Origin of the sequence: Curvibacter soli (assembly GCF_029211125.1) — a bacterium.
Lineage (GTDB): Bacteria > Pseudomonadota > Gammaproteobacteria > Burkholderiales > Burkholderiaceae_C > Curvibacter_A > Curvibacter_A soli.
The window spans coordinates 43,791-100,067 of the sequence record NZ_JARGEN010000012.1 but is presented as its reverse complement, the minus strand read 5'-3'; the positions used below and the strand labels follow the sequence as shown (position 1 = coordinate 100,067).

Genomic DNA, 56,277 nt, shown 5'->3' with positions numbered 1-56,277 from the left:
ACGTGGGCGAGGACGCGCTGCGCGGGCGCATCTACCTGCCGGTCAGCGAGTTGCAGCAGTTCGACGTGAAGGCGCACGAGATCCTCCAGCGCACCTATTCCGAGCGCTTCACCGCCCTCATGCGCTTCCAGGCCGAGCGCGCGCACCGCCTGTACGACGAGGCCCTGGCCCTGCTGCCCGCCAGCGAGCGCCGGACGCAAAAGCCCGGCCTGATGATGGCCAGCATCTACCGCACGCTGCTGCGCGAGATCGAGCGCGACGATTTCCAGGTGCTGCACCAGCGCATCGCGCTCACACCGCTGCGCAAGCTGTGGCTGGCCTGGAAGGTCCAGGCACTCGGCAGGTTATGACCCCCACGGTCGCGCACTTCGTGTCGCTGCCTGCCCCCAAGCGCAGGCGTGCCCTGCGCTTCGCTTGGCCTTGGGGCCGCATTTCGCCTTCGGGCAGCCCGGCGGCGAAACCTCCCGTCAGGCAGACCGCCGCTGCGGCCTGCGCTCCATGAACATCGCCATCGTCGGCGCCGGCTGGGCCGGCATGGCGGCGGCCGTGACGGCGGTGCGGGCCGGCCATGGCGCTACGGTTTTCGAAGCAACCCGCACAGCCGGGGGGCGCGCCAGGGCCGTTCTAGACCATGATGACGATGGCGCGCCGCTCACGCTCGACAACGGCCAGCACATCCTGATCGGCGCCTATGCCGAATGCCTGCGGCTCATGCGCGCGGTGGGCGTGGAACCTGGCACGGCGCTGCTGCGCCTGCCGCTGGCGCTCGTGTTTCCCGATGGCAGCGGGCTTGCGCTGCCCGACCTGGCCCCGCCCTGGGATGCGATCGCGGGCATCCTGCGCGCGCGCGGCTGGACGGCGCGCGAGCGGCTGGCGCTGCTGCGCGCGGCGGCGGCCTGGCGCCTGCGCGGTTTCCGCTGCAGCCCCGAAACGTCGGTGGCGCGGTTGTGCGCGGGCCTGCCGGCGCGGCTGCTGCACGAATTCATCGAGCCGCTCTGCGTCTCCGCCCTCAACACGCCGGCCCAGGCCGCCAGCGGCGCGGTGTTCCTGCGCGTACTGCAGGACGGCTTGTTCAGCGGGCGCGGCGGCTCCAATCTGCTGCTGCCGCGCGTGGACCTGGGCGCGCTGTTCCCAGCCCGCGCGGCGCAATGGCTGGCCGAACGCGGGCACGCGGTTCAATGGGGCCGGCGCGTGCAGGCCATCGCGCCCATGGGTGCGGCTGCCGGCACGCGCTGGAGCGTGGACGGCGCGCAGTTCGACGCCGTATTGCTGGCCACGCCCAGCACCGAAGCGGCCCGCCTCGTGCGCGGCTGCGCGCAGTCGCCGCATGCCGGCGCCCTGCACGCCTGGGCCGACGACGCGCAGGCGCTGGCCTTCACCGCCATCGCCACCGTATATGCCCAGGCCGACGCCCAGGCCGTGGCCCGGTGCCTGCCGCTGCCGATGCTGGCGCTGCGCCAGGCCGCCGATGCGCCCGCGCAGTTCGTGTTCGACCGCGGCCACCTCGGCGGCCCGGCAGGGCTGCTGGCGTTCGTGGCAAGCGCGTTCGAAGGCGAGCGCGCCGCCCTGGAAGCCCAGGTGCTGCGCCAGGCCCAGGTGCAACTGGGCCTGCCCGCGCCGCGCATCGTGCAGACGGTGGTGGAAAAGCGCGCCACCTTCGCCTGCACGCCCGGCCTGCGGCGGCCCGCCGCACGCATCGCGCCCGGCCTGCTGGCCTGCGGCGACTACGTGCAGGGCCCCTATCCGGCCACGCTCGAAGGCGCGGTGCGCAGCGGCATCGAGGCGGCGCGGGCGGTGGCTGCGGGTTCTGAATGAAAAAAGGCTCTAGTGCAGTGTTCAACGCTAAGCAGCACATAAAACCGCGCCTTTTGACGCATGGCGGCGTTGCAAATCCTCGCGATAGCTACGGCTATCGCTGTGGTTTGCGCCTTGCCCTGCGCCAAAACGCATCGCTTTTATTTGTGCCGCCAAGCATCGAAAACTACACTAGCGCCCGTAGATATTGCGCTGGCAGCTACTTTTTTGATAGCATCAGGCATGCGACCTGCCGCCTTACCGCAGCAAGCCATGCAACTGTCCCAGGCCGTCCACCGTGGCGGGCGCCGGCCCGGCATGTGGCCAGGGCTGCGCGGTGCGGTTGATCCATACAGCCTGCATGCCCGCGCCCAGCGCGCCCTGCGCGTCCAGCGTGGCATCGTCGCCGATGTGCAGCACCGCGTGCGGCTCCACGCCCGCGGCCCGCGCGGCAGCGTGGAAGATGCGCGGGTCGGGCTTGCCCACGCCGAATTCACACGCGCTGAGCGCTGCGGCGAAATACCGGCCGATGCCCACCGCATGCACGTCGGCATTGCCGTTGGACAACGCCACCACGGGGTAGCGGGCCGACAGGAAGGCCAGCAGGTCCAGCGCACCGTCGTACAAATCCACGCGCTGGCGCTCGGCAAAAAACAGCGCGAACGCGGGCTCGGCCAGCGCCGGGTCGTCGCCCGCCTGCGCCAGCGCCAGGCGGATGGATTCGCGCCGCAGCGCGCCCAGGTCGTGGCCCAGGTCGGGGCGGTCGCGCTCCACCTGGTCGCGGATGGCGCGCAGCGCCGCGGGCGTGCGGTAGCGCTCGGCGGTCGCGGGCGCATGGGCTCGCAGCCATTGCGCCAGCACCGCTTGCGCGCGCTCGATGGCGGGCCATACGGGCCACAGGGTATCGTCGAGGTCCAGCGTGATGGCGCGGATGCGGGCAAGGTCGAGCATGATTCTCACGGAGAATACCGCATCGAATTCGCCCCCCCGCCCATGCCCTCGACAACCCCACCCGCCATTCGCGCCGCCGTACTGCTGTGCAACCTCGGCACGCCCGACGCGCCCACCGCGCCGGCGTTGCGGCGCTATCTGGCGCAGTTCCTGTCCGACCCGCGCGTGGTGGAGATTCCACCCGTGCTGTGGCGCCCCATCCTGCATGGCGTCATCCTGCGCACGCGGCCCGCGAAATCCGCCGCCAAGTACGCCAGCATCTGGACGCCCGAGGGCTCGCCGCTCGCCGTTTGGACCGCCAGGCAGGCCGTGCTGCTGCGCGGCTGGCTGGGCGAGGCGGGCCTGCGCACGCAGGTGCGCCACGCCATGCGCTATGGGCAGCCGTCCGTCGCGTCGCAGCTCGACGCCCTCATGGCCGAGGGCATCGAGCGCGTGCTGGTGCTGCCGCTGTACCCGCAGTACTCGGGCACCACCACGGCCAGCGTGGCCGACGCGGTGTATGCCTGGGCACGGCGCACGCGCCGGCTGCCGGAGCTGCGTTTCGTCAACGGCTACCACGACCATCCCAGCTACATCGCCGCGCTGGCGCAGAGCGTGCGCCAGCACTGGCTGCGCGAAGGCGGCCCGGCCGATGTGCTGGTGATGAGCTTCCACGGCATTCCCGAGCGCACCGTGCGCCTGGGCGACCCCTACCAGCGCGAATGCCTGGCGACGGCGGCTCTGCTGGGGCAGGCGCTGGGGCTGGCGGCGGACCGCGTGCGCGTCACGTTCCAGTCGCGCTTCGGCAAGGCCCGCTGGCTGGAGCCCTACACCGAGCCCACGCTGGTCGCGCTGGCCCAGGGCGGCACGCGGCGCGTGGACGTGATGTGCCCCGGCTTCACGAGCGACTGTCTGGAGACGCTGGAGGAGATCAACATCGAAGTCCGCGCCGCCTTCCTGCGCGCGGGCGGGCAGGAGTTCCGCTACGTCCCGTGCCTCAACGACAGCCCCGCCTGGATCGACGCGCTCGGCGCGATCGCGCAGGAGCACCTCGGCGGCTGGGAATACGCCCCCCAACCCACCACGGAAAACACCGCACCATGAACCCGCTGTCCGACTTTCCCATCACCCGCAAGTGGCCCGCGCGCCACCCCGAGCGCCTGCAGCTCTATTCGCTGCCCACGCCCAACGGCGTGAAGGTGTCGATCATGCTGGAGGAAACCGGCCTGCCCTACGAGGCGCACCGCGTGGCGTTCGACAGCAACGACCAGTTCTCGCCCGAGTTCCTGTCGCTGAGCCCGAACAACAAGATCCCGGCCATCCTCGACCCCGACGGCCCGGGCGGGCGGCCGCTGGCGCTGTTCGAGTCGGGCGCCATCCTGCTCTACCTGGCCGACAAGACAGGCCGCTTCGCGCCGCAGGACGCCGCTGCCCGCTACGAGACCATCCAGTGGCTGATGTGGCAGGTGGGCGGCGTGGGGCCGATGTTCGGCCAGCTCGGCTTCTTCCACCGGTTCGCGGGCAAGGACTACGAGGACAAGCGCCCGCGCGACCGCTACGCGGCCGAATCGCGCCGCCTGCTCGGCGTGCTCGACCAGCGGCTCGCGGGCCGCGAATGGATCATGGGCGGCGACTACACCATCGCCGACATCGCCGTGTTCCCGTGGGTGCGCAACCTCGTGGGCTTCTACGGCGCGGGCGAGATCGTGGGCTTCGACGGCTTCGCCCATGTGCGCCGCGCGCTCGACGCGTTCGCGGCGCGGCCCGCGGTGCGCAAAGGGCTGGACGTGCCGGGCGCCGACTGACCCTAGAAACGGCAGTTGACCGCTTTGTATCCCTTGACAAGCCGCATGAAATCAAGCGTTGACGGCTTCGATGGCGTTCACCTCATGGGTGAGAGCGCTATGCACCTGCCAGCACCGTGCTCGGCGCGCCATGCGGCGTTGCTCATCCTTGCGGGCAGTAGCCCGCCGCGTCGTCGCGCCTTGCCTGGCACCCCGATCACGGCACCGGCAGGCGCATCCAACTGCCGTTTCTAGGCTGACCGGAACCCGGCGCGCCCTGCGGCACGCAGGCGCGCCGACAGCGCAGGCAAGCCGCATCAGGCTGCGTGCGTGGCCGGCAGGCGCCGCCGCGCCGCCCAGACCCGCAGCAGGCGCGGCAGCAGCAGCACCGCCGCCACGACGACGATCAGCGCGAGCGACATGGGCCGCTGCACGAACACTGCAGCGCTGCCCTCGCCGATGGACATGGCGTTGCGCATCTGCGCCTCGGCCAACGGCCCGAGGATCATGCCGACCACCACAGGCGCCGTGGGGAAATCGAAGCGCCGCATCACCACGCCGAGCACGCCCATGGCATAGAGCAGAAACAGATCGAACGCGCTCTGCCGCATGCCGTAGGCGCCCACGGTGGCGAAGATCAGGATGCCCGCGTACAACTGCGGCTTGGGAATCTTGAGCAGCTTGACCCACAGGCCCACCATCGGCAGGTTGAGCACCAGCAGCATCACGTTGCCGATGTAGAGCGAGGCGATCAGCGCCCACACCAGCGCCGCCGAGGTGGTGAAGAGCTGCGGCCCGGGCTGGATGCCGTAGTTCTGGAACGCGCCGAGCAGGATGGCCGTGGTGTTGCTCGTCGGGATGCCCAGCGTGAGCAGCGGGATCAGCGCTGCCGTCACCGTGGCGTTGTTGGCCGCCTCGGGCCCGGCCACGCCCTCGATGGCGCCGACGGTGCCAAACTCGGCCCGATCCTCTCCCTTGGCGAGCTTCTTCTCGGTGGCATAGCTCAGGAAGGTCGGGATCTCGGTGCCGCCCGCCGGGATGCAGCCGAACGGCGTGCCAATGGCCGTGCCGCGCAGCCACGCGGGGATGGAGCGCCGCCAGTCGCGCGCGGTCATGTGTACGCGGCTCATGCGGTTGCGTCCCTCGACCACGCGGCCCTCGTACAGCGCCGCGTACAGCACCTCGGCCACGGCGAACAGGCCCACGGCCACGAGCACGATCTCGATGCCGTCGAGCAGCTCCGGAATGCCGCCCGTGTAGCGCCCCTGGCCCGAGATTTGGTCCATGCCCACGCAGCCCGCGGCCAGGCCCAGGAACAGCGCGGTCAGCCCGCGCAGCGCGCTCTGCCCCAGCACCGCGCTGACGGTGGTGAAGGCCAGCACCATGAGCAGGAAGTATTCGGGCGGCCCGAGCTTGACGGCGAAGTCGGCCACGTAGGGCGCGAACAGCGTGACCACCACGGTCGCGACGGTGCCGGCCACGAACGAGCCGATGGCCGATGTGGCCAGCGCCGCGCCGGCGCGCCCGCTCTTGGCCATCTTGTTGCCCTCCATCGCCGTCACCATGCTGGCTGTCTCGCCCGGCGTGTTGAGCAGGATGGAGGTGGTGGAGCCGCCGTACATGGCGCCGTAGTAGATGCCCGAAAAGAAGATCATCGAGGCGGTTACGTCCACCTTGGCCGTGATGGGCAGCAGCATGGCCACGGCCACCGCCGGGCCGATGCCCGGCAGCACGCCGACCGCCGTGCCCAGCGCGCAGCCGAACAGCGCCCAGAGCAGGTTGATCGGCGTGATGGCCGCGGCGAAGCCGTGCAGGAGTGCGTTGAGGATGTCCATGGTCAAAACCAGCCTGTTGAAGTCAAGCCCGGCAGGTTGATCGCCAGGAACTGCGTGAAGACCCAGAACACGGGCGCGGAAATCACGAAGCCGGTGAGCACGTCGATGGCCCAGGTGCGCGCCCGCCCCGCCGCCTGCCCAGCCGCGCGGCGCAGGCCCTGCACGGCCAGCACGTAGCACAGCGTGCAGCTCAGGATGAAGCCGATGGTGGTGATGAGCGCCGCGTTGGCCAACAGCCCGGCGGACACCCACACGAAGCCGGGCCAGTAGCCGTGCGCCGCGCCGCTGGGCGCTTGCATTTCGCGGAAGCCCCCGGTGCGCGCCTCCCAGATGATCCAGGCGCCGCAGAGCGTGAGCGCGCCGGCCACCAGCCAGGGCAGGAAGTTGGGGCCCACGCCGCTATAGCCCGCCTGCGACGAGATGCCCAGGGCGCCGTAACCCAGGCCCAGTCCGCCCAGCAGCACGGCGATGCCGACCAGCGTTTGCGGCAAGGGGGATGCAGGCGGCGCGGCATCGGCCTCCGCAGTGGGAGTGGTGGTGTTCATGGCGGGACGCGGACGGAAGAAAGGGAAACGCAGCGCCCCGCGCCGGCGGCGAGGGGCCCGCACAAGGCACGAAAGGAATCAGGACACCATGCCGGCCCGGGTCATGGTGTCGCGCAGGCTGGCGAACTCCTCGTCCACGAACTTGCCGAACGCGTCGCCCGTGAGCACGGCGGGCGTCCAGTCGTTCTTCTTCAGCGACTCGGCCCACGAAGGCGACTTCAGCGCGGCCACGATGCCGTCGATCAGCGCCTGCCGCTGCGCCGCCGTGATGCCCGGCGCGCCGTACACGCCGCGCCAGTTGCCGATCTCAACGCCGATGCCCTGCTCCTTGAGCGTGGGCACGTCGATGCCCGGCAGCCGCTCGCCCGATGTGACGGCGATGGCGCGCATCTTGCCCGCCGCGATGTACTCGGCGAACTCGCTGTAGCCGCTGCCGCCCACGGTGACGTTGCCGCCCAGGATGGCCGCCGTGGCCTCGCCGCCGCCACGGAAGGCCACGTAGTTGATCCTGGCCGGGTCCACGCCAACCTTCTGCGCGATCATGGCCGCGGCGATGTGCTCGGTGGAGCCGCGCGAGCCACCGCCCCACTTGACGCTGCCCGGGTCCTTCTTGAGCTGCGCCACCACGTCGGCCATGGTCTTGAGCGGCGAGTTGGCGGGCAGCACGAACACGTTGTATTCGCTGGTCAGGCGCGCCAGCGGCGTGGCCTGGCTCAGGCTGACCGGCGGCTTGCCGGTGATGATGCCGCCGAGCATCACCGCGCCCATGACCATCAGCGCGTTCGGGTCGCCCTTGGCCGAATTGACGAACTGCGCCAGCCCGATGGCACCCGCCGCGCCGCCCTTGTTGTCGTAGGTGACGGTGTCGGCCACCTTGGCGTCCTGCAGCGCCTTGCCGAGCGCGCGGCCCGTGGTGTCCCAGCCGCCGCCGGGGTTGGCCGGCAGCATCAGCTTGAAGTTGCCGCCCGCGCGCGCGGTCAGTGGCAGCGCGCCGGCCACGGCGAGCGCAGTCAGGGATTGAAGGAAGGTGTTGCGGCGCATGGTCGTCTCCTTTTATGGGTTGAACCCCACGATCATGCGCGTGCCGGCTGTCAATTGGCTGTCCGCCCCATCAGGGAAAACACCAGGGCGCAATGGCGCCGCGCGCGATGCTGCTATGGTGCGCCCCCATGCAGGTTCTCCTTGTCGAAGACGACCCCGCGATGCAGGCCACGCTGTGCCGCGCGCTGCAGCACCGCGGCATGCAGGTGCAGGCCGCGGGCGACGGGCTGGACGCGCTCGCGCGCTGGGCCGCCCAGCCGCCCGACGCCGTGGTGCTGGACATGAGCCTGCCGGGCCTCGACGGCCTGCAGGTGCTGGACCGCGCACGCCGGCAGGGGCTGCGCACGCCGGTCATCATCCTCACCGCGCGTGCCGCCGTAGGCGACCGCGTGCTGGGCCTCAACAGCGGCGCCGACGACTACCTGGCCAAGCCCTTCGACCTCGACGAGCTGGAGGCGCGCCTGCACGCGCTGGCGCGCCGCAGCGGCGCGGCAACGGCGGCGCGCGACATCGCCGTGGGCCCGCTGCGCTACGAGCATGCCAACGGCGCCATCTACCACCTGGGCCGCGTGATGGACCTGACGCCGCGCGAACTGGCGCTGCTGCACGCGGTGATGGAACAGGCCGGGCGCGCGGTATCGAAGGAGCGGCTGTTCGATCTGGTGTTCCCCGGCGAGGCCGCAGTGCAGTACGAGGCGGTGGAGGTGGTGGTGTACCGCCTGCGCAAGAAGCTCGCGGGCACCGGCACCACGCTGATGACGCTGCGCGGCCTGGGCTACCTGCTGAAGGTGGAGGCTTGAACGCGCCGGGCGCCACCCGGCTGTCGCTGCGGCGGCGCCTGCTCGCGGGCATCCTGCTGCCGGTGGCAGCCATCGTGGCGTTCAACACGGCCAGCCTCTACCGCGAAACGCTCATCGCGCTCAACACCGCCTACGACCGCACGCTGCTGGCCTCGGCCAAGACCATCAGCGAACAGCTCGACGTGCAGGGCTACGACGACCAGGCCACGCTGCGCGCCACCGTGCCCTATGCCGCACTGGAGGCTTTCGAGACCGACAACCATACCCGCATGGTCTACCGCGTATCCACGCTGCGCGGCGAGGTCATCTCGGGCTTTCCGGAACTGCCGTTCTGGCACGGCAGCATTCCGCAGCGCCCGCCCTATGCGGCGCTGGTGGACTTCTACGACGACAGCTTTCGCGGCCAGCCCGTGCGCGTGGCCGTGCTGCTGCAGCCCGTGGCCAGCACGCGGGGCCGCAGCATGGCGGTGATCCAGGTGGCCGAAACGCTGCAGTTGCGCCACGCGCTGGCGCGCGAGATTCTGTGGGACACCGTGCGGCTGCAGACCCTGCTGCTCGGCGTGGTGGCGCTGGTGGTGGTGCTGGTGGTGCAGAGCGCCACGCGCCCGGTGCGCCGCCTGAGCGCCGAGCTGCAGGCGCGCCCCGAAGGCGACCTGACCCCCATCGCCGCGCCCGACGCGCCGCGCGAACTGCAGCCGCTGGTGGAAGCCACCAACCACGTGATGGCTCGGCTGGCGCAACTGCTGGCGCAGCAACTGCGCTTCGTGCGCGACGCCGCGCACCAGTTGCGCACGCCGCTGGCGGTGCTGAAGACGCAAACGCAGTCGGCCCAGCGCGGCGACCTGCCGCCCGCGCAGGCGCTAGCCGAGATCGCCGGCACCGTGGCGCGCGCCACCCAGCTCGCCAACCAGATGTTGGCGCTGGCGCGCGTGGAGCAGACGCGCCAGCAGCAGCCGGGCGAGCAGTCCGTGGCCGACTGGGCCGCGCAAGTGCGCGCGCTGGCGCTGGAGCTGTCGCCCCTGGTGGCCGAGCGCGACCTGGACTTCGGCATCGCCACCGTGCCCGCGCCGGTGTGCGCGCCCGCATGGATGCTGCGCGAGCTGTCGCGCAACCTGCTGCACAACGCCATCCGCCACGCCCCCGTGGGCAGCGTGCTGGCCGTCGATCTGCGGCTGGAGCCGCCCGGGCAGCCCGCATGGGCCGTGCTGACCATCGCCGACCAGGGGCCGGGAGTGAGCGAGGAACTGGCGGCCCGGCTGTTCGAGCCGTTTTCCACCGGCGGCGCACATGGCGGCACGGGCCTGGGCCTGACGATCTGCCGCGAGATCGCGCGGGCGCTGGGCGGCAGCGTGGCGCTGGCCAACCGCACCGGCACGGATGGCGCGGCGGCGGGGCTCGACGCGGTGGCGCGGCTGCCGGTGGTGAATAATGGTCAAACGAGGGACTTGCAGAATTATTTTTGCCGAAATTCGTCTAAATTTGCTTAAAATTTAAGCAAAATTTCTAAGATTTGAGGAATTTTGACGAGAATTTTTAGAGGCCATTTTGGGCAAATTGATTTGGAGGCGATCTCGTGCGTTTTGAGGCGTTTTTCATGTTCAGCGTAGGGGGAGGGGTCGCAGTCTATTTTGAGCGCACGTTGGCGCGTTTAAAAAATTCATCCGAATTCTGCAAGTCCCTCAAACCCTATAAACGGCAGTTGAACCAACCGAAAAACTGAAGAAACCCAATATCCATGCGGGTTTCCAAAGACTTCAAAGTGACTGCAGAGCAGTTTCAGATGGGTGAGTCTGGAAAGCATGGAAACGCAATGCGTGACAGGCACTTGCTCGAATTTCGGGGATTCAACTGCCGTTTTTAGGTTCACCCCGATCGCTGGAGCACCCAGAGTCCACGCCACCAGCCCCGGCTACCGCAGCAACCCCATCCCCACCAAGAACGTCTCCGACGACTTGTCGCGCGAGGCTTTAGGCTTGACTGGCTTGACCACGCGAAACGCGCCCTTGAATAGCTGCACCAGTTCGCTGTAGCCCGCGCCGTGGAACACCTTGGCGACCAGCGCGCCTTCGGGCTTGAGGTGGTGCCGGGCAAAATCGACCGCCAGCTCCACCAGGTGGAAGATGCGCGCCATGTCCGCCGAGGCGATGCCCGACAGGTTGGGCGCCATGTCCGACACCACCACGTCCACGCTGCGGCCCTGCAGCGCATCTTCCAGGCGCTGCAGCACCTCGGCCTCGCGGAAGTCGCCGTGCAGGAAGGTCACGCCCTCCACCGGCTCCATGGGCAGGATGTCCAGCGCGATGATGGCGCCGTTGAGTTCACCCGCCGCCGCCCCCTGGGGCGACAGGCGCCGCCGCACGTACTGGCTCCAGGCGCCGGGGGTGGAGCCCAGGTCGACCACCACGTGGCCGGGGCGGATCAGGCCCAGCGTCTCGTCGATCTCCTTGAGCTTATAGGCCGCGCGGGCGCGGTAGCCCTCTTTCTGGGCCAGCTTCACATAGGTGTCGTTCACGTGATCGTTGAGCCACGCCTTGTTCACCTTCTTGCTCTGGGTTTTGACCTTCATGGCCTCCATTGTGAAGGCGCGCAGCGGCCACGGATAATAGAGCCCATGCCCCACATCCAATTGACCCCGGCCCAGCGCCGCGAACAGCGTGCCCTGGCGCACCATCTGGACCCAGTGGTACTCATCGGCGGCGATGGCCTGACGCCTGCGGTACAGAAAGAAGTGGATGCCGCGCTGAACGCCCACGGGCTCATCAAGGTGCGCGTATTCGCCGACGACCGCGCCGCGCGCGAGCAGATCTACCAGCAACTCGCAGACGCGCTGAACGCGGCCCCCGTGCAACACATCGGCAAACTGCTGGTGCTATGGCGCCCCATGCCCGAAAAAGCCCGCGCCGTGGACGAGGACCGCATGCCCGGCCCGCGCGACGTGAAGGTGCTCAAGTACAGCTCGCGCGGCGGCCAGCGGCCCGAGGTGAAGCAGTTGCGCGTGCTGGGCAACCAGCGCCTGACGCAAGGCGGGCTGGTCAAGCGCGCCAAGAAGCCGCGCAAGAAGTCGGTGAAGAAGAACCAGGTGCGCTGAGAGCGTGGCTGCTTCCTCCACGGTGCCGCGGGAGCCTGCAGGCCAGCGCCACATCCTCTGCATGAAGTGGGGCACCAAGTACGGCCCCGAATACGTCAACCGCCTCTACGCCATGGTGCGCCGCCACCTGCGCGGCGACTTCCGCTTCGTCTGCCTGACCGATGACGGCGCGGGCATCCGGCCCGAGGTGGCGTGCCTGCCGATCCCGCCGCTGGCGCTACACCTGGCGCCAGGCCAGCGCGACGGCGCCTGGAAGAAGCTCACCACCTTCGAAGCCGATCTGCACGGCCTGCGCGGCACCGCGCTGTTCCTGGACCTGGACGTGGTGATAGTCGGCCCGCTCGACGACTTCTTCGCACTGCCAGGCCCTTTTCGCATCATCCACGACTACCGCCGGTTCTGGCAGGCCGGGCGCATCACGGGCAACTCATCCGTCTACCGCTTCGCGCTGGGCGCGCACGCCGACGTGCTGGCGTACTTCCGCGCCCACATGGACGAGGTGCAGGCGCGCTTTCGCAACGAGCAAGCATTCCTGTCGGACTGGCTGCACCGCCAGGGCCAGCTCGACTACTGGCCCGATGCCTGGTGCCCGAGCTTCAAGTACCACGGCATCCCGCCCTGGCCCACCAATTACTGGAAGGAGCCGTTCGTGCCCGAGGGCGCGCGCATCGTGGTCTTCCACGGCGAATGCAACCCCCCGGACGCTCTGGCAGGGCGGCGCAACAAGCGGTTCCGGCACATCGAGCCGGCGCAATGGGTGGGGCGCGAGTGGCGAGAGTGAGCCCTGGGGGCAGGTTGCGCAGCAAGGCTACGACTTACGCAAAACGGGTTCAGGCAAGACACTCACTCCTTGTGCGCAGCGCGCTGGCGCATCCTTGCTTGCGTAAGTTCCGGCAAGAGTAGTACCGCCATAAGGTACTGCACCCATGCCCGATGCGGATGAGTTGCGACTCCATGACCTTCCTTGCCTTGGCATGCGCCACCCGCCGGTAGCTGCTATGGCAGCGGCGCTGCCTGATCGTGCGTTGTAGCCGAGGACACTTTCCACAAGGTTGCGGCAGCGCAAAGCCACTGCACGGCGTACATCGCGGTGCCCACGCCATGCCAGAGCCGCAGGTTCTGCCGCGCCACGATGCGCGGCGCCACGGCATATTCCACGAGCAGCGCCAGCAGCAGCCCCAGCACTATGAAAACGATAGCTGCTACCGCAGTATTTGCGGGCGCTGCGGGCTCATTTTGCTTGGAAGCGATGAGCAGCAGCACGCAGCAGGCGAGCGACACCCAGGTCTGCGCCGTGAAGATGCGCGCCGCCGCATAGCCGGCCATGGCCGGCGTGGGCAGGTGGGCGAACAGCAGCGGCACGGCGATGAAGCCGATGGCCGTCAGGCTGCCCCACCAGAGTGCTGCGGCGAAGACCGGCAGGCGACGGGCCAGGGCGCTCATTCGTAGCGCACCGCGATGATCTCGTAGCGCTTCACGCCGCTGGGCGCCTGCACCTCGGCGGTGTCGCCCTCTTCCTTGCCGATCAGCGCGCGGGCGATGGGGCTGGAGATGTTGATGAGGCCAAGCTTCAGGTCCGCCTCGTCCTCGCCGACGATCTGGTAGCGCACGGCGGCGCCGCTGTCCTCGTCCTCCAACTCGACGGTGGCGCCAAACACCACCTTGCCGCCCGCGTCGACCGCCGAGGGATCGATGATCTGCGCGGCGGAGAGCTTGCCCTCCACTTCCTGGATGCGGCCTTCGATGAAGCCCTGGCGGTCCTTGGCCGCCTCGTATTCGGCGTTCTCGCTCAGGTCGCCCTGGGCGCGCGCCTCGGCAATGGCCGCGACCACCGCAGGCCGTTCCACGGTCTTGAGCTGGCGCAGCTCCTCCTTGAGCTTCTCCGCGCCGCGCCTGGTGATGGGGATGGTTGCCATGTGCTCGTCTTCTCCAAAATGAAAACCGCCAGGCGTTGCCGCCCAGCGGTGATGGTATTGGCGCCAATTATGCCGAACTTGCCGCCCGCGCCCCGTGGCCACGGGCAGGCTGCCGGCAGGGTTTCAGGCGGCCAGCCGGGCGTGCATTTCCTGCACCGAGACCACGTCGAGGTTGTCCATGCTGCGCATGCCCTCCACCGCCGCCTCGGCACCGAAGATGGTGGTGAAGGTGGTCACGCGCGCGGCCAGGGCCGAGGTGCGGATGGCGCGCGAATCCGCGATGGCGTTGCGGCGTTCCTCCACGGTGTTGATGACCAGCGCGATCTCGTTGTTCTTCACCATGTCCACGATGTGCGGACGACCCTCGGCCACCTTGTTGACCGGCGTGCAGGCGATGCCCGCAGCGTTGATGGCCACCGCCGTGCCCTTGGTGGCCAGCAGGGTGAAGCCCAGCGCGGCCAGGCCGCGCGCCACCTCCACCGCGCGCGGCTTGTCGGCGTTGCGCACCGAGATGAAGGCTTTGCCCGCGCGCGGCAGCCGGGTGCCGGCGCCGATCTGGCTCTTCACGTAGGCTTCGCCGAAGGTCTGGCCCACGCCCATCACCTCGCCGGTGGACTTCATCTCCGGCCCCAGGATGGTGTCCACGCCGGGGAACTTGACGAACGGGAACACCGCCTCCTTCACGCTGAAGTACGGCGGCGTGACCTCGCCCGCGATGCCCTGGCCGGCCAGCGTCTGGCCCACCATGCAGCGCGCGGCCACCTTGGCGAGCTGGATGCCCGTGGCTTTGCTGACGAAAGGCACGGTGCGGCTGGCGCGCGGGTTGACCTCGAGCACGTAGATCACGTCCTTGCCGTCCGCCTCCTGGATGGCGAACTGCACGTTCATCAGGCCCACCACGTTCAGCGCCTGGGCCATCGCGGCGCTCTGGCGCTTGAGCTCGGCCACGGTCTCGGCCTTCAGACTGTAGGGCGGCAGCGAGCAGGCCGAGTCGCCCGAGTGCACGCCGGCCTGCTCGATGTGCTCCATCACGCCGCCGATCAGCGTGGCGCCGGAGGCGTCGCGCACGCAATCGACGTCGCATTCGATGGCGCTGTTGAGGAAGTGGTCGAGCAGCACGGGCGAATCGTTGCTCACCTTCACGGCCTCGCGCATGTAGCGCTCCAGGTCGCGCTGTTCGTGCACGATCTCCATGGCCCGCCCGCCCAGCACGTAGCTGGGGCGCACCACCAGCGGATAGCCCAGCGTGGCGGCCTTCTGCAGCGCCTCGGCCTCGGTGCGGGCGGTGGCGTTGGGCGGCTGGCGCAGGTTCAGGGCCTGCAGCAGCTTCTGGAAGCGCTCGCGGTCCTCCGCTGCGTCGATCATGTCGGGGCTGGTGCCGACGATGGGCACGCCGTTGGCCTCCAGGTCCAGCGCGAGCTTGAGCGGCGTCTGGCCGCCGTACTGCACGATCACGCCCGTGGGCTTTTCCTTGTCCACGATCTCCAGCACGTCTTCGAGCGTGAGTGGCTCGAAGTACAGGCGGTCGCTGGTGTCGTAGTCGGTGGAGACGGTCTCGGGGTTGCAGTTGACCATGATGGTCTCGTAGCCGTCCTCGCGCAGGGCGAGCGCGGCGTGCACGCAGCAGTAGTCGAACTCGATGCCCTGGCCGATGCGGTTGGGGCCGCCGCCCAGCACCATGATCTTCTGCCTGCTCGTGGGCTCGGCCTCGCACTCCTCCTCGTAGGTGGAATACATGTAGGCGGTGTTGGTGGCGAACTCTGCCGCGCAGGTGTCCACGCGCTTGTAGACCGGGCGCACGTTCAAGCGCCGGCGCGCCTCGCGCACGGCCTGGTCGGTGGTTTTGAGCAGGTACGCCAGCCGGCGGTCGGAGAAACCCTTCTGCTTCAGCGCACGCAGGGTCTGCGCGTCCAGGTCGCCCAGGGCCCTGGTTTCCAGTTCCAGCTCGATCTTCACGATCTCCTCGATCTGCACCAGGAACCACTTGTCGATCTTGGTCAGGTCGTGCACTTCATCGAGCGTGAAGCCGGCGGCGAAGGCATCGCCCACGTACCAGATGCGCTCGGGGCCGGGCTCGCCGAGCTCCTTCTCCAAGACTTCGCGGTCCTGGGTCTTCTCGTTCATGCCGTCCACGCCCACTTCCAGACCGCGCAGCGCCTTCTGGAACGATTCCTGGAAAGTCCGGCCCATGGCCATGACCTCGCCCACGGACTTCATCTGCGTGGTCAGGCGGCTGTCGGCCGTGGGGAATTTCTCGAATGCAAAGCGCGGGATCTTGGTGACCACGTAGTCGATGGAAGGCTCGAACGACGCGGGCGTGGCACCGCCCGTGATCTCGTTCTTCAATTCATCGAGCGTGTAGCCCACGGCCAGCTTGGCCGCCACCTTGGCGATGGGAAAACCCGTGGCCTTGGACGCCAGCGCCGACGAACGCGACACGCGCGGGTTCATCTCGATGACGATCATGCGGCCGTCCTTGGGGTTCACCGAGAACTGCACGTTGGAGCCGCCCGTGTCCACACCAATCTCGCGCAGCACCGCCAGGCTGGCATTGCGCATGATCTGGTATTCCTTGTCGGTCAGCGTCTGCGCCGGCGCCACGGTGATGGAGTCACCGGTGTGCACGCCCATGGGGTCCAGGTTTTCAATCGAGCAGATGATGATGCAGTTGTCCGCCTTGTCGCGCACCACTTCCATCTCGTACTCTTTCCAGCCCAGCAGCGATTCTTCGATCAGCAACTCGCTGGTGGGCGAGGCTTCCAGGCCGCGCTTGCAGATGGTCTCGAACTCCTCGGCGTTGTAGGCAATGCCGCCGCCCGTGCCGCCCAGGGTGAAGCTCGGGCGGATCACGGTGGGGAAGCCGACCGTCTTCTGCACGGCCCAGGCTTCGTCCATGCTGTGGGCGATGCCGGAGCGCGCCGATCCCAGGCCGATCCTGGTCATCGCGTCCTTGAACTTGAGCCGGTCCTCAGCCTTGTCGATGGCCTCGGGCGTGGCGCCGATCAGCTCCACGCCGTGCTTGGCCAGCACGCCGTGGCGCCAGAGGTCGAGCGCGCAGTTCAGCGCCGTCTGCCCGCCCATGGTGGGCAGGATGGCGTCGGGCTTTTCGCGGGCGATGATCTTCTCGACCGTCTGCCAGGTGATGGGCTCGATGTAGGTCACGTCGGCCGTGGCCGGGTCGGTCATGATCGTGGCCGGGTTGCTGTTGATCAGGATGACCTTGTAGCCCTCTTCGCGCAGGGCCTTGCAGGCCTGCACGCCGGAGTAGTCGAACTCGCAGGCCTGGCCGATGATGATCGGGCCGGCGCCGATGATGAGGATGCTCTTGATGTCGCTGCGTTTGGGCATTTACTTCTTCTCCACCAAGGCGATGAAACGGTCGAACAGGTAGCCGATGTCGTGCGGCCCCGGCGATGCCTCCGGGTGGCCCTGGAAGCAGAACGCGGGCCGGTCGGTGCGCGCCAGCCCCTGCAGCGTGCCGTCGAACAGGCTGACGTGCGTGGGCCGCAGGTTGGCGGGCAGCGTCTTCTCATCGACCGCGAAGCCGTGGTTCTGGCTGGTGATGCTGACGCGGCCCGTGTCCAGGTCCTTCACCGGGTGGTTGGCGCCGTGGTGGCCGAACTTCATCTTGAAGGTGCTGGCGCCCGAAGCCAGCGCCAGGATCTGGTGGCCCAGGCAGATGCCGAAGGTGGGAATGCCGGCATCGATGAGTTCGCGCGTGGCGGCGATCGCATAGTCGCACGGCTCGGGATCGCCCGGGCCGTTGGAGAGGAAAATGCCGTCGGGCTGGAGCTTGCGCACGTCCGCCGCGCTGGTCTGCGCGGGCACCACGGTCACGCGCGCGCCGCGGCTGGCGAGCATGCGCAGGATGTTCTTCTTCACGCCGAAGTCGTAGGCCACCACGTGCAAGCGCGGGGTGATCTGCACGCCGTAGCCCGGCTTGCCGTTGGCCCCTCCGCCAAGGTTGGCGAGCCTCCACTCGGTCTGCGTCCATTCGTAGGTCTGGCGTACCGACACGGCCCGGGCCAGGTCCAGCCCCGCCATGCTGGGCGTGGCCTTGGCGGCGGCAATGGCGCCGTCGATCACGCCGTGTGTGGGCTGCGCGCCCTGCGCCAGCGCCACGATGCAGCCGTTCTGCGCGCCGTGGGTGCGCAGGTGGCGCGTGAGCTTGCGGGTGTCGATGCCCGCGATGGCCACGGTGTTCTGGCGTGCCAGGTAGTCGGCCAGCGTGCCAGTCATGCGGAAGTTGGAGGCCAGCAGCGGCAGGTCCTTGATGATGAGGCCCGCGGCATGGACCTTGTCGGCTTCGATGTCCTCGCCGTTGACGCCGTAGTTGCCGATGTGCGGATAGGTCAGCGTGACGATCTGCTGGCAGTAGCTCGGGTCGGTGAGGATTTCCTGGTAGCCGGTCATGGCGGTGTTGAACACCACCTCGCCGGCGGTGGAGCCAGCAGCTCCTATCGAATGGCCGAGAAAGACCGTGCCGTCTGCAAGCGCCAGGATGGCGGGCGGGAAAACTCCCTTGAGAGACAAAAGCACTGGGTTCTCCGGATGGTTACGGTCGCCCGCGTCCCCGGCCTCGCGGGCCATCTGGACGGTTTGCTTTGGGGTTGTTCTGGCTGAGGGAAAGGCCGGGCGACGCTGTTGCGGTAAAGCCCCCTATTGTAGCCTGCCGCCTGCCCGCCAGCGGGACTGGCCGGGCGGCGCGTCAGGCATGCGTGGCCACGCGCCGCAACTGCGCGCCATGGTCTGCGCACAGGGCGCGAAACGTAGCGCCGATGCGCGCATCCGCTGCCGCCGTGTCCCAGAACGCCAGGGCGGCGACGCAGGCCTCCAGCCATGCCGGGCGCTGTGGGGGCAGCGGCAAGGGCGGCTCGAAGCTGCGCGCCGGCACCTCGCCGCCAGCCAGCGGCGCGTGCAGCATGGGCAGCATGTCGTAGGCCGGCGCCAGCCGCAGCCGCCCCCCCTGGGGGCGAAAGCTCAGATTGCCACAATGCATGTCGGTGTTGGCGATGAGCCTGCCGAACCACCACAGCCGATCGATGGCGGCCACCGCGTCGTCGTCCAGCCAGCCGGCGTCGCGCAGCCGGCGCGCGAGCTGCGTCCAATCGCGCGCGGCATCGCCCACCAACGCGGCGTTGACGGTTTCCAGCGTGCACAACGGGCTGCGGCCATGCTCGCCATGGCGGTCGAAGCGCTCCACCTCCAGGAAGGTACGCCCGCCGTGCGACAGCACGCGGCTGCGCGCCGCATCGACGCCCGGCAACAGCCGGGCCTGCTGCAGCGCCAGGTGCTCGCAGACCAGCAGGTCGGCCCAGCGCCGCACCGTGGGCGACGGGTCGGCCCCCGAGAACTTGACCAGCACATGCGGCGTGGCGCTGGCCTCGCCATCCTCTCCCCCGGGCAGCGCGCGCCGGGCCGCGAACTTGGGAAACTCGCCCGCCGCGCTCGAACCCGGCACGCCCGTGGCCACGGCTTGCCCGGCCAGCCCGGCATAGGCCGACGGTGTCTCTCCGGGCTGCAGCGGCGGCGCCAGCGCCAGCCGCGCGGACTGCCACAGCGCATAGGCGCCGTCGCCCACGATGAGATTGCCCGAGCCGTCCCACCCGCGCCGCGACAGCACGTGCAGCACATCGTCGTCGGTCCACGCCTGCGGGTCGGGCGACACGCCCAGCGCCTGGTGCTCCGCGCGCGCGAACAGGCGGCCCATGTAGCCCTGGGGCCGCATGTCGTAGAGGGGGTATGGCAGGCCGGGCCACCAGCCGTCGCGCGACTCGTCGGGCACGGGCCAGCCGGAGCCCGCGAGGTCGAGCAGACAGCCCTGCGGATGCAGCGCGGCCAGCGGCGCCAGCAGTTCGGCACGGCCGGTTTCATCGACCGCATAGACCGGCAGGGGCGCGGCCACGCCATGCACGGGCCGGCGCAGCGCATAGCGCGCCCGGCGCGCCCGGCCCGCCGCCACCAGTTGGCCCGGCGGCAGCGCCTGCAGCATGCGGTGCAGCGTGGGCACGCTCACGCCCAGGGCCTGCGCCAACCCCGCCGCGCTGGCGGGCGCGAGCCGGGCCAGGGCCGAAAGTAGGAGGGACTGGGATTGCGACGGGTTACGCGCCATGATCCTAAAAACGGCAGTTGACCGCTTTGTATTCCTTGCCAGGCCGCATGAAATCTATCGTTGATGGCTCCGATGGCGTTCACCTTGTGGGTGAGAGCGCTATGCACCCGCCAGCACCGCGCCCAGGGCGCCATGCGGCGTTGCTCCTCCTTGCGGGCAGTAGCCCGCCGCGTCGTCCCCCTTGCAGGGCGCAGGCCTGTCGGAGACAGGCCTTCTTCGCACTGTCCAACAGCACGCAGGTGCTGTTGGAGCCGCAGCGCTCAGCCTTGCCTGGTACCCCGATCGCGGCACCGGCGGGCGCATCCAACTGCCGTTTTTAGGATGATTTGATTTATGAGAAGATTCTAATAAGAAATATCCTTCTAAAACAATGATATTCAAGAATAAAAGCGCAAGGAAACGAGACGATTCAGGCATGCATGGCCGCACTGGCATGCAGGCAGATGGCGGCGGCGGCGGCGACGTTGAGCGACTCCTCCCCGCCCGGCTGTGCGATGCGGATGCGCTGGGCCGCGCGCGCCTCCAGCGGCGCCGCAACGCCCTGCCCTTCGTGGCCCAGTACCCAGGCGCAGGGCCAGGGCAGCGAGCCCTGGTGCAGGAAGGCGCCACCATGCGAGCTGGTGACCAGCAGCGGCACGCCCAGCGCGTCCAGGTCGTCCTCGGCCAGCCCTTCGAGCAGCCGCAGGTTGAAATGCGCGCCCATGCCGGCACGCAGCACCTTGGGCGACCAGAGCGCCGCCGTGCCCTTGATCGCCAGCACCTGCGCAAAGCCGAAGGCCGATGCGCTGCGCAGGATGGAGCCGACGTTGCCTGCGTCCTGCACCCGGTCGAGCACCACGCTGGCCGCGCCCGCCTGCAGCGCCGGCGGCGCGGGCAGATCCAGCACGAAGGCCAGCGGGGCCGACGATTCAAGCCCGCTGACGTCGGCCAGCAGGGCATCGGAAAGAACTATGATTTTAGGAGCTGCCGCCGCAATATCCACGGGCGCTAGAGGCCAAAAAGACTCTGAAAAAACCGCCAGGGCTGGACGCACCCCGCGCGCCAGCGCGGCGCGGCACAGATGGTCGCCTTCGAGCCAGACGCGGCCCTGCTTGCGGTAGGCGCCGTTGTCCTGCGCCAGCCGGCGCAAATCCTTGACCAGCGCGTTGTCGCGCGAGCTGATGTGGATGGGGCCGGCGCTGGTCATACCCGCGACACCCTGCCGCGGGCGCGGCGCGGCGCGGCGGGCGGCACCAGGGTATCGAGCACCGGCGCCGCAACGGGCACGGGCGCGACGGGCTGCACCAGTACGGGCCGCCGCGCAAACGCCTGCGCCACCGGCGCGAACGAGCGGCGGTGCTGCGCGCAGGCGCCGTGCGCCTGCAGCGCGGCCAGGTGTTCCGGCGTGCCGTAACCCTTGTGCTGCGCGAAGCCGTAGTGCGGGAACTGCGCGTGCAGCGCGTCGCAGAGCCGGTCGCGGTGCACCTTGGCGAGGATGGAGGCGGCGGAAATGGCCTGCACCAGCGCGTCGCCCCGGACGATGGCCTCGGCCAGCACGTCGAGCGGCGGCAGGCGGTTGCCGTCCACCAGCACCTTGGCCGGCTTCAGGCGCAGGCCTTCCACGGCGCGGCGCATGGCGAGCATGGTGGCCTGCAGGATGTTGAGGTGGTCGATCTCCTCCACGCTGGCCTCGGCCACGGAGCAGCACAGCGCGTGGGCGCGGATTTCGTCGTACAGCCGCTCGCGCCGCGCGGGCGTGAGCGTCTTGGAATCGGCCAGGCCAGGGATGCGCCGCGCGTCGTCGAGGATGACGGCGGCGGCCACCACGGGGCCGGCCAGCGGGCCGCGCCCGGCCTCGTCCACGCCGGCCACGAGGCCGGGCACGTCCCAGGCCAGGGTGGCTTGTTCAGCCTTCAAGAACTTTCTGGATCGCATCGGTGGCAAGGGTGGCGGTGTCGCGCCGCAATTCTGCATGCAGCGCGGCGAAGCGGTGTTCGAGCGCCCGGGTTTTCGCGGGCGCGTCGAGCCAATCGAGCGTGGCGCGCGCCAGGGCGGCGGGCGTGGCCGCGTCCTGCAGCAACTCGGGCACCACGAATTCGCCGCTCAGGATGTTGGGCAGGCCCACCCAGGGCTGCAACTGCTTGCGCCGCATGAGCCGCCACGACAGGCCGCCCATGCGGTAGGCGATGACCATGGGGCGCTTGTAGAGCGCGGCCTCCAGCGTGGCGGTGCCGCTGGCGATCAGCGTGGCGTCGCAGGCTTCGAGCGCCGCGTGCGACTGGCCGTCGAGGATGCGCAGCGCATCGCCCAGGCCCGCCCGGGCCGCCGCCTGCTCGACCATGCCGCGCAGCGCCGGAACCGCGGGGACTATGAATTTGATAGCTGGATGCGCTTTCTGCATGAGCGCTGCAGCCGAAAAGAAGCATGAAGCCAGGTGTGCGATCTCGGCCCTGCGGCTACCCGGCAGCAAGGCCACCACGGTGTCGTCCGCGCCCAGCCCCAGGCGCGCGCGCGCGCCGGCACGGTCGGGCTGCAGGGGGATGACGCTGGCGAGCGGATGGCCGACATAGGTGGCGGCGATGCCGTGGCGCGCCAGCAGCGCGGGCTCGAACGGAAACAGGCACAGCACGTGGTCGGCGCTGGCACGGATCGTGTCCACGCGCCCGGGCCGCCAGGCCCAGATGGAAGGGCAGACGAAATGCACGGTCTTCACGCCGCCGGCGCGCAGGGCGGCCTCCAGGCCGAAGTTGAAGTCGGGCGCGTCCACGCCGATGAACGCGGCGGGCCGCTCGCGCAGCAGCCGTTCGCGCAGTTGCGCGCGGATGCGCAGCAGCGCGCGCAGGCGCAGCAGCACATCCATGCTGTAGCCATGCACCGCCAGCAGATCGCTCGGCCACCAGGCGTCGAAGCCGCGCCGCGCCATCTGCGGCCCGCCGATGCCTGCGGCGCGCAGGCCAGGCCAGCGCGTGCGCAGACCGTCGAGCAGCAGGCCGGCCAGCAGGTCGCCCGAGGCTTCGCCCGCGACCATGGCGAAGCTGCGAGCCCCTACGTCCGGCACTGGCGTGTCCCTGCTGCCCCCCAGCGCAGGCGCGTCCTGCGCTTTGCTGGGGCTTGGGGCGCGTTCCACCCTGGGGCGGCCCGGCGGCGGAACTGCGGGCTGCACCACTCCTTCCCAGCTAGTGCAGTGTTCGATGCTTGGCGGCACAAATAAAAGCGATGCGTTTTGGCGCAGGGCAAGGCGCAAACCACAGCACTAGCGCGCGATGCCGCGCGTGGCGTTGGCAAGGAAGCCGTCCATCAGCGCCACGTCGTCCGCGGCCGCGGGCGTCTGCGCGGCCAGCGCGCGGATGGCCTCGCGCGCCTGCTCCAGCGTGCGGCCCTCGCGGTACAGCAGCTTGTGCATCTGCCTGACGGCGGCCAGCCGCTCGCTGGAAAAACCGCGCCGCCGCAGCCCCACGGTGTTGTAGCCGCGCACGGCCAGCGGATTGCCGTCCACCAGCATGAACGGCGGCACGTCCTGCGACACCGCGCTGGCGAAGCCGACCATGGCGTGCGCGCCGACCTTCACGAACTGGTGGATGCCCGTGAGGCCGCCTACCGTGACCCAGTCGCCCAGTTCCACGTGGCCCGCCAGCGTGGTGCTGTTGGCCAGCGTGGTGCGGTGGCCCACATGGCAGTCGTGCGCGATGTGGGTGTAGGCCATGATCCAGTTGTCGTCGCCCACCGTGGTGATGCCGCCGGCCCCGGGCACGCCGATGTTGAAGGTACAGAACTCGCGGATGGTGTTGCGGTCGCCGATCACCAGCCCGGTCGGCTCGCCCGCGTACTTCTTGTCCTGCGGAATCGCGCCGATGGAGTTGAACTGGAAGATGCGGTTGTCGCGGCCAATGGTGGTGCGGCCTTCCAGCACGCAATGTGCGCCGATGCTGGTGCCCGTGCCGACCTTCACGTGCGGCCCGATGACGGTGTACGGCCCGACGCTGACCGAGTCGTCGAGTTCGGCCTGGGGATCGACGATGGCGGTGGGGTGGATGCTGCTCACGCGAAAGCCCGCCCGGCCTCAGGCGATATTGCGCATGGTGCACATCAGTTCTGCTTCGCAGGCCACCTCCTCGCCCACGCGCGCCACGGCCTTGAACTTGAAGATGCCGGCCTTCATGCGGTCGAGCGTGACCTCCATGACGAGCTGGTCGCCTGGCTCCACGGGCCGCTTGAAGCGCGCACCGTCGATACCGGCGAAGTAGTAGATGCTGTTCTCGTCGGGCGCCGAGCCCATGGCGTCGAACGCCAGCAGGCCCGCGACCTGCGCCAGGGCTTCGAGCATCAGCACCCCGGGCATGACCGGACGCTTCGGAAAGTGGCCGCCGAAGAACGGCTCGTTGATCGTGACGTTCTTCAGCGCCTTGATGCGCTTGCCGGTTTCGATTTCGAGCACGCGGTCCACCAGCAGGAACGGGTAGCGGTGAGGCAGTTGCTTGAGGATCGCGTGGATGTCCATCATGGTGTGTGTTTTTCGGATTGTTCGAGGGCCTTGATGCGCTCGCGCAGGCTGTGCAGTTGCTTGAGCGTGGCAGCGTTCTTTTCCCACTTCGCATTGTCGTCGATGGGAAACACGCCGCTGTAGAGGCCGGGCTTGGAGATGGAGCGCATGACCACCGTGGCCGCCGAGATGCTCACGCCATCGGCCAGCGCCAGGTGCCCCAGCACGATGGCCCCGCCGCCGATGCTGCAATGCGCGCCGATCACGGCGCTGCCGGCCACGCCCGCGCAGCCGGCCATGGCCGTGTGCCGGCCGACATGGACGTTGTGGCCGATCTGCACGAGGTTGTCGAGCTTCACGCCGTCCTCGATCACCGTATCGGCCAGCGCGCCGCGGTCGATGCAGGTGTTGGCGCCGATCTCCACGTCGTTGCCGATGCGCACCGCGCCGAGCTGTTCGATCTTGACCCAGGCGCCGCCATTGCCGCTACCACCCGGCGCGAAGCCGAAGCCGTCGGCGCCGATGACCACGCCGGGGTGCAGCAGGCAGCGCTCGCCGATGCTGCAGTCCTCGCCCACGGTCACCCGCGACTTCAGCACCGTACCCGCGCCGATGCGCGCGCCGCGCTCGACCACGCAAAGCGGGCCGATGCGCGCCTGCGGATCGACCACGGCTTCGGGATCGACCACGGCGCTCGGATGGATGCCAGGCTCCTCGCCGCGCGCATGCTGGCGCTTCCACAACTGGGTGGTGCGCGCGAAGTAGGCGTAGGGGTCGTCGGCGACGATGCAGGCGCCGCGCGCCATGGCCACCTCTCGGAGCGCGGGGCCCACGATCACGCAGCCCGCGGACGAACCCGAAAGCTGCTGCTGGTAGCGCGGATTACTCAGAAAGCTCAGGCTTTCGGGCCCGGCGGCGTCGAGCGGCGCGATGCGCTCGACCAGGGCCTGCGGGTCTCCGTGGAATTCGCCACCCAGCGCTTCGACTATGGCTCCGAGGCGCAGCGCCATGGGTGGTCCTTCGTCCCGCGAAGGATTACTTGGTCGCGGGCGTACCCGTCGTGGCCGCCGGAGCGGCGGCGTTCAGCGCCTTGATCACCTTGTCGGTGATGTCGAGCCTGGGGTTGATGTAGACGGCATCCTGGAAGATGACGTCGTACTTCTCGCTCTCGGCAACCTGCTTCACGACCTTGTTGGCGCGCTCCAGCACCTGCTGCAGTTCCTCGTTCTTGCGGGAATTGAGGTCTTCCTGGAATTCACGGCGCTTGCGCTGGAAGTCGCGATCCTGCTCCACCAGTTGCTTCTGGCGCGCGGTGCGCTGGCTCTCGGCCATGGTCGGCGCCTCGCGCTCGAACTTGTCGGATGCAGCCTTCAGGGTGTTGCCCAGATCGATCAGGTCTTTCTCGCGGCGGGAGAACTCCTGCTCCAGCTTGGCCTGCGCGGCCTTGGCGGTGTTTGCCTCGCGGAAGATCCGATCGGTGTTGACAAAGCCCGCGCGGAATTCGTCTGCCTGCGCGGAGGCTGCCGCAGCCAGCAGGCCGAGCGACATGGCCAGTGCGATATGACGGGTGATGGATTTCATTAGAAGGACGTTCCGATCTGGAATTGCAATCTTTGGATTTTATCGCCTGCGAACTTGCGTATCGGATTGGCGATGGCCAGGCGCAGCGGGCCCACGGGAGAAATCCAGCTCAGGCCCACGCCGACGGAGGATCGCATCTCGCTGAACGAGACCTTCTCGTCCTCGCCGTACACGTTGCCCACGTCCCAGAAGCCGAACAGCCGCAGCGTGCGGTCGTTGCCGGCACCGGGGAACGGCGTCATGAACTCGGCGTTCAGCGTGATCTTCTTGGGCCCGCCGATGGATGAGCCCGTAACGTCGCGCGGACCCAGTGTGCCCTGCTCGAAACCGCGCACGGAACCCAGGCCACCAGAGTAGAAGTTCTTGAACACCGGGAACGGCCTGCCGCTGAAGCCCTTGCCCCAGCCGACCTCGCTGTTGAATGCCAGCGTGTACTGCTTGCTCAGCGGCACGTACTGCTGGAACTGGTAGTTGGCGCGCAGGTAGCGCGCGTCGCCCGCGATGCCCCATTCGGAATTCAGGCGCTGGAAGCGCCCGCGGTTGGGCACCAGGGCGCTGTCGCGGTCGTCGCGCGACCAGCCCAGGGTCAGCGGCAGGGTGTCGCTGGTGTAGCCGAACTGATCGGCATAGGCCAGGTAGGCCGCGGGAATGTTGGTGCCGGTCTTGATCTCGGTGCGCTCGAGGCCACCGCCGAAGAACACCGTGTCCACCTCGCTGAACGGCACGCCGAAGCGCACGCTGGCACCCTCGGTGATGAGCTGGTAGTTGCCGCCCTGCTCCTCGTACGGCTTGGAGGAGCGGTAGTACAGGTCCACGGTACGCGACACGCCGTCCTGCGTGAAATAAGGATTGGTCGTGCTCAGCACCAGGGTGCGGTTGTACTTGCTGGTATTGACGTCCACGCCCAGGTAGTTGCCCGAGCCGAACACGTTCTCCTGCTTGATGGAGAACGACAGCGCGACCTTCTCGGCGCTGGAGAAGCCCGCGCCGAGCTGCAGGCTGCCGGTGGGCTTTTCGGCAACGGTGACGAGCAGATCCACCTGGTCGGGGGAGCCGGAGACTTCCTGCGTCTCCACCCCGACTTCCGTGAAGTAGCCCAGGCGGTCCACGCGGTCGCGCGAGAGCTTGATCTTGTCGCCGTCGTACCAGGACGCTTCGAACTGGCGGAACTCGCGCCGTATGACTTCGTCGCGCGTGCGGTTGTTGCCGCTGATGTTGATGCGGCGCACGGAGGCGCGGCGCGACGGGCTGGCCTGCAGCACGATGGCCACGCGGTTGGTGGCGCGGTCGATGTCGGGCACGGCCTCGACGCGCGCGAAGGCATAGCCGAAGTTGCCGAAGAAGTCGGTGAATGCCTTGGTGGTTTGCGCCACGTCGTCGGCGTTGTAGGGCTCGCCGGGCTTGATGGTGATGAGCGACTTGAAGTCGTCGTCCTTGTTCAGGTAGTTGCCCTCGAGCTTGACGCTGGAGACGACGAAGCGCTCGCCCTCCGTCACGTTGACCGTGATGTCGATGCTCTGCTTGTCGGGCGATATCGCCACCTGCGTGGAGTCGATGCGGAACTCGAGGTAGCCGCGCGTCAGGTAGTACGAACGCAGGGTTTCGAGGTCGGCATTGAGCTTGGCACGCGAATAGCGGTCGGACTTGGTGTACCAGCTCAGCCAGCCGCCGGTGTCGAGGTCGAACAGGTCCTTGAGCGTCGATTCGCTGAACGCGGCATTGCCGACGATGTGGATGTCCTTGATCCTCGCGGGATCGCCTTCTATCACCGTGAAAGTGAGGTTGACGCGGTTGCGCTCGATGGGTGTGACGGTGGTCACCACTTCGGCGCCATAGAGGCTGCGGTTGATGTACTGGCGCTTGAGTTCCTGCTCGGCGCGGTCCGCCAGCGCCTTGTCGAAGGGGCGCCCCTCGGTCAGGCCCACTTCGCGCATCGCCTTCTTCAGCGTGTCCTTGTCGAATTCCTTGGTGCCGACGAAGTCCACGTCGGCCACGGTCGGGCGCTCCTCGACCACGACGACCAGCACGTCGCCGCGCGTCTCCAGGCGCACGTCCTTGAACAGGCCCAGCGCGAACAGCGCGCGGATGGCGGCGGAGCCCTTTTCGTCGTTGTAGGTGTCGCCCACGCTCACCGGCAGCGACGCGAAGATCGTGCCGGGCTCCACCCGCTGCAGGCCCTCCACCCGGATGTCACGGACCGTGAAAGGGTTCACGGCCCACGCCGCCTGCGCCACGAACCACATGGACGCCACTGCAGAAACGGCGCGCACACCGAAGCGGTTGATTTGTTTTTTCATGAATGAAGATGGAGTGCCGCAGCGTCTCGGGGAACCGCGGCGGAGTTAACCCACAAAGAGCCGTGTGACATCGTTGAACAGGGCGATGGACATCATCACGAGAAGGATCGCCACGCCGCCGCGCTGCAGGCGCTCCATCCACGCATCGGACACGCCCCTGCCGGTCACGCCCTCCCAAAGATAATACATCAGGTGCCCCCCATCGAGGACCGGCAGCGGCAGCAGATTCAGCACGCCCAGACTGACGCTGATGAGCGCCAGGAACACGAGGTACTGCGTGAACCCCATGCTGGCCGACTTGCCCGCGTAGTCGGCGATGGTCAGCGGCCCGCTCAGGTTCTTCAGCGAAGCCTCGCCTATCAGCATGCGACCCATCATGCGCAGCGTCATGGCGGAGATGTCCCAGGTGCGCACCACGCCCTGCCACAGCCCGTCGATCGGGCCGCGGCGCACCAGCAGCATCTCGGGCGGTGCGCCTACATAGGCGTTGATGCGTCCAACGGTCTGGCCGTTGTCCTGCACGGCGCTCGGCGTGACCTGCAGTGCAAGCTGCTGGCCGGCACGCTCCACGATCCAGGCCTGGCTCAGGCCGGCACCGGCGCGCACGGACGCGCGGATGGCTTCGCGCAACTGCAGCCCATCGACGATGGCCGTGCCACCAATCCGCACGACCAGATCGCCCGTGCGCAGGCCGGCGGCCTGCGCGGCGCCTTCGGGCATGACATCGCCGATGACGGGCCGGGTCCACGGGCCGACGATGCCGATGCGGCGGAACAACTGCGCATCGGGCTCGCGCACCTCCAGCTCGGCCAGCGGCAGCAGCACCTCGTGCGCCGGCGCGGTGGCATCGGTGGCATCGGTGGCCAATGCCAAGCGCACGCTGTGCCGGTCGAGCGCGCCGCGCGTCAGCAGCCAGCGCAGCTCCTCGAACGAGCGCAGTTCCTGCAGTTCGTCGCCGTCGAGCGCTGCGCTGCGCACGAGTTCGCCGCCCCGTACCCCGGCCTGCTCGGCCAGCGAGCCGGCCACCGGACTCGCCAGGATGGGACGGGGCTCCTCGACGCCCAGCCAGTTGACGACGGCATACAGCAGCACGGCCAATACCAGGTTGGCCAGCGGCCCCGCCGCGACGATGGCCGCGCGCGCGCCCAGGCTTTTGCGGTTGAATGCGCGGTGCAGCTCCTTCGGATCCACCGGCGCTTCGCGCTCGTCGAGCATCTTGACGTAGCCGCCGAGCGGAAACGCGCCGATCACGAACTCGGTCGGCGATCCCTGGGGCTGCCAGCGCCACACCACCCGGCCGATGCCGATCGAGAAACGCAGCACCTTCACGCCGCAGGCCACGGCCACGCGGTAGTGGCCGTATTCGTGCACGGCGATCAGCACGCTCAGCGCGACGACGAAGGCAATGATGGTCAGCAGCATCCCGGGCTCCCGCTTGGCAGAAAAATGAGGTCAGGCCGCCAGCCGATGCACGGCGGCGTCTGCGGCGCGACGCGACCGGGCATCGATATCCATCAGGTCGGCCAGCGTGGAAGGGTTGGAGGGCGCTACCGCGTCCAAAGTTGCAAGATTGACCGCATGGATGGCGTCGAAGCGCAACCGGTGCGCCAGGAACGCCTCGACCGCGACTTCGTTGGCCGCATTGAGCACCGCCGTGGTGCCCGCCGTGGCGCGCAGCGCCTGCCACGACAGGTGCAGGCCGGGAAAGCGGCGCGCGTCGGCCTCCTCAAACGCCAGCGCGGCGAGCACGGCGAAATCGAGCGGCTTCGCACCGCTTTCGATGCGCTCGGGCCACGCGAGCCCGCAGGCGATGGGCACACGCATGTCGGGCGTGCCGAGCTGGGCCAGGATGGAGGCGTCATTGAACTGCACCATCGAGTGGATGATCTGCTGCGGATGGATTACCACCTTGATGCGCTCGGGCGGCAGGTCGAACAGCCAGCGCGCCTCGATCACTTCCAGCGCCTTGTTCATCATGGTGGCCGAGTCCACCGAGATCTTGCGCCCCATGGCAAAGTTGGGGTGGGCGCAGGCCTCGTCGGGCGTGATCCGCGCCAGCGTGGCCGGGTCGCGCTGGCGGAACGGCCCGCCGGAGGCGGTGAGCAGGATGCTGTCCACGCGCCGAGGCCAGCTCGCGCGGTCTTCGGGCAGGCACTGGAAGATCGCCGAATGCTCGCTGTCGATGGGCAGCAGCGTCGCTCCGCCGGCCTGCACGGTCCGCATGAACAACTCGCCGCCGACCACCAGCGCCTCCTTGTTGGCCAGCAGCAGGCGCTTGCCCGCGCGCGCCGCCGCCAGGCAGGGCGCAAGGCCCGCAGCGCCCACGATGGCCGCCATCACGGCATCCACCGCATCGTGCGATGCTATTGTTTCAAGAGCATCCACCGCAGTCAGAACCTGCGTTGGAAGCCGATTTGCCTCTAACTTCTCGGCCAGCAGTCGGGCGTGCGGGGCGCTGGCCATCACGGCGTAGCGCGGCGCGAACCGCGCGCACTGGGCCAGCATCAGGTCCACCTGCGTGGCGGCGCTGAGGGCGAACACCTCGAAGCGCTCCGGGTGGCGCGCCACCACGTCGAGCGTGCTGGTGCCGATGGAGCCCGTGGAACCCAGAATCGTCAATCGCTGTTTCATGCGTGTGCCCAGGTCGACAGCATCATGGCCAGAGGCAGCGTGGGCAGCAGTGCGTCGATGCGGTCCAGCACGCCGCCGTGGCCGGGCAGCAAGGCGCTGCTGTCCTTCACGCCGGCACTGCGCTTGACCAGCGACTCCACCAGGTCGCCCACGACGCTCATCGCGGCGAGCACCAGCGCGGCAATGCCGACGGCCCACCAGCCGTGCTGCGCGAGTTGCGTGTAGAGGCTGGTGTCGCCCGCCTGCGTGCGCGCGGCCACGCCGCCCCAGGCGTATGCCAGCAGCAGCACGCCGGCCATGCCGCCCCATACGCCTTCCCAGCTCTTGCCGGGGCTGATGGATGGAGCGAGCCTGGAGCGCGTCCAGCGCAGTCCGAAGGCGCGACCCGCGAAGTAGGCGCCGATGTCGGCCATCCACACCAGCGTCAACACGGAAAGCAGGAAGCCGACCCCGGTCACCCGCGCCTGCGCGATCGCCAGCCACGCCGCCCACAAGGCGGCCATGCCGGCCGCCAGGCGCAGCCAGACGGGAATGCGGCTCCAGCCGGCCACGCCGGCGCGCAGCAGCGCCGCGCCGCCCGCGACCCACAGGAGGGACACCATGCCCCATAGCGCCGGCCATGGCTGGGCCAGCCCGCCCAGCGCCCACGCCACTGCGCAGGCAGCCACGACGGCCAACGCCATGCCGATGGCGCCCAGGCCGTTCACGCCGTTCAGGCGGCTCCACTCCCATGCCGCCGCCGCGATCATCACGAGCGACAGCGCGGCGAAGGGCTCCGGCCGGGGATAGAACAGCGCGGGCAGCAGCATGGCCAGCAGGACGATGGCGGTGATGACGCGCTGCTTGAGCATGGCGGAGTGGGTCAGGCCGTGCGCTTTTCAGCGATGGGGATGGCAACGACCTGCTGCGAGGTCTGGCCGAACCGGCGTTCGCGCCGCGCGTAGTCGGCAATCGCCGCGTCGAGTTCAGCCTCGTCGAACTCGGGCCACAGCACGTCGCTGAAATACAGCTCGCTGTACGCGATCTGCCACAGCAGGAAGTTGCTGATGCGCTTCTCGCCGCCCGTGCGGATCAGCAGGTCGGGGTCGGGCACGTGGGCCATGCCCATGGCCCGGCTCAGGCCGACCTCGTCGATGGGTTCGCCGCGCGCGGCGAGCGCCGCTGCCGCATGCGCGATCTCCCAGCGCCCGCCATAGTTGAAGCAGACGTTCAAGACCAGCCGCGTGTTGTGGGCGGTGGCGGACTCCGCCTGCGCCAGGCCGCCGCGCACCTTGTCCGACAGCCGGGTGCGCTCGCCGATGAAATGGAGCCGCACACCGGCTTTCTGCAACTGTGCGACTTCGCGGCCCAGCGCCATCGCCATCAGTTCCATCAGGCCGGACACCTCGTCGGCGGGACGCTGCCAGTTCTCCGACGAGAACGCGAACACCGTCAGCACGCCCACGCCGCGCTCGATGCAAGCGTGCACGCAGCGCCGCAGCGCGTCCACGCCCTGCTTGTGGCCCGCAACGCGGGGCAGCAGGCGCCGCGTGGCCCAGCGCCCATTGCCATCCATGACGATCGCAATGTGGCAGGGAACGGGAAGCTTCGCGGCCATGGCGGAAAAGAAAACCAGGCGGTCAGACCGCCATGATGTCCTGCTCCTTGGCCGCCACCAGCGCGTCGATCTCGGCGATGTGCCGGTCCGTGGTCTTCTGCACGTCGGCCTCGGCGCGCTTCTGGTCGTCTTCGGAGGCGAGCTTGTCCTTGACCAGCTTCTTCACGGCTTCGTTGGCGTCGCGGCGCAAGTTGCGGATGGCGACCTTGGCGCTCTCGCCCTCATGGCGGACCAGCTTGGTCATCTCCTTGCGCCGCTCCTCGCTCATGGGCGGCATGGGCACGCGGATGAGGTCGCCCATCGAGGCCGGGTTGAGGCCCAGGTCGCTCTCGCGGATCGCTTTCTCGATCTTGGCGCCCAGGCCCTTTTCCCATGGCTGCACGCTGATGGTGCGGGAATCGAGCAGGGCCACGTTGGCCACCTGGCTGATGGGGACCATGGAGCCGTAGTAGTCGACATGCACGGTATCGAGCAACGCGGGGTTGGCGCGGCCCGTGCGAATCTTGGCCAGGTTGTTCTTGAACGCTGCGATGGACTGCGCCATCCGGGCGTCGGTGTTCTTCTTGATGTCGGCAATCGTCATGTTGTTTCCTTGGGCGCGAGCCTCGCGCAAAAGGTGGTCAGGCATGCACCAGCGTGCCCTCGTCTTCTCCCATCACCACGCGCTTGAGCGCGCCATGCTTGAAGATCGAGAAAACCTTGATCGGCAGGTTCTGGTCGCGGCACAGCGCGAAGGCGGTGGCGTCCATGATGCCGAGGTTCTGCGCCATGGCGTCGGCGAAGCTGATGTGGCTGTAGCGCGTCGCCGCCGGGTCCTTGTGGGGATCGGCGGAATACACGCCGTCGACCTTCGTGGCCTTGAGCACGAGTTCCGCGCCGATTTCAGCCCCGCGCAGCGCCGCCGCGGTATCGGTCGTGAAGAAGGGGTTGCCGGTGCCGGCGGCGAACACGACGACCTTGCCTTCTTCGAGGTACTGGAGCGCCTTGGGGCGCACGTAGGGCTCCACGACCTGTTCGATCGCAATGGCCGACATGACGCGCGCCGTGAGCCCCGCCTTGTTCATCGCGTCGGCCAGCGCCAGTGCGTTCATGACCGTGGCCAGCATGCCCATGTAATCGGCGGTGGCGCGGTCCATGCCCACGGAGCCGCCGGCCACGCCGCGGAAGATGTTGCCCCCGCCGATCACCACCGCCACCTCGACGCCCATTCGCGTGACCTCGGCGATCTCACCCACCATGCGCTCGATGGTCGCGCGGTTGATGCCGAATGCATCGTCCCCCATGAGCGCCTCACCCGACAATTTGAGCAAGATACGCTTGTGGGCGGGCGTGGCTGTCATGAAAGAGGCTCCCTGAAAAGTGCCGTGAGTGTAGTGGGAATCGTTGGGGGATTCGAGGCCCTCGCCTGCTGCGCCGTTCAGGCCGCGCCCTTGGCGGCGGCGACCTGCGCGGCGACCTCGGCAGCGAAGTCGTCGGCCTTCTTCTCGATGCCTTCGCCCACGACATACAGCGTGAAGCCCTTGACCGACGTGTTCGCGCCCTTGAGCATGGCCTGCACGGTCAGCTTGTCGTTCTTCACGAACGACTGGTCGAACAGCGCGACCTCCTTCAGGAACTTCTGCACCGAGCCGTCGACCATCTTGGCGACGATCTCGGCGGGCTTGCCCGACTCGGCGGCCTTGGCCGCAGCGACGGTGCGCTCCTTCTCGATCAGTTCGGCGGGCACTTCGGCGCTCGACAGCGCCACCGGCTTCATCGCGGCCACGTGCATGGCCACGTCCTTGGCGGCGGTGGCATCACCCTCGAACTCCACCACCACGCCGATGCGCGTGCCATGCAGGTACGAAGCCAGCTTGGCGCCCGACGCGAAGCGCTTGAACCGGCGGAAGCTCATGTTCTCGCCGATCTTGCCGATCAGGCCCTTGCGCACGTCTTCCAGCGTGGGGCCGAAGCCGTCCTGGCTGTAAGGCAGCGCGCCCAGCGCTGCCAGGTCCGACGGGGCGTGCTTGGCCACGAGTTCGGCTGCGGCCTGGGCCACGGCGATGAAGCTGTCGTTCTTGGTCACGAAGTCGGTCTCGCAGTTGACCTCGATCAGAGCACCTGTTGCGCCATCGACATAGGCGGCCACCACGCCTTCGGCCGTGACGCGCGAGGCCGCCTTGCCGGCCTTGCTGCCCAGCTTGACGCGCAGCAGTTCTTCGGCTTTTTCCAGGTTGCCTTCGGCCTCGGTCAGGGCCTTCTTGCACTCCATCATCGGTGCGTCGGTCTTGGCGCGCAGTTCGGCGACCATGCTTGCGGTAATTGCAGCCATTACAAATTCTCCGTATTCGGTTCTTGGAACAGATTGTCAAAGGGTGGGGCTAAAAAAAAGGGGGCAATGAAGCCCCGCTTTTTCGCGATGTCTCGCGGCAAGAAACGGGGTTCAGGCCGCGGCTTCTTCCACTTCCACGAATTCATCGCTGCTCTCGGGCGAAACGGCACGCACGACGTCGTTGACGGCGTTGGCGCGGCCTTCGATGATGGCATCGGCAATGCCGCGGGCATACAAGGCCACGGCCTTGGCGGAGTCATCGTTGCCGGGGATCACGTAGTCGATGCCTTCGGGCGAGTGGTTGGAGTCCACCACGCCGATGAGCGGGATGCCCAGCTTCTTGGCCTCGGCCACGGCGATCTTGTGGAAGCCCACGTCGATGATGAAGATGGCATCGGGCAGCGCGGTCATGTCCTGGATGCCGCCGATGTCCTTTTCGAGCTTCTCGATCTCGCGCGAGAAGGTCAGTTGCTCCTTCTTGCTCAGGCTGTCGAGGCCGGCTTCCTGCTGCGCCTTCATGTCTTTCAGGCGCTTGATGGAGGTCTTGACGGTCTTGAAGTTGGTCAGCATGCCGCCGAGCCAGCGCTGGTCGACATACGGCACGCCCGCGCGCTTGGCCTCGTCGGACACCAGCTCGCGCGCCTGGCGCTTGGTGCCCACGAACAGGATGGTGCCGCGGTTGGCCGCCAGTTGCTTGGCGAACTTGGCCGCTTCCTGGAACAGCGGAAGCGTCTTTTCCAGGTTGATGATGTGGATCTTGTTGCGATGGCCGAAGATGTAGGGGGCCATCTTGGGGTTCCAGAAGCGGGTCTGGTGGCCGAAGTGGACACCGGCTTCCAGCATTTCACGCATGGTCACGGACATAGTAATACTCCAAAGGTTAGGTCTGAAACCCAGTCCGACATTTGCGGCCCGCCATGCATCCATGCCCCTGGCGAGAACCTGCAACACCTTTGCAGGACTGGTTCGTGGTTAGGGCGCCGCCGCTGGCTGCAGCAACACGCCCGGATTGCCGGGGGCCATCCCCAGCAAAGCCCGACGAGTATAACATGCACCCCCCTGCGCCCTCCCTGCACGCACACCCGCCCACAGAGCCCGCCCGGCGCATTCCAGCCTGCACGCGCAGAACATTCCGCCCCGTCTGCCTTGGCTTCCTGCATGAAAATCGCGATCGTTGGCGCCGGCATCACCGGCGTCTGCACGGCCTACGAACTGGCCGCCGACGGGCACGACATCACAGTCTTCGAGCAGCACGGCACGGCGGCGCTGCAAACCCTGTACGCCACCTTGCAGGAATCCTTCCCCGGCGCCGCCGAATACACCGATGGCGTGCCAGTCGTCGGCCCCCTGGCGGACCCGCGGCCGTGGCTCAATGCCGGCCATGGCGCCAACGGCTGGGCCGTGGCCTGCGACTGCGCGCGGTTGCTGGCGGATCTCATCGCCGAGCGCGCCCCGCAGGCGGACGCGGCGGGCTACGCGCCCGCGCGCTTCGGCGCGGCCTGAGGCGCCACCCCGGCGCGCGCAGAATGCACGCATGAGCGAGCCCCCCACCCTGCGCATCGTCTTCGACCGGCCGCATGCCCTGTTCGACATCGCCACCACCCGCGACATGGAGGCAGCGGCGCTGGCCGCACTGCCGCCCTTCACGCTGATGCAGCGGGCCGGCGGCGCGGTGGCGGCGCTGGCGCGCGCACTGGCGCCGCACGCACGCACGATGTGGGTCGTCTGCGGCGGCGGCAACAACGGCGGCGATGGGCTGGAGGCCGCGGCCCGGCTGCGCGCGTGGGGCATGCCCGTCACCGCCACCTGGCTGGGCCATCCCGATCAGGCCCCGGCGGATGCGCGCGCCGCCTGGCGCCGCGCCGTGGATGCCGGCGTGGTTTTCACGGACGGCATCCCTGCGGGCCTGGGCGCGGACGACCTGTGCATCGACGCGCTGCTGGGCATAGGCGGCGGTAAACCGGGCCGGCATCCGGCGGCGCAGCGCATGCAGGCGCTGCTCGATGCCATGCACGCATCGCCAGCGGCCATCCTGTGCGTGGACCTGCCCTCGGGCCTGGATGCCGACACCGGCGTGCGGCATATGCGTCCACAGGCGCTGCATGCGGACCGCCTGCACACGCTGAGCCTGCTGACCCTGAAGTCCGGCCTGTTCACCGGCGACGGGCGCGATGCCGCGGGCCAGGTCTGGTGCAACACGCTGGGCGTGGAGGCCGATGCCGCGCGGGCCTGCGCCGTGCTGGGGCACCGGCCCGCATCCACGGCCCGCGCGCACGCCAGCCACAAGGGCAGCTACGGCGATGTCTGCGTGGTCGGCGGCGAAGGCATGCAGCAGCGCGGCATGGGCATGTCGGGCGCGGCGCTGCTGGCCGCGCGCGCGGCGCTGCACGCGGGCGCGGGGCGCGTCTTCGTCGGCCTGCTCGACGGCGGCGCGCTGGCGGTCGATGCGGTGCAGCCCGAATTGATGTTCCGCGCCATCGATGCGCTCGACTTCGCCGCCACAGCCACAGCCACCGTCTGCGGCTGCGGCGGCGGGCATGCCGTGGCCGGCGTGCTGCCGCAGGTACTGGCCGCGAGCGGGCGCCTGGTGCTCGATGCCGACGCGCTGAACGCCATTGCGCAGGACGACGGCCTGCGCCACGCGCTCGCAAGCCGCGGCGCCCGCGGCCAGGCCACCGTCATCACGCCCCACCCGCTGGAGGCGGCCCGCCTGCTGCGGACCACCGCTGCCGACGTGCAGTCGCAGCGCCTGCACGCAGCCGCGGCGCTGGCCCGCGAATTGCAGGCCGTCGTGGTGCTCAAGGGGTCGGGGACGGTGATTGCGCACGGCGACCGCAGCCCCGTCATCAACCCCACGGGCAATGCGCTGTTGGCGACGGCGGGCACCGGCGACGTGCTGGCGGGCATGGTCGGCGCGCGCCTGGCGCCGCAGGGCGCCGATGCGTTCGACGCGGCGTGCGCCGCCGTCTACGCGCATGGGCTGCGCGCCGACGCCTGGCCCGCGGGCCGCCCCCTGACCGCCGGCCGGCTGGCAAACGCAGCCAGTGGCGCCTGAAACGCGGCCTTTTCGATGCCTCCATTCTTTATACTCCCTGGGAGTATGCACTTGTCTTCGGCTTTTTTATTGCGGTGGCGGCTACCATAGGGGGGGGAGTATGCAGACGGCAAGCCCCCCGGACGCGCCCTGGGCGGCATCAGCCCCGGCCCACGAAAGGCATCTTGGTCGCCATGACCGTGTGGAACAGCACGTTGGCTTCCAACGGCAGGCCCGCCATGTAGGCCACGGAGCGGCCCACGATCTCCACGTCCAGCAAGGGCTCGGCGGCGATCTCGCCGTTGGCCTGCATCACGCCGCGGGCCATGCGCTGCGCCATGTCGGTGGCGGCGTTGCCGATGTCGATCTGGCCTACCGCGATGTCGTACTTGCGCCCATCGAGCGATGCCGCCTTGGTCAGCCCCATCACGCCATGCTTGGTCGCGGTGTAGGCGATGGAGTTGGGGCGCGGCGCGTGCGCCGAGATGGAGCCGTTGTTGATGATGCGCCCGCCGCGCGGCTGCTGCTGCTTCATGGCGCGGAACGCCTGCTGGATGCAGATGAACATGCCGGTCAGGTTGGTATCGACCACGCTGCGCCACTGGGCGACCTCCAGGTCTTCGAGCGGCACGCCCGGCGCATTCACGCCGGCGTTGTTGAACAGCAGGTCGACCCGGCCCCAGCGCGCCACGACCGCGTCGAACAGCGCCTGCACCGACGCGGGCTGGCACACGTCGGCGGGCACGGCCAGCACGCGGTCCGGCACACCGGCCTCGTCGGCCACCTGCCGCAGCACGGGCTCGCGGCGCCCCGCGAGGGCCACGGACCAGCCGTCGCGCAGCAGGGCCCGCGCGGCGGCGCGCCCGATGCCGGTTCCGGCTCCGGTGACGATGGCGATCTTGCGTGCTTGTGGCTCCATGGCTGCACCGTGTTTTCGTCGGGGGGGGAGATGGGCCGCGCCCAGGCGGCTCAGCGGCGCGGCTTGCGCGCCTTTTCCTTGGCCTTTGCCTTGGTCTTGGCCACGGCCTTCTTGACTGCGGACTTGATGGCATCGATGGGCGAGCGCGCAGGCGCGGCAGCGGCGGATTTGCGCGGCGCCGCCTTCCTGGCCACCTGGCCGGCTGGCGCGTCGCGCGGCACAACGCCCTTGTCCTTGAGCGCGCGCGGCACCAGATCGGCGCCTTCGTGCACGATGCGGAAATCTATCTTGCGCCCATCTAGATCGACGCGGCTGACCTGTACGCGCAGCCGGCTGCCGATGGCGTAGCGGATGCCCGTGCGCTCGCCGCGCAGTTCCTGCCGCGCCTCGTCGAACTTGAAGTATTCACCGCCCAGTTCGGTGATGTGCACCAGGCCCTCGACGTACATGGCGTCTAGGGTCACGAAGATGCCGAAGGACGTGACCGCCGTGACCACGCCGCCGTATTCCTCGCCCAGGTGCTCGCGCATGTACTTGCACTTGAGCCACGCCTCCACGTCGCGGCTGGCCTCGTCGGCGCGGCGCTCGTTGGCGCTGCAGTGCAGGCCGGCGGCTTCCCAGGCCTGGGTTTCCTTCGCGGCGGCGGCGCTCAGCTTGCGGGGCGCCGCGCTGGGTTTGGCCACGCGGCTCGCCATCCGCTTGGCGAGCTTGGCATGCGCCTCGCCCGGCGTGGGCAGGACGGGCAACTGGTAGCGGGTCTTGTCCAGGATCGCCTTGATGACGCGGTGCACCAGCAGATCCGGATAGCGGCGGATGGGGCTCGTGAAGTGGGTATAGGCCTCGTAGGCCAGGCCGAAGTGGCCGCTGTTGATGGGCGTGTAGATCGCCTGCTGCATGGAGCGCAGCAGCATGGCGTGGATCTGCTGCGCGTCGGGCCGGTCCTTGGTGGCCGCGGCGATGGCCTGGAACTCCGACGGGTGCGGCTCATCGCCGATGCTCATGCCCACGCCCATGGCCTTCAGGTAGTTGCGCAGGATCTCCTTTTTCTCGGGCGTCGGGCCTTCGTGCACGCGGTACAGGCCCGGCTGCTTGCCCTGTGCGATGAAGTCGGCGCTGCACACGTTGGCAGCCAGCATGGCCTCTTCGATCAGGCGGTGGGCCTCGTTGCGCACGCGCGGCACGATCTTCTCGATGCGGCCGTTGTCGTCGCAGATGATCTGCGTCTCGGTGGTTTCGAAGTCCACCGCGCCGCGCACCTGGCGCGCGGCCAGCAGCGCGCGGTACACGTCGTGCAGGTTCAGCAGATCGGCCACCCGCTCCTTGCGGCGCATGGCCTCGGGCCCGCGCGTGTTGGCCAGGATGGCGGCCACCTCGGTGTACGTGAAGCGGGCGTGGCTGAACATCACCGCCGGGTAGAACTGGTAGGCCTGAACCTCGCCCTTGGCCGTGACGAGCATGTCGCACACCATGCACAGGCGCTCCACCTCGGGGTTGAGCGAGCACAGCCCGTTGGACAGCTTCTCCGGCAGCATCGGTATCACCCGGCGCGGGAAGTACACACTGGTGGCCCGGTCGTAGGCGTCCACGTCGATGGCCGAGCCGGTCTGCACGTAGTGGCTCACGTCGGCGATCGCCACCAGCAGGCGCCAGCCCTTGGCGCGCCCGACGCGCGCGGGCTCGCAGTAGACGGCGTCGTCGAAGTCGCGCGCATCCTCGCCGTCGATGGTGACCAGAGGAATGTCCGTCAGGTCGACGCGCTGGCGCTTGTCCTGCGGACGCACCTTGTCGGGCAGCGCGCGGGCCTCGGCCAGGCAGGCTTCGGAGAACTCATGCGGCACACCGTACTTGCGCACCGCGATCTCGATCTCCATGCCCGGGTCGTCCACTTCGCCGAGCACTTCCTTCACGCGCCCCACGGGCTGGCCGAACAGGGCCGGCGGCTCGGTCAGCTCCACCACCACCACCTGTCCCGGCTTGGCAGTGCCGGTCGCGCCCTTGGGGATCAGCACGTCCTGGCCGTAGCGCTTGTCTTCGGGCGCCACGAGCCAGACGCCGCTTTCCTGCAGCAGCCGCCCGATGATGGGCTGCGGGGGACGCTCGATGATCTCCACCACGCGGCCCTCGGGGCGGCCACGGCGGTCCAGGCGCACGATCCGCGCCTTGACGCGGTCCTTGTGCAGCACCGCGCGCATTTCGTTGGGTGGGAGGTAGATGTCGGACTCGCCGTCGTCGCGCACGACGAACCCGTGGCCGTCACGATGCCCCTGTACGGAGCCTTCGATTTCTTCGAGAAAGTTGTTCAAGCGATTGCTTGAGCTTTGATTTTTAAGATACAATCTTGGTCTTCCTGAGATGCCCAGGTGGCGGAATTGGTAGACGCACTAGTTTCAGGTACTAGCGAGTAACATCGTGGAGGTTCGAGTCCTCTCCTGGGCACCAAGTTTAATGAAAACCCCAAGGGGCTTTCGGCCTGAAAAGCCGCTGCAACCGCAGCGGCTTTTTTGTTGGCGCCGCACCCGCGCGCTTGCCACCCACGGCCGCCCACTGGCATGCCCCAAGCAAGATGCGGGCAAGGCGCTCGGCGGCGGGCGGCACATGCGGGCGGCGGGGGTCATACGGGCAATGCAACCAGGTCATGGCCCTGCGTGCCCACGATGCGGGCGCGCGTGAATTCGCCCACTTTCAAGGTCTTGCTGATCTTCTCGGGCGGCAGCAATTGCACCGTACCGTCGATCTCCGGCGCGTCGGCGTAGCTGCGGCCCACGCCGCCCTTGCGCCCCAGGCCCGGCGCCGCATCCACCAGCACCTGCATGGTCGCGCCCACGCGCCGCCGCAGCCGCGCCGTGGAGACTTCTTCGGCCACGGCCATGAAGCGCGCGCGGCGCTCTTCGCGCAGTTCCAGCGGCAGCATGCCGGGCAGTTCGTTGGCCGCCGCGCCGTCCACCGCGCTGTAGGCGAAGCAGCCGGCGCGGTCGATCTGCGCCTCGCGCACGAAATCCAGCAGGTGCTGGAACTCTTCTTCGGTCTCGCCCGGGAAGCCGGCGATGAAGGTGCTGCGCACGACGAGTTCGGGGCAGGCATCGCGCCAGCGCTCGATGCGCTCCAGGTTCTTCTCGCCGCTGGCCGGGCGCTTCATGCGCTTGAGCACGTCCGGATGGCTGTGCTGGAAAGGCACGTCCAGGTAGGGCAGCACGTGGCCCGTTGCCATCAGCGCGATCACCTCGTCCACGCTCGGGTAGGGATACACGTAGTGCAGCCGGACCCATGCGCCATGCGGCGCCGCCAGGTCGCCCAGCGCCTGCACCAGGTCGAGCATGCGCGTCTTCACGGGCCGTCCGTCCCAGAAGCCGGTGCGGTACTTCACGTCCACGCCGTAGGCGGACGTGTCCTGGCTGATGACCAGCAGCTCCTTCACGCCGCCCTCGAACAAGGCGCGTGCCTCTTTCAGCACGTCGCCCACGGGCCGCGACACGAGGTCGCCGCGCATCGATGGAATGATGCAGAACGTGCAGCGGTGGTTGCAGCCCTCGCTGATCTTCAGGTAGGCGTAGTGCCGGGGCGTGAGCTTCACGCCTGCTTCACCGAACGCGCCCGGCACCAGGTCCATGAAGGGATCGTGCGGCTTGGGGCAATGGCTGTGCACCGCGTCCATCACCTCCTGCGTGGCGTGCGGGCCGGTCACGGCCAGCACGCTGGGGTGCATCGCGCGCACGAGGTTGCCGCCGCCTTCGGCGCTGCGGGCACCCAGGCAGCCCGTGACGATGACCCGGCCATTGCCGGCCAGTGCTTCGCCAATGGTGTCGAGGCTTTCCTTCACGGCATCGTCGATGAAGCCGCAGGTGTTGACGATGACGAGGTCGGCGCCTTCGAAGGTCTTGGAAGTCTGATAGCCCTCGGCGCTGAGCTGCGTGAGGATGAGCTCGGAGTCCGTCAGCGCCTTGGGGCAGCCCAGACTGACGAAACCGACCTTGGGCGTTTTCGTGGGGGAAAGAACTTCGCTCATGCCCCCATTGTCCCAGGTATCCGCCGGGTCAGCGTTTGAGCCCGAATGCGCCGAGCATTTGCGCGGCCTGCTTCTGCATCTGTTCCTGCATCTGCTGGAACAGGCCGCGCGACTGCTCCACGTAGTTGCCCAGCATGCCCTGCATCAGGGGCGACTGCCCATTCATGAACTGCGGCCACATCTCGGGCGTGAGGTTCTGCGACTGTTCGGCCAGCTTGGCCTGCATGTCGGTGAACGCCTGCACGTTCTTTTCGATGTACGAGCCCATGAAGCCCTGCATCGCGTGGCCGTAGAAGCGGATGATGTTGGCCAGCGCCGCCTCGCTGAACATGGGGGCCCCGCCGGCCTCTGCCTCCAGGATGATCTGCAGCAGGATGCTGCGCGTGAGGTCGTCGCCGGACTTGGCGTCGCGCACGACGAAGGGCTCGCCCCGCATCACGAGCTGCTTCACCTCGGCCAGCGTGATGTAGGCCGATGTCCTGGTGTCGTAGAGCCGGCGGTTGGGGTACTTCTTGATGACCCGCTGCGTCGGGGCCGGCGCGGCGGCGTTCTGGTTCTGCACTTGCAAGCTCCTCGGACAGGGCGCGCGCGACCGTGCGCCTTCTGCAGACTTATTCTAGGGAGCGCCTTGTGCGCGGCGCCCGAGGAATACCCTATGCACCGATGCACGGCTCAAGGTCGGCCCCTCCTCCGCTGCCCATCGCCGCGCACTGTGCGCGGCGCACCGCTGCGCATCAGCGGTAGCCGAGGAACAGGATGCCGATGTTGACCAACAGCCCTGCCGTCCAGACGGCGCTGCGCGCCGTGGACAGGCCAGCCACGTACACCGTGATGTAGAACATGCGCAGCAGCACGTAGAGCAGTGCCAGCAGGTCCAGCGGCGTCTGCGCCGCGCCGAGCTGGTGCGCGATGACCACCGCGCCGATGAAGAACGGCAGCCCTTCGAAGCTGTTGGCCTGCGCCGCGTTGGCGCGCGCCCGCCAATCGGTCTGCCGCGCCAGCCAGCCGCGCGGATCGCGGTTGTCGAAGCGGTCGGCGCCGTACTTCGCCAGGCCGGCGCACACGATGGGCAGCAACGCCGCCACCAGCACGCACCAGTAGGCCACCGTGAAATGCGCGATGTGCAGGGTATTCATGGTCATAGGTCTTTTTGGCCTCCAGCGCAGGTATATATTGCGCTTGTAGCTACTAAAACAATAGCAATCCAGTCACCGCCGGTCCACCAGCGCATGCGCAATGGTGCCCAGATCCACGTATTCCAGCTCGCTGCCCGCGGGCACGCCGCGCGCCAGCCGCGTGACGTGCAGGCCACGCGCGCGCAGCGCCTCGCCCAGCACGTGGGCCGTGGTCTCGCCCTCCGCCGTGAAGCTGGTGGCGAGGATCACCTCCTGCACCGTGCCGTCGCCCGCGCGCTCCAGCAGGCTGTGCACACCGATGTCCTTCGGCCCCACGCCGTCGAGCGGGCTGAGCCGCCCCATGAGCACGAAGTACAGACCGTCGTAGGCGGCGGTGCGCTCCACCGCCGACTGGTCGGCGGGCGTTTCCACCACGCACAGGCGCGTGGGGTCGCGCCGCGGGTCCAGGCAGGTGGCGCACACCTCGGCCTCGGTGAAGGTGTGGCAGCGCGCGCAGTGGCGCACCGTGGCCGCGGCGTCATGCAGCGCGCGCGAGAGCAGCTCGGCGCCGTCGCGGTCGTGCTGCAGCAGGTGGAAGGCCATGCGCTGCGCCGACTTCACCCCCACGCCGGGCAGGCGGCGCAGCGCCTGCACGAGCGAGTCGAGGCTGTGGGTGTCGGCGGCCACGGTCGAACTGCTTCAGTTATCCGCGGCGCTGCGCGCCGCATGAAACCGCACGGTACGAAGGGCTGCGGCGCAGGCCATGCCAGCAACCGCCGCGGAGCCGGCTCTGCCAGGCCGCTGACGGTGCCCCCCGGCGGGGGGAGGCACCCTTACACGAAGCGAGGGAGCAACGGGGTGGGTCATCTCAAAACGGGAACTTGAGCCCGCCCGGCAGGCCCGGCATGCCCGCAGTGATCTTGCCCATGCGCTCCTGCGTGGTGTCCTCGGCCTTGCGCACGGCGGCGTTGAAGGCGGCGGCCACCAGGTCTTCGAGCATGTCCTTGTCGTCGGCCAGCAGGCTCGGGTCGATGGTCACGCGCTTGACGTCGTGCTTGCAGGTCATGAGCACCTTGACCAGGCCCGCGCCCGATTCGCCCTCGACCTCCACGTTCGCAAGCTCGTCCTGCGCCTTCTTGAGGTTGTCCTGCATGGCCTGGGCTTGCTTCATGAGGCCGGCGAGTTGTCCTTTGTTGAACATGGTGCGTGTGTCCTTTGCTGTCGGGAGGATGGGGGTCAGAGGGGCTTGATGCTGCCGGGCACGATTGTCGCGCCCCAGTCGCGCAGCATGGATTGGACGAACGGGTCGGCGTGGATCAATTCCTCGGCCGCGCGCTGGCGCTCACGCGCGGCGTGGGCGTTGCGCCGGGCGGGACTGTCGATGACGCTGCCCACCTCGACCGTGATCTGCTCGGCCAGGCCGGCATCGGCCAGCGCCGCGCGCAGGCGCTCGCGCGCGGCGGGCTGGTTGAGCGATTCGCGCTCCACGCGCAGCATCCAATGCGGGCCGTCGCGCGCCACCAACTGCGACTGCAGTGCCAGCTCGCGCACCAGCGCCGTGATGGCCTCGGCGGCGACGAGCTTTTGCACCGTGGCGTGCCAGAAATCGCCCTCCCCGGTCGGCGTGAACTGCGCCAGCGGCGCGGGCGCGTCGGCATCGGCGCGCGGCCGCTGGCGCTCGCCGGGCTCGGGCTGCTGGCGCACCGGCACGGCCACCACCTGCGCGCGCGGCGGCAGCCCGGACGCCGGCCGCGCCGGCATGGGCGCGGGGCGCTCCAGCACCGGCAGCACGCCGCCCGCGCGCTCGGCCACCGCGGGCGGCACGGCACGCGGGGCCGCCACGGCTTCGGATTCGTCGGGCGGCGGCGCCTCATCGAGCCAGGGGGGTACGTCGTCGCCCTCCTCATCGGGTTCGGCGGGTTCGGCGGGTTCGGGGTCAGGTTCGGCGGCGCCATAGGACGGCGCAGAGGCTTCGACCGCCACCGGCGCAGCCGGCGCCAATGGCGCGGAAGACGGCGGTAGCGCCGCCGCAGGCACGGCGGCCTTAGCCGGCGTCAGAGTTTTTTTTTCCGCCATGCCGCCCGCGGGCTTGAACGCCAGCAGGCGCAGCAGCGTCATGGTGAGCGCCGCGTATTCGTCGGGCGCCAGGCCCAGTTCGCCCCGGCCATGCAGGCAGATGCTGTAGAGCAGTTGGGTCTCGTCGGCGGGCATCAGCGCGGCCAGGCGCGCGGTTTCCACGGCCTCGGCGTCATGGGCATCAATCGCCTCGGCCATCTGCGGCACGGCCTGCAGCACGGCCATGCGTTGCAGCACGGTGCCCATGTCCTCCAGCGTGGAGGCGGCGGACAGGCCGTTCACGCGCAGCGCCTCGGAGGTTTCCACCACCGTCCTGCCGTCGCCCGCGGCCAGCGCATCGACCAGGCGAAACACGTAGGAGCGGTCCACGCTGCCCAGCATCTGGCGCACCGTGGCTTCCTCCAGCCTGCCGCTGCCGAAGGCGATGGCCTGGTCGGTCAGCGACAGCGCGTCGCGCATGGAGCCGCGCGCCGCGCGCGCGAGCAGCCGCAGCGCCGGCGCGTCGGCGGGGATGTTCTCGGCGGCCAGCACGTGGGCCAGGTGCTCCTGCACCGTCTCGGGCGCCATGGGGCGCAGGTTGAACTGCAGGCAGCGGCTCAGCACCGTGACCGGCACCTTCTGCGGGTCGGTGGTGGCGAGCACGAACTTGAGGTACTCGGGCGGCTCCTCCAGCGTCTTCAGCATCGCGTTGAAGGCGGTGTTGGTGAGCATGTGCACTTCGTCGATCATGAAGACCTTGAAGCGCCCCTGCACCGGCTTGTAGACGGCCTGTTCCAGCAGGCTCTGCACCTCGTCCACACCCCGGTTGGATGCCGCATCGAGCTCGGTGTAGTCGACGAAGCGGCCGCTGTCGATGTCGGTGCAGGCCTGGCACACGCCGCAGGGCGTGGCGGTGATGCCGCCCTGCCCGTCCGGCCCCTGGCAGTTGAGCGACTTGGCCAGGATGCGCGACACCGTCGTCTTGCCCACGCCGCGCGTGCCCGTGAACAGGTAGGCGTGGTGCAGGCGCTGCTGCGTGAGCGCATTGGTGAGGGCCTGCACCACATGCTCCTGCCCCACCATTTCCGAAAAGGTCTTCGGGCGGTACTTGCGGGCGAGCACGAGGTAGGACATCCGTGCAATTCTACGGGCCCCCGCAGCCGCGCACGGACGCTGCCGATCAGGACTTGAAGCCGAACCGCCCTTCCGCCGCGATGGCCGCGAGCGGCAGGCGTGGCGTGGGATTGTCGCGCGCGCGCAAGGCTTCCGGCAGCGCGCTCTTGTCGGCGCTCAGGCGTCCGATGGCCACCACCGCATCCACCGCGAAATCGTCGGGCACGCCGAGCGAGCTGCGCGCCAGATCCTTGTCGAAGCCGGCCATCGCATGCGCATGCCAGCCCAGGGACGTGGCCTGCAGCGCGGCGCTGAGCCAGGCCGCGCCGGTATCGAACGCATGCCAGCCGTTGGGCTGGGGCTCCGTGGCACCCGGCGGCAGCCCGGTCTTGGCCGACAGCACGACGAGCAGCGCCGACGCGTTCCTGGCCCAGCTCTGGTTGAACTCGTTGAGCGTGGCCAGCAGCGGCCCCCAGGCCGGCGTGCCGGCACGCGCCCAGATGAAGCGCCAGGGCTGCAGGTTGTAGGCCGAGGGCGACCAGCGCGCGGCTTCGAGGATGGACAGCAGCGTTTGCTCGGGGATCGCCTCGCCCGTGAAGGCGCGCGGCGACCAGCGGTTGAGGAAGATCGGATCGACGGGGTACTCCGGCGTGCGGGATTCGGACATGGATGGATACTCCAGAAAAATTGCGGAGATGGCGGCGGCGCACACGGCGCCGCGCGTTCCCATGGTAGGGACAAACCCGCCAGCCGCAACGAAGCCAGCGTAATAAGCAATCGCGGGCCGGGCCCAAATGGCCCCGGCGCGGATCCGCGCCGCCCAGCCGGTACAATCGGCCGTGACGGGCCTCCCCGCATGGTGAAGCGGCCAACCGGGTCAGGTGGGGAACCAAGCAGCCCTAACTGTGGAGCCAGTGCCGGGGGTAAGGCTCGTCACCTTCTTCTTTCTTCCCCTCCCCTTTTTCTTCCCCTTCCCTTTCGCCCGCAGGGCAGCCGCCGGCACGGATGGCGCGGCGTTTGCGCAGGCGCGATCGCGCGCAACCTCATGCACCCGCCAGCCAGCGCAGCGCCCCTTCGCCCGCCGCGCGGCCCGTGGCCCAGCAGGCCGTGAGCAGGTAGCCGCCGGTCGGCGCCTCCCAGTCCAGCATCTCGCCGGCGCAGAACACGCCGGGCGCGCCATGCAGCATGAGATGCGCGTCCAGCGCCTCGAACGGCACGCCGCCCGCGCTGCTGATGGCCTCGTCCACCGGGCGCGCCGCCACCACGGTGACGGGCAGCGCCTTGATGGCGGCGGCGAGCCGATCGGGCTGCGCCAGCGTTTCCGGCTCGAGCAGTTCGTGCAGTAGCGCCGCCTTGATGCCGTCGAGCCCCAGGCGGCTCTTCAGGTGGCTGGACAGGGATCGCGCCCCGCGCGGGTGGCGTACCTCGGCGGCCACGCGCTCGGGCGCGAGCGCGGGCAGCAGATCCAGGTGGAAGGTGGCGTGGCCGTGGGCCGCGATCTCGTCGCGCAGCAGCGCCGACGCGGCATAGACCAGGCCGCCTTCCACGCCCGTGGCGGTGGCGACGAATTCGCCGCGCCGTGCGAACCGCCGCCCCTGGCTGTCGGTGAAGGCGATGGCCACCGACTTGAACGGCTGGCCCGCGAAGCGTTCGGCGAAGTACGGCGTCCAGCCCGGCTGCGGCCCGGGCGCGGCGCCCGCCAGTTCGCGCAAAAACGCGCGCCGCGTCTCAGCCGCGCCCGGCAAGCCCGCGCGGCCCGCCACGTCGAAGCCGCAGTTGGCCGGCGCGAGCGGCGCCACCGGCACGCCCAGCGCTTCGAGCAGCGGCACCCAGGCGCCGTCGCAGCCCAGCCGGGCCCAGCTCGCGCCGCCCAGCGCCAGCACGGCGGCGGCGGCGGGCACTGCCACCTCGCCCGCGGGCGTGGCGAAGCGCAGCGCCTGTGGGCCGCCGGCCACGGGCGGCGCATCCCAGCCGAGCCAGCGGTGGCGCATGTGGAACTGCACGCCCGCGCCGCGCAGCCGGTGCAGCCAGGCGCGCAGCAGCGGCGCGGCCTTCATGTCGTGCGGGAACACGCGGCCCGAGCTGCCGACGAACGTCTCCACGCCCAGCCCGTGCGCCCAGGCGCGCACGGCGTCGGCGCCGAAGCGCCGCAGCAGCGGCGCGAGCCAGGGCTCGCGCGTGCCGTAGCGCGACAGGAAGGCCGGCGCGGGCTCGGCATGGGTCATGTTGAGTCCGCCCTTGCCCGCGAGCAGGAACTTGCGGCCCGCCGAGGGCATGGCGTCGTACACGTGCACCGCCCGCCCGGCAGCGGCCAGCACCTCGGCGGCCATGAGGCCGGCGGGGCCGGCGCCGATGACGGCCACGGGAAGCGGGGGGTTCTGGTTCATGGCGGGGCGTGCGGGAACAAATCGGGCTGCGCGGGGCCGGCGATGGGCGGCGCGCAAGGCATGGATTCTGCCTGCGCACCGCCATCGCCCTGCACCGCCACGACCGTGCCCTGCCCCGTGAGGAAGGCCGCGCGCACCACGGCGCCGGGGTTCAGCGCGGCCACCGCGCGGCGGTACTGCGCGAGCTGTTCCAGCAGCGCCGGCTGGCGCTCGGGCGCGGCGGCGGTCTTGTAGTCGAGCACCCACCATTCGCCCGTGTCGCGGCGGCGCACCAGCCGGTCCAGGCGCAGCAGCGCGCCCTGGTGGTGCAGTTCCACCTCGTTGCCGTGCCAGTCCAGCAGCGCGGCCTGCCAGGCCCAGGCGCCCTCGCCTTCGTGGATGCGCCGGGCCAGCGCGGCGGCTTCGGCGGCCTGCAGCGGGTCGAGGCCAAATTCGCGCGCCACGGCCTGCAACTGCGGACTGCCGTCGGCCCAGGGCGGCGGCGCATCCGCGCGCAGCTCTTCGAGCAGGCGGTGCATGGCCTCGCCGAGCCGCGCCGCCGCCGGGTCCGCGGCGTCGGGCGCGGCGCGCGGGGGCTGGGCGGCGAGTTTCATTTCCGGCGGCAGTTCGGGCAGGGTGCGCAGCAGGCAGGGCGCGTCGGCGTCCGCCGCCTGCCGCGGCGGGTCGGCGGCCTCGGCTTCGGCCAGGGCGCACAGGGGCTGGAGCCGCTGCCACCAGCTCGGCGCGGCACCGCTGCGGTGCGGCTGCACCGACGAAACGACGACCTCGCCGCGCGCGCGGGTCAGCGCCACGTAGAGGGCGTTGATCTCCTCGCGCCGGCGCTCGGCCTGCTCGGCGGCCAGCAGCGCCTCGCAGCAGGCCGGCGGCTGCGATTCGCTGGCGATGAAAGCAAAGCGCCGGGGCGCGGGCAGCTCGCCGGGCCAGTCGACGAGCACGCCCATGGTCTCGGCGCGCGGCGGCGCGGCGTCGGTGTCGAGCAGCAGCACCAGCGGCGCCTCCAGCCCCTTGGCGCCGTGCACGGTGAGCAGGCGCACGGCGCCTTCGCCCACACCGTGGCCGCCGCCTGTCTGCACCGGCGCCTGCGCCGCGCCCGCCTTGAGCGCGCGCACGAAGGCGTAGGGCGTGGCGTAGCGCGCGCCGTCGATCTGCAGCGCCGCGCCGAGCAGCGCGCGCAGGTTGGCCTGCGCCGCCTCGCGCCGCGGCGCGGGCGTGGCGGCGGCAAAGCGCGCCAGCACATCGCCGGCATGGAAGATGGCGTCCAGCGCATCATGCGGCGGCAGCGCGGCCAGCCAATCTCGGTATTGGGTCAAAACAGGCCCTAGCGCCCGCAAATCGGGCGGTAGCAGCTCCTGATTTAATAGCAATTCGAGCCAACCATGGCACTCTGGCGCGGCCTGCTTGCGGGCCAGCGCGATGCGCGCCAGGGCCTCGTCGCCCAAACCGAACAGCGGCGAGCGCAGCGCGCGCGCGAGCGACAGGTCATGCCCCGGCGAAACCAGCGCGTCGAGCAGCGCGACCACGTCCTGCACCTCGGGCGCGTCGGCCAGGCTGGTTTTTTCAGGCTGCTCCGTGGGCAGGCCCAAGCGGCGCAGTTCGTCCTGCATGACTGCCAGATGCGCGCGGCGGCGCGAGAGCACCATCACGTCCTGCGCCCGCAGCGTGCCCGCCGCCACCCGCGCCGCCAGCCAGCGCGCGGCCTGGCGGCATTCGCGCGCGCGCAGCGTTTCCTCGGGCGCCAGGCGCGGGGTGGCAAGGCTGTCGCGCCAGCCCGCCGGCTCGCCGGGTGGCCGTCCATCCTCCGCCTCGCGGACGATCTGCGGCAGGCACGACACGGCGCCCTGGGCGCGCGATTCCGTGGTGTGGGTGCGAAAGCCCGCGTACTCGCCCGCGTCCTGCGCGACCTGCAGGGCAGCGTTGACGGCGGCGATCACCACGGGCGCGTTGCGGCGCGTGTGGTCGCAGGCCAGCCGGTCGCCGCCCAGGCCTTCCACCACGAACACCTGCGCGGCGCGGAACACCTGCGGCTCGGCGCGGCGGAAGCGGTAAATGCTCTGCTTGGGGTCGCCCACGATGAACACCGCCGGCGCCCGCGCCGCGCCCGCATAGCCCGACAGCCAGGCGTGCAGGGCCTGCCACTGCAGGGGGTTGGTGTCCTGGAACTCGTCGACGAGCAACTGGCGCACGCGGGCGTCGAGCTTCTCCTGCACCCAGCCGCTGAGCACGCCGTCGGACAGCAGCACCAGCGCGGCGCGCTCCACGTCGTTCATGTCGACCCAGCCGCGCTCGCGCTTGAGCGCGGCGAATTCGGCCAGCAGCAGCCGCGACAGGCGCACCAGCCGCTGGTGGTAGACCCATGCCTCGTGCTGGCGCTGGGCGGCGCAGAGCGTTTGCAGTTCGGCCTCGGCCTCCTGCGCGGCGGCGAACTTCTGCAGGTGCGCCGTCAGCCGGTCTTGCGCCGCGACGAAGATCGCCTTGCGCAAGGCGGCCAGTTGACCCGGCCCGGCGGGCAGCAGCAGCGCATCGGCGATGGCGGCGGCGGCTTTCTGCGGGGTCTTGGCGGATTCGCGCCCCAGCGCCGCGGACCAGCCGTGCCATCGCGCGCGCGCCGCATCGCCCTGCAGGGCCTGCCAGGGCTCGTCCACGCCGGCCAGCGCCGGGTAGAGCGCGGCGAACGGCTGCACCGACGCATCGGCCACGCCCTGCGCGTCGGCCAGCGCGAACTCGGTGCGGCGCGCAAGCGCGGCCTCCAGCGCCTTGTGCGCCTGCACGCGGCCATGGCTGGCGACCAGCGCCTCGAAATCGGCGCGCGCCGCGCCGTCGGCCAGCAGCGCGCCCCAGAAACGGCGCCAGACCCGCTCCACCGCCTCGGCGTCGTCTTCGAGCAGTTCATAGCCCGTGGGAAAGCCCAGTTGCTGCAGGACGGCCAGCGGCGCGGTGCGCAGCAGCGCCGCGAACCAGCCGTGGAAGGTGCGGATTTGCACCGGCCGCCCCGCGCGCAGCAGGTTGCGCTGCAGATTTTGTAGCGCCTGGCGCTTGTCCTGCCTGCGCTGGGGGTCAATTTCTTCCACGATGCCGCGCAGGCGCAGTTCTTCGCCCAGGGCGTCGAGGGGCATGCGGGAGAATTCGGCCAGCCAGGCGTGCAGGCGCTCACGCATCTCGCCTGCGGCCTTCTTGGTGAAGGTGATGGCCAGGATCTCGTGCGCCGGGCAGCCGTCGAGCAGCGCGCGCACGATGCGCGACACCAGCATCCAGGTCTTGCCCGCGCCGGCGCAGGCTTCCACGGCCACGCTGCGGCGCGGGTCGCAGGCGATGGCGTAGAAGGCGTCGCGGGCGATGCGCTGGCCGTTGTGCTCATAAGCCAGCGCGGGCGGTTGCGAAATGGGCGGCAAGGTCATGGCCCGAAGGGTACTACCGTGGGCATGCCTTTCAGCCACCGCTGCCGCCTGGACTGGCGGTTGCTACTGGATCAGGAGCTGCCACCGCAGGCGGATAGGGCGCTGGAGCCCGATTTGGCTTGAACCTGGAAACGGCAGTTGACCGCTTTGTATCCCTTGACAAGCCGCATGAAATCAAGCGTTGACGGCTTCGATGGCGTTCGCCTCGTGGGTGAGAGCGCCATGCACCTGCCAGCACCGCGCTCGGCGCGCCATGCGGCGTTGCTCCTCCTTGCGGGCAGTAGCGCGTCGTCGCGTCTTGCCTGGCACCCCGATCACGGCACTGGCAGGCGCATCCAACTGCCGTTTCCAGGTTGAAGAACTACCGGCCCCGCCGGCGCTGCAGCAGCGCAATGATTTCACCCATCACGCCGCGGCGGAACGCCAGCACGCAGACGACGAAGATCAGGCCCGTGACCATGGTGACGGATTCGCCGAGCGTGGAGAACCACTCGATGCCCGTCGCCTGCGCCAGGACGCTGCCGATCTCGCCGAGCTTGTTCTCCAGCACCACCACGATGGCCGAGCCCAGCAGCGGCCCCGACAGCGTGCCCAGCCCGCCCACCAGCGTCATCAGGATGACCTGGCCCGAGGCGGTCCAGTGCACGTCGCTGAGCGTGGCGAAGCCCAGCACCAGGGTCTTGAGCGAGCCCGCCAGCCCCGCCAGCGCGGCGGACAGCACGAAGGCCAGCAGCTTGAAGCGCGCCGTGTCGTAGCCCAGCGAGATGGCGCGCGGCTCGTTTTCCTTGATCGCCTTGAGCACCTGGCCGAACGGCGAATGGATGGTGCGCGCGATGAGCAGGAAGGCGGCCACCGCCACCAGCAGCGTCACGTAGTACATGGTCAGGTCGTTGCCCAGATCGACCACGCCGAACAGGTTGCCGCGCGGCACGCCCTGCAGGCCGTCCTCGCCGCCCGTGAAGGGCGCCTGCAGGCAGATGAAGAACAGCATTTGCGCCAGCGCCATCGTGATCATGGCGAAGTAGATGCCCTGCCTGCGGATGGCCAGCCAGCCGAACACCAGCCCCAGCAGCGCGCCGCTGGCGGTGCCCAGCAGCAGCCCCAGTTCGGGGGTGAGATGCCACGCCTTGAGCGCATGCCCGGCCATGTAGGCCGAGCCGCCCAGGAAGGCCGCGTGGCCGAACGACAGCAGCCCGGTGTAGCCCAGCAACAGGTTGAAGGCCGACGCGAACAGGGCGAAGCACAGCAGCTTCATCATGAACACGGGATAGACGCCGAGGAAGGGCGCCGCGAGCAGCGCGAGCAGCAGCAGGCCGTAGCCGATGGTCTTGGTTTGCATAGGAGAATCGCCCCGCGCTTATTTTTCTTTGCCGAACAGGCCGGCGGGGCGGATCAGGAGGACGATGACCATGATCACGAAGACCACGGTGGACGAGGCTTCGGGGTAGAACACCTTGGTGAAGCCCTCGACGATGCCCAGGCCCAGGCCGGTGAGGATGGAGCCCATGATGGAGCCCATGCCGCCGATCACCACCACGGCGAAGACGGTGATGATGAGGTTCTGCCCCATGAGCGGCGACACCTGTATCACCGGCGCGGCCAGCACGCCCGCGAAGGCCGCCAGCGCGGCGCCGAAGGCATAGGTCAGCGTGATCATCAGCGGCACGTTGATGCCGAACGCCTCCACCAGCCGCGGGTTCTCGGTGCCGGCGCGCAGGTAGGCGCCCAGGCGGGTCTTCTCGATGACGAACCAGGTCGCAAAGCACACCACGACCGAGGCCGCGACGACCCAGGCGCGGTAATTGGGCAGGATCATGAAGCCCAGGTTGGTGGCGCCCTCCAGCGCCTCGGGCGTGTCGTAGGCCAGGCCCGATACGCCGTAGACGGAGCGGAACGCGCCTTCGACGAGCAGCGTCAGGCCCAGTGTGAGCAGCATGCCGTAGAGGTGGTCGAGCTTGTAGATCCAGCGCAGCAGCAGGCGCTCGACCAGCACCCCGAACACGCCGACGACGAGCGGCGCGAGCAGCAGCATCCACCAGTAGCCGATGCCGAGGTAGTTCATGGCCATCCAGGAGAGCACCGCGCCCATCATGAACAGCGCGCCGTGCGCGAAATTGATGACGTTGAGCAGGCCGAAGATCACGGCCAGCCCCAGGCTCAGGATCGCGTAGAACGAGCCGTTCACCAGCCCGAGCAGGAGCTGGCTGAGCATGGCGGGCAGGGAGACGCCGAAGATTTCCATGGATTGCGAAACGGAATGTCGGGAATGTCGGGTCGGACAAGAACGCCCCGGCGCGGGGCCGGGGCACGGGGGGTCAACGCCGGCGGCTTATTGCCAGAGGCTGCACTTGCTCTCGGCCTTGGTGGTGAACACCTGGTCGCCCGGCAGCTTGGCGATGACCTTCAGGTAGTCCCAGGGCTTGGTGGACTCGGCGGGCGCCTTGGCTTCCACGAGGTACATGTCGTGGATGAAGCTGCCGTCGGCGCGGATCTGGCCCTTGCCGTAGAAATCGTCGATCTTGGTGCTCTTCAGATACGCCATGACCTTGTCGGCGTCGGTGGTCTTGACCGCTTCCACCGCCTTCAGGTAGTTCCAGGTGGCGGAGTAGTCGGCGGCCTGCACGTCGGTGGGCATGCGCTTGGTCTTCTCGAAGAAGCGGGCGGCGAACTTGCGCGTGGCGTCGTTGAGGTCCCAGTACCAGCTCGTGGTGTGCAGCAGGCCCTGGGTGTTCTTCAGGCCCAGGCTGTGGATGTCCGACAGGAACACCAGCAGGCCGGCGGTCTTCATGGTCTTGTTGATGCCGAATTCCTTGGCCGCCTTGATGCTGTTGATGGTGTCGCCGCCTGCGTTGGCCAGGCCCAGGATCTGCGCCTTGGAGCTTTGCGCCTGCAGCAGGAACGAGGAGAAGTCCGACGCGTTGAGCGGATGCCGGACCGAGCCGACCACGGTACCGCCCTTTTCCTTGACGACGCGCGCGGTGTCGGCTTCGAGGGCCTGGCCGAAGGCGTAGTCGGCGGTCAGGAAGAACCAGCTCTTGCCGCCCTTGTCCACCACCGCCGCGCCCGTGCCCTTGGCCAGCGCCACGGTGTCGTAGGCGTAGTGGATGGTGTAGGGACTGCACTGCTCGTTGGTCAGCACCGAGGTGCCCGCGCCGTTGTCGATGAAGACGCGCTTCTTCTCCTGCGCCACCTTGGCCATGGCTAGCGCCACGCCCGAATTGGTGCCGCCGAAGACCAGGGTGATGCCCTGGGTGTCGATCCATTCGCGCGCCTTCGACGCGGCGATGTCGGCCTTGTTCTGGTGGTCGGCGCTCAGCAGCTCGATGGGTTGGCCCAGTACCTTGCCGCCCAGGTCATCGATGGCCATCTGGATGGCGGTTGCACCGCCCTTGCCTTCCAGGTCGGAATACAGGCTGGACATGTCGGTGATGAAACCGATCTTCACCTTCTCTTGCGCCTGTGCCGTGGCCGCGGCCATCCCGGCTGCCGCGAGGGCAATGGCCAGTACCTTGAATTTGTATTGCATGGTTGTCTC

Annotated in this window: 51 protein-coding genes, 1 tRNA gene and 1 other RNA gene (1 of these 53 cut by a window edge); 13 read left to right on the top strand and 40 right to left on the bottom strand. The window is 69.1% G+C overall.

The features are described from left to right. Window positions 1-350 carry the end of a presqualene diphosphate synthase HpnD gene (hpnD, locus tag PY257_RS02315; protein ID WP_275738396.1) on the top strand. The gene continues 490 nt to the left of window position 1, outside the view, so only the last 350 of its 840 coding nucleotides appear in the window; the start codon falls outside the window, past its left edge; the stop codon is at window positions 348-350. 148 nt (window positions 351-498) lie between these two features. Then, a complete protein-coding gene (gene hpnE, locus PY257_RS02310) occupies window positions 499-1,815 on the top strand; it encodes a hydroxysqualene dehydroxylase HpnE (protein WP_275738349.1) in 1,317 nt (438 codons plus the stop codon). 237 nt (window positions 1,816-2,052) lie between these two features. Here the strand turns inward: hpnE and PY257_RS02305 are convergent, their stop codons facing one another. Continuing rightward, window positions 2,053-2,745, bottom strand: coding sequence for an HAD family hydrolase (locus tag PY257_RS02305; protein WP_275738393.1), 693 nt, complete (start codon window positions 2,743-2,745; stop codon window positions 2,053-2,055). A 42-nt stretch (window positions 2,746-2,787) separates the two neighbouring features. On the opposite strand from PY257_RS02305, the gene hemH reads away from it, so the two are divergent. Next, entirely contained in the window at window positions 2,788-3,828 is a 1,041-nt protein-coding gene (hemH, locus tag PY257_RS02300) for a ferrochelatase (RefSeq protein ID WP_275738346.1), read from the top strand. Then, window positions 3,825-4,529, top strand: coding sequence for a glutathione S-transferase N-terminal domain-containing protein (locus PY257_RS02295; protein WP_275738344.1), 705 nt, complete (start codon window positions 3,825-3,827; stop codon window positions 4,527-4,529). Before hemH ends, PY257_RS02295 begins: the two co-directional genes overlap by 4 nt. Window positions 4,530-4,825: 296 nt before the next feature. On the opposite strand, the gene PY257_RS02290 is transcribed toward PY257_RS02295, so the two are convergent. The 3 genes from PY257_RS02290 to PY257_RS02280 all read right to left on the bottom strand — a co-directional run bounded on the left by PY257_RS02290 (window position 4,826) and on the right by PY257_RS02280 (window position 7,929). Then, on the bottom strand, window positions 4,826-6,343 hold the full coding sequence (locus PY257_RS02290; protein ID WP_275738342.1) for a tripartite tricarboxylate transporter permease: 1,518 nt from the start codon (window positions 6,341-6,343) through the stop codon (window positions 4,826-4,828). 2 nt (window positions 6,344-6,345) lie between these two features. After that, window positions 6,346-6,888, bottom strand: a complete 543-nt coding sequence (locus tag PY257_RS02285; RefSeq protein WP_275738340.1) for a tripartite tricarboxylate transporter TctB family protein — start codon at window positions 6,886-6,888, stop codon at window positions 6,346-6,348. 78 nt (window positions 6,889-6,966) lie between these two features. Next, entirely contained in the window at window positions 6,967-7,929 is a 963-nt protein-coding gene (locus PY257_RS02280; protein WP_275738338.1) for a Bug family tripartite tricarboxylate transporter substrate binding protein, read from the bottom strand. A 128-nt stretch (window positions 7,930-8,057) separates the two neighbouring features. Here PY257_RS02280 and PY257_RS02275 point away from each other — a divergent pair, with 128 nt between their 5' ends. Beyond that, a complete protein-coding gene (locus tag PY257_RS02275; RefSeq protein WP_275738336.1) occupies window positions 8,058-8,729 on the top strand; it encodes a response regulator transcription factor in 672 nt (223 codons plus the stop codon). Continuing rightward, window positions 8,726-10,216, top strand: a complete 1,491-nt coding sequence (locus tag PY257_RS02270; protein ID WP_275738334.1) for a sensor histidine kinase — start codon at window positions 8,726-8,728, stop codon at window positions 10,214-10,216. The genes PY257_RS02275 and PY257_RS02270 overlap by 4 nt, the downstream gene beginning before the upstream one ends. 422 nt (window positions 10,217-10,638) lie before the next feature. Here PY257_RS02270 and PY257_RS02265 read toward each other — a convergent pair whose 3' ends face one another. Beyond that, on the bottom strand, window positions 10,639-11,295 hold the full coding sequence (locus PY257_RS02265) for an RlmE family RNA methyltransferase (protein WP_275738332.1): 657 nt from the start codon (window positions 11,293-11,295) through the stop codon (window positions 10,639-10,641). 45 nt (window positions 11,296-11,340) lie between these two features. Here PY257_RS02265 and PY257_RS02260 point away from each other — a divergent pair, with 45 nt between their 5' ends. Beyond that, window positions 11,341-11,817 (top strand): YhbY family RNA-binding protein, encoded by a 477-nt coding sequence (locus PY257_RS02260; protein WP_275738330.1) that lies wholly within the window; start codon window positions 11,341-11,343, stop codon window positions 11,815-11,817. A gap of 61 nt (window positions 11,818-11,878) precedes the next feature. Continuing rightward, window positions 11,879-12,598: a glycosyltransferase gene (locus PY257_RS02255; RefSeq protein WP_275738328.1), complete on the top strand. Its 720-nt coding sequence runs from the start codon at window positions 11,879-11,881 to the stop codon at window positions 12,596-12,598. Window positions 12,599-12,813: 215 nt separating this feature from the next. Here the strand turns inward: PY257_RS02255 and PY257_RS02250 are convergent, their stop codons facing one another. The 21 genes from PY257_RS02250 to rpsB form a co-directional block, all read right to left on the bottom strand. Next, the gene (locus PY257_RS02250) at window positions 12,814-13,260 is read right to left on the bottom strand and encodes a DUF4149 domain-containing protein (protein WP_275738326.1); all 447 of its coding nucleotides are present in this window, start codon (window positions 13,258-13,260) and stop codon (window positions 12,814-12,816) included. Continuing rightward, complete coding sequence (greA, locus tag PY257_RS02245) at window positions 13,257-13,733, bottom strand: transcription elongation factor GreA (RefSeq protein ID WP_275738324.1); 477 nt, start codon at window positions 13,731-13,733, stop codon at window positions 13,257-13,259. The genes PY257_RS02250 and greA overlap by 4 nt, the downstream gene beginning before the upstream one ends. Window positions 13,734-13,856: 123 nt before the next feature. Further along, the gene (gene carB / locus PY257_RS02240; protein ID WP_275738323.1) at window positions 13,857-17,081 is read right to left on the bottom strand and encodes a carbamoyl-phosphate synthase large subunit; all 3,225 of its coding nucleotides are present in this window, start codon (window positions 17,079-17,081) and stop codon (window positions 13,857-13,859) included. Then, a complete protein-coding gene (carA, locus tag PY257_RS02235; protein ID WP_275738391.1) occupies window positions 17,082-18,272 on the bottom strand; it encodes a glutamine-hydrolyzing carbamoyl-phosphate synthase small subunit in 1,191 nt (396 codons plus the stop codon). It lies immediately after the preceding gene. A gap of 169 nt (window positions 18,273-18,441) precedes the next feature. After that, window positions 18,442-19,845 (bottom strand): type II toxin-antitoxin system HipA family toxin YjjJ, encoded by a 1,404-nt coding sequence (yjjJ, locus tag PY257_RS02230; protein WP_275738322.1) that lies wholly within the window; start codon window positions 19,843-19,845, stop codon window positions 18,442-18,444. 409 nt (window positions 19,846-20,254) lie between these two features. Next, window positions 20,255-21,031 (bottom strand): TrmH family RNA methyltransferase, encoded by a 777-nt coding sequence (locus PY257_RS02225; RefSeq protein ID WP_275738320.1) that lies wholly within the window; start codon window positions 21,029-21,031, stop codon window positions 20,255-20,257. After that, window positions 21,028-21,759, bottom strand: coding sequence for a ribonuclease HII (gene rnhB / locus PY257_RS02220; protein WP_275738318.1), 732 nt, complete (start codon window positions 21,757-21,759; stop codon window positions 21,028-21,030). Before rnhB ends, PY257_RS02225 begins: the two co-directional genes overlap by 4 nt. Then, a complete protein-coding gene (lpxB, locus tag PY257_RS02215; RefSeq protein WP_275738389.1) occupies window positions 21,731-22,852 on the bottom strand; it encodes a lipid-A-disaccharide synthase in 1,122 nt (373 codons plus the stop codon). Before lpxB ends, rnhB begins: the two co-directional genes overlap by 29 nt. Before the next feature lie 225 nt (window positions 22,853-23,077). Continuing rightward, window positions 23,078-23,866 (bottom strand): acyl-ACP--UDP-N-acetylglucosamine O-acyltransferase, encoded by a 789-nt coding sequence (gene lpxA, locus PY257_RS02210; protein ID WP_275738316.1) that lies wholly within the window; start codon window positions 23,864-23,866, stop codon window positions 23,078-23,080. Between the two features lie 18 nt (window positions 23,867-23,884). Next, window positions 23,885-24,325, bottom strand: coding sequence for a 3-hydroxyacyl-ACP dehydratase FabZ (fabZ, locus tag PY257_RS02205; RefSeq protein WP_275738314.1), 441 nt, complete (start codon window positions 24,323-24,325; stop codon window positions 23,885-23,887). Next, window positions 24,322-25,314 (bottom strand): UDP-3-O-(3-hydroxymyristoyl)glucosamine N-acyltransferase, encoded by a 993-nt coding sequence (gene lpxD / locus PY257_RS02200; RefSeq protein ID WP_275738312.1) that lies wholly within the window; start codon window positions 25,312-25,314, stop codon window positions 24,322-24,324. Before lpxD ends, fabZ begins: the two co-directional genes overlap by 4 nt. A 25-nt stretch (window positions 25,315-25,339) precedes the next feature. Next, window positions 25,340-25,885 (bottom strand): OmpH/Skp family outer membrane protein, encoded by a 546-nt coding sequence (locus PY257_RS02195; protein ID WP_275738310.1) that lies wholly within the window; start codon window positions 25,883-25,885, stop codon window positions 25,340-25,342. Further along, window positions 25,885-28,182, bottom strand: coding sequence for an outer membrane protein assembly factor BamA (bamA, locus tag PY257_RS02190; protein WP_275738308.1), 2,298 nt, complete (start codon window positions 28,180-28,182; stop codon window positions 25,885-25,887). Before bamA ends, PY257_RS02195 begins: the two co-directional genes overlap by 1 nt. A 45-nt stretch (window positions 28,183-28,227) precedes the next feature. After that, complete coding sequence (gene rseP / locus PY257_RS02185; RefSeq protein ID WP_275738306.1) at window positions 28,228-29,604, bottom strand: RIP metalloprotease RseP; 1,377 nt, start codon at window positions 29,602-29,604, stop codon at window positions 28,228-28,230. Between the two features lie 30 nt (window positions 29,605-29,634). After that, the gene (gene ispC, locus PY257_RS02180; RefSeq protein ID WP_275738304.1) at window positions 29,635-30,813 is read right to left on the bottom strand and encodes a 1-deoxy-D-xylulose-5-phosphate reductoisomerase; all 1,179 of its coding nucleotides are present in this window, start codon (window positions 30,811-30,813) and stop codon (window positions 29,635-29,637) included. After that, on the bottom strand, window positions 30,810-31,664 hold the full coding sequence (locus PY257_RS02175) for a phosphatidate cytidylyltransferase (RefSeq protein WP_275738301.1): 855 nt from the start codon (window positions 31,662-31,664) through the stop codon (window positions 30,810-30,812). The genes ispC and PY257_RS02175 overlap by 4 nt, the downstream gene beginning before the upstream one ends. 11 nt (window positions 31,665-31,675) lie before the next feature. After that, complete coding sequence (uppS, locus tag PY257_RS02170) at window positions 31,676-32,410, bottom strand: polyprenyl diphosphate synthase (RefSeq protein WP_275738299.1); 735 nt, start codon at window positions 32,408-32,410, stop codon at window positions 31,676-31,678. 22 nt (window positions 32,411-32,432) lie between these two features. After that, the gene (gene frr, locus PY257_RS02165) at window positions 32,433-32,993 is read right to left on the bottom strand and encodes a ribosome recycling factor (RefSeq protein WP_275738297.1); all 561 of its coding nucleotides are present in this window, start codon (window positions 32,991-32,993) and stop codon (window positions 32,433-32,435) included. A gap of 37 nt (window positions 32,994-33,030) precedes the next feature. Next, window positions 33,031-33,750: a UMP kinase gene (gene pyrH / locus PY257_RS02160; RefSeq protein ID WP_275738295.1), complete on the bottom strand. Its 720-nt coding sequence runs from the start codon at window positions 33,748-33,750 to the stop codon at window positions 33,031-33,033. Window positions 33,751-33,827: 77 nt separating this feature from the next. Beyond that, window positions 33,828-34,721: a translation elongation factor Ts gene (gene tsf, locus PY257_RS02155; protein ID WP_275738293.1), complete on the bottom strand. Its 894-nt coding sequence runs from the start codon at window positions 34,719-34,721 to the stop codon at window positions 33,828-33,830. A gap of 111 nt (window positions 34,722-34,832) precedes the next feature. Further along, on the bottom strand, window positions 34,833-35,585 hold the full coding sequence (rpsB, locus tag PY257_RS02150; protein WP_275738291.1) for a 30S ribosomal protein S2: 753 nt from the start codon (window positions 35,583-35,585) through the stop codon (window positions 34,833-34,835). A 294-nt stretch (window positions 35,586-35,879) separates the two neighbouring features. On the opposite strand from rpsB, the gene PY257_RS02145 reads away from it, so the two are divergent. Further along, window positions 35,880-36,224 carry an FAD-dependent oxidoreductase gene (locus PY257_RS02145; protein WP_275738290.1) on the top strand — a complete coding sequence of 115 codons (345 nt, stop codon included), beginning with the start codon at window positions 35,880-35,882 and terminating at the stop codon, window positions 36,222-36,224. Window positions 36,225-36,255: 31 nt separating this feature from the next. Next, window positions 36,256-37,776 (top strand): NAD(P)H-hydrate dehydratase, encoded by a 1,521-nt coding sequence (locus tag PY257_RS02140; RefSeq protein ID WP_275738288.1) that lies wholly within the window; start codon window positions 36,256-36,258, stop codon window positions 37,774-37,776. A 139-nt stretch (window positions 37,777-37,915) separates the two neighbouring features. On the opposite strand, the gene PY257_RS02135 is transcribed toward PY257_RS02140, so the two are convergent. Both PY257_RS02135 and rnr read right to left on the bottom strand, forming a co-directional pair. After that, window positions 37,916-38,674, bottom strand: a complete 759-nt coding sequence (locus PY257_RS02135) for an SDR family oxidoreductase (protein WP_275738287.1) — start codon at window positions 38,672-38,674, stop codon at window positions 37,916-37,918. A gap of 50 nt (window positions 38,675-38,724) precedes the next feature. Beyond that, window positions 38,725-41,010, bottom strand: coding sequence for a ribonuclease R (rnr, locus tag PY257_RS02130; RefSeq protein ID WP_275738286.1), 2,286 nt, complete (start codon window positions 41,008-41,010; stop codon window positions 38,725-38,727). 18 nt (window positions 41,011-41,028) lie between these two features. On the opposite strand from rnr, the gene PY257_RS02125 reads away from it, so the two are divergent. Next, window positions 41,029-41,113, top strand: a tRNA-Leu gene (locus PY257_RS02125). Between the two features lie 172 nt (window positions 41,114-41,285). Here the strand turns inward: PY257_RS02125 and rimO are convergent. The 7 genes from rimO to PY257_RS02090 form a co-directional block, all read right to left on the bottom strand. Further along, complete coding sequence (gene rimO, locus PY257_RS02120) at window positions 41,286-42,677, bottom strand: 30S ribosomal protein S12 methylthiotransferase RimO (RefSeq protein ID WP_275738285.1); 1,392 nt, start codon at window positions 42,675-42,677, stop codon at window positions 41,286-41,288. A 28-nt stretch (window positions 42,678-42,705) separates the two neighbouring features. After that, window positions 42,706-43,239: a polyhydroxyalkanoate synthesis repressor PhaR gene (gene phaR / locus PY257_RS02115; protein WP_275738284.1), complete on the bottom strand. Its 534-nt coding sequence runs from the start codon at window positions 43,237-43,239 to the stop codon at window positions 42,706-42,708. Between the two features lie 172 nt (window positions 43,240-43,411). Then, entirely contained in the window at window positions 43,412-43,813 is a 402-nt protein-coding gene (locus tag PY257_RS02110; protein WP_275738282.1) for an MAPEG family protein, read from the bottom strand. Between the two features lie 72 nt (window positions 43,814-43,885). Beyond that, window positions 43,886-44,479, bottom strand: coding sequence for a recombination mediator RecR (gene recR, locus PY257_RS02105; RefSeq protein WP_275738280.1), 594 nt, complete (start codon window positions 44,477-44,479; stop codon window positions 43,886-43,888). A 181-nt stretch (window positions 44,480-44,660) separates the two neighbouring features. Next, complete coding sequence (locus PY257_RS02100) at window positions 44,661-44,993, bottom strand: YbaB/EbfC family nucleoid-associated protein (RefSeq protein WP_275738278.1); 333 nt, start codon at window positions 44,991-44,993, stop codon at window positions 44,661-44,663. 35 nt (window positions 44,994-45,028) lie between these two features. Next, a complete protein-coding gene (gene dnaX / locus PY257_RS02095) occupies window positions 45,029-46,981 on the bottom strand; it encodes a DNA polymerase III subunit gamma/tau (protein ID WP_275738276.1) in 1,953 nt (650 codons plus the stop codon). Window positions 46,982-47,027: 46 nt separating this feature from the next. Continuing rightward, a complete protein-coding gene (locus tag PY257_RS02090; RefSeq protein WP_275738274.1) occupies window positions 47,028-47,627 on the bottom strand; it encodes a nitroreductase family protein in 600 nt (199 codons plus the stop codon). A gap of 174 nt (window positions 47,628-47,801) precedes the next feature. Here PY257_RS02090 and ffs point away from each other — a divergent pair. Then, window positions 47,802-47,898, top strand: an RNA gene (gene ffs, locus PY257_RS02085) — signal recognition particle sRNA small type. 105 nt (window positions 47,899-48,003) lie between these two features. On the opposite strand, the gene PY257_RS02080 is transcribed toward ffs, so the two are convergent. Both PY257_RS02080 and PY257_RS02075 read right to left on the bottom strand, forming a co-directional pair. Then, complete coding sequence (locus tag PY257_RS02080; RefSeq protein ID WP_275738272.1) at window positions 48,004-49,347, bottom strand: TIGR03862 family flavoprotein; 1,344 nt, start codon at window positions 49,345-49,347, stop codon at window positions 48,004-48,006. Beyond that, a complete protein-coding gene (locus PY257_RS02075; RefSeq protein WP_275738270.1) occupies window positions 49,344-52,742 on the bottom strand; it encodes a UvrD-helicase domain-containing protein in 3,399 nt (1,132 codons plus the stop codon). The genes PY257_RS02080 and PY257_RS02075 overlap by 4 nt, the downstream gene beginning before the upstream one ends. A 168-nt stretch (window positions 52,743-52,910) precedes the next feature. On the opposite strand from PY257_RS02075, the gene PY257_RS02070 reads away from it, so the two are divergent. After that, window positions 52,911-53,099 (top strand): hypothetical protein, encoded by a 189-nt coding sequence (locus PY257_RS02070; protein WP_275738268.1) that lies wholly within the window; start codon window positions 52,911-52,913, stop codon window positions 53,097-53,099. Between the two features lie 4 nt (window positions 53,100-53,103). Here PY257_RS02070 and PY257_RS02065 read toward each other — a convergent pair whose 3' ends face one another. The 3 genes from PY257_RS02065 to PY257_RS02055 all read right to left on the bottom strand — a co-directional run bounded on the left by PY257_RS02065 (window position 53,104) and on the right by PY257_RS02055 (window position 56,268). Beyond that, window positions 53,104-54,081, bottom strand: a complete 978-nt coding sequence (locus PY257_RS02065; RefSeq protein ID WP_275738265.1) for a branched-chain amino acid ABC transporter permease — start codon at window positions 54,079-54,081, stop codon at window positions 53,104-53,106. An 18-nt stretch (window positions 54,082-54,099) separates the two neighbouring features. Continuing rightward, window positions 54,100-54,984: a branched-chain amino acid ABC transporter permease gene (locus tag PY257_RS02060; RefSeq protein WP_275738264.1), complete on the bottom strand. Its 885-nt coding sequence runs from the start codon at window positions 54,982-54,984 to the stop codon at window positions 54,100-54,102. A gap of 87 nt (window positions 54,985-55,071) precedes the next feature. Beyond that, complete coding sequence (locus tag PY257_RS02055; RefSeq protein WP_275738387.1) at window positions 55,072-56,268, bottom strand: ABC transporter substrate-binding protein; 1,197 nt, start codon at window positions 56,266-56,268, stop codon at window positions 55,072-55,074. Window positions 56,269-56,277 lie beyond the last annotated feature (9 nt).

Coding starts and splice junctions, on each gene's coding strand:
- dnaX (WP_275738276.1), bottom strand. CDS start 46,981: ATGTCCTACCTCGTGCTCGCCCGCAAGTACCGCCCGAAGACCTTTTCG.
- bamA (WP_275738308.1), bottom strand. CDS start 28,182: ATGAAAAAACAAATCAACCGCTTCGGTGTGCGCGCCGTTTCTGCAGTG.
- carB (WP_275738323.1), bottom strand. CDS start 17,081: ATGCCCAAACGCAGCGACATCAAGAGCATCCTCATCATCGGCGCCGGC.
- rnhB (WP_275738318.1), bottom strand. CDS start 21,759: ATGCGATCCAGAAAGTTCTTGAAGGCTGAACAAGCCACCCTGGCCTGG.
- uppS (WP_275738299.1), bottom strand. CDS start 32,410: ATGGCCGCGAAGCTTCCCGTTCCCTGCCACATTGCGATCGTCATGGAT.
- hemH (WP_275738346.1), top strand. CDS start 2,788: ATGCCCTCGACAACCCCACCCGCCATTCGCGCCGCCGTACTGCTGTGC.
- PY257_RS02075 (WP_275738270.1), bottom strand. CDS start 52,742: ATGACCTTGCCGCCCATTTCGCAACCGCCCGCGCTGGCTTATGAGCAC.
- pyrH (WP_275738295.1), bottom strand. CDS start 33,750: ATGACAGCCACGCCCGCCCACAAGCGTATCTTGCTCAAATTGTCGGGT.
- yjjJ (WP_275738322.1), bottom strand. CDS start 19,845: ATGGCGCGTAACCCGTCGCAATCCCAGTCCCTCCTACTTTCGGCCCTG.
- rseP (WP_275738306.1), bottom strand. CDS start 29,604: ATGCTGCTGACCATCATTGCCTTCGTCGTCGCGCTGAGCGTGCTGATC.
- tsf (WP_275738293.1), bottom strand. CDS start 34,721: ATGGCTGCAATTACCGCAAGCATGGTCGCCGAACTGCGCGCCAAGACC.
- PY257_RS02295 (WP_275738344.1), top strand. CDS start 3,825: ATGAACCCGCTGTCCGACTTTCCCATCACCCGCAAGTGGCCCGCGCGC.
- ispC (WP_275738304.1), bottom strand. CDS start 30,813: ATGAAACAGCGATTGACGATTCTGGGTTCCACGGGCTCCATCGGCACC.
- PY257_RS02305 (WP_275738393.1), bottom strand. CDS start 2,745: ATGCTCGACCTTGCCCGCATCCGCGCCATCACGCTGGACCTCGACGAT.
- PY257_RS02225 (WP_275738320.1), bottom strand. CDS start 21,031: ATGACCAGCGCCGGCCCCATCCACATCAGCTCGCGCGACAACGCGCTG.
- PY257_RS02055 (WP_275738387.1), bottom strand. CDS start 56,268: ATGCAATACAAATTCAAGGTACTGGCCATTGCCCTCGCGGCAGCCGGG.
- frr (WP_275738297.1), bottom strand. CDS start 32,993: ATGACGATTGCCGACATCAAGAAGAACACCGACGCCCGGATGGCGCAG.
- PY257_RS02110 (WP_275738282.1), bottom strand. CDS start 43,813: ATGAATACCCTGCACATCGCGCATTTCACGGTGGCCTACTGGTGCGTG.
- PY257_RS02100 (WP_275738278.1), bottom strand. CDS start 44,993: ATGTTCAACAAAGGACAACTCGCCGGCCTCATGAAGCAAGCCCAGGCC.
- PY257_RS02145 (WP_275738290.1), top strand. CDS start 35,880: ATGAAAATCGCGATCGTTGGCGCCGGCATCACCGGCGTCTGCACGGCC.
- lpxD (WP_275738312.1), bottom strand. CDS start 25,314: ATGGCGCTGCGCCTCGGAGCCATAGTCGAAGCGCTGGGTGGCGAATTC.
- PY257_RS02090 (WP_275738274.1), bottom strand. CDS start 47,627: ATGTCCGAATCCCGCACGCCGGAGTACCCCGTCGATCCGATCTTCCTC.
- PY257_RS02280 (WP_275738338.1), bottom strand. CDS start 7,929: ATGCGCCGCAACACCTTCCTTCAATCCCTGACTGCGCTCGCCGTGGCC.
- rpsB (WP_275738291.1), bottom strand. CDS start 35,585: ATGTCCGTGACCATGCGTGAAATGCTGGAAGCCGGTGTCCACTTCGGC.
- PY257_RS02135 (WP_275738287.1), bottom strand. CDS start 38,674: ATGGAGCCACAAGCACGCAAGATCGCCATCGTCACCGGAGCCGGAACC.
- PY257_RS02285 (WP_275738340.1), bottom strand. CDS start 6,888: ATGAACACCACCACTCCCACTGCGGAGGCCGATGCCGCGCCGCCTGCA.
- rimO (WP_275738285.1), bottom strand. CDS start 42,677: ATGAGCGAAGTTCTTTCCCCCACGAAAACGCCCAAGGTCGGTTTCGTC.
- PY257_RS02195 (WP_275738310.1), bottom strand. CDS start 25,885: ATGAAATCCATCACCCGTCATATCGCACTGGCCATGTCGCTCGGCCTG.
- PY257_RS02065 (WP_275738265.1), bottom strand. CDS start 54,081: ATGCAAACCAAGACCATCGGCTACGGCCTGCTGCTGCTCGCGCTGCTC.
- PY257_RS02255 (WP_275738328.1), top strand. CDS start 11,879: ATGAAGTGGGGCACCAAGTACGGCCCCGAATACGTCAACCGCCTCTAC.
- lpxB (WP_275738389.1), bottom strand. CDS start 22,852: ATGGTCGCGGGCGAAGCCTCGGGCGACCTGCTGGCCGGCCTGCTGCTC.
- greA (WP_275738324.1), bottom strand. CDS start 13,733: ATGGCAACCATCCCCATCACCAGGCGCGGCGCGGAGAAGCTCAAGGAG.
- PY257_RS02260 (WP_275738330.1), top strand. CDS start 11,341: ATGCCCCACATCCAATTGACCCCGGCCCAGCGCCGCGAACAGCGTGCC.
- fabZ (WP_275738314.1), bottom strand. CDS start 24,325: ATGATGGACATCCACGCGATCCTCAAGCAACTGCCTCACCGCTACCCG.
- PY257_RS02060 (WP_275738264.1), bottom strand. CDS start 54,984: ATGGAAATCTTCGGCGTCTCCCTGCCCGCCATGCTCAGCCAGCTCCTG.
- PY257_RS02265 (WP_275738332.1), bottom strand. CDS start 11,295: ATGAAGGTCAAAACCCAGAGCAAGAAGGTGAACAAGGCGTGGCTCAAC.
- PY257_RS02175 (WP_275738301.1), bottom strand. CDS start 31,664: ATGCTCAAGCAGCGCGTCATCACCGCCATCGTCCTGCTGGCCATGCTG.
- PY257_RS02250 (WP_275738326.1), bottom strand. CDS start 13,260: ATGAGCGCCCTGGCCCGTCGCCTGCCGGTCTTCGCCGCAGCACTCTGG.
- hpnE (WP_275738349.1), top strand. CDS start 499: ATGAACATCGCCATCGTCGGCGCCGGCTGGGCCGGCATGGCGGCGGCC.
- PY257_RS02140 (WP_275738288.1), top strand. CDS start 36,256: ATGAGCGAGCCCCCCACCCTGCGCATCGTCTTCGACCGGCCGCATGCC.
- PY257_RS02080 (WP_275738272.1), bottom strand. CDS start 49,347: ATGAACCAGAACCCCCCGCTTCCCGTGGCCGTCATCGGCGCCGGCCCC.
- PY257_RS02070 (WP_275738268.1), top strand. CDS start 52,911: ATGAAATCAAGCGTTGACGGCTTCGATGGCGTTCGCCTCGTGGGTGAG.
- PY257_RS02275 (WP_275738336.1), top strand. CDS start 8,058: ATGCAGGTTCTCCTTGTCGAAGACGACCCCGCGATGCAGGCCACGCTG.
- PY257_RS02290 (WP_275738342.1), bottom strand. CDS start 6,343: ATGGACATCCTCAACGCACTCCTGCACGGCTTCGCCGCGGCCATCACG.